At 58.9% G+C, this 44,630-nt stretch carries 43 protein-coding genes and 2 pseudogenes; 27 read left to right on the top strand and 18 right to left on the bottom strand.

Annotated elements, in window-relative coordinates:
- Positions 1-79: 79 nt before the first annotated feature.
- Positions 80-340 (top strand): annotated as a pseudogene (locus ABRP64_RS09435) (integrase core domain-containing protein); the annotation flags it as partial.
- Between the two features lie 195 nt (positions 341-535).
- On the opposite strand, the gene ABRP64_RS09430 reads toward ABRP64_RS09435, so the two are convergent.
- Complete coding sequence (locus ABRP64_RS09430) at positions 536-1,582, bottom strand: pseudouridine synthase (RefSeq protein WP_502880530.1); 1,047 nt, start codon at positions 1,580-1,582, stop codon at positions 536-538.
- A 120-nt stretch (positions 1,583-1,702) separates the two neighbouring features.
- Between ABRP64_RS09430 and ABRP64_RS09425 the strand changes: the two genes are divergently transcribed.
- The 3 genes from ABRP64_RS09425 (at position 1,703) to ABRP64_RS09415 (ending at position 3,718) form a co-directional block, all read left to right on the top strand.
- Positions 1,703-2,602 carry a universal stress protein gene (locus tag ABRP64_RS09425; RefSeq protein ID WP_284771248.1) on the top strand — a complete coding sequence of 300 codons (900 nt, stop codon included), beginning with the start codon at positions 1,703-1,705 and terminating at the stop codon, positions 2,600-2,602.
- A 177-nt stretch (positions 2,603-2,779) separates the two neighbouring features.
- Positions 2,780-3,031: a GlsB/YeaQ/YmgE family stress response membrane protein gene (locus ABRP64_RS09420; protein WP_005279667.1), complete on the top strand. Its 252-nt coding sequence runs from the start codon at positions 2,780-2,782 to the stop codon at positions 3,029-3,031.
- Between the two features lie 78 nt (positions 3,032-3,109).
- Complete coding sequence (locus ABRP64_RS09415) at positions 3,110-3,718, top strand: TetR/AcrR family transcriptional regulator (protein ID WP_284771247.1); 609 nt, start codon at positions 3,110-3,112, stop codon at positions 3,716-3,718.
- Here the strand turns inward: ABRP64_RS09415 and yidC are convergent.
- Positions 3,675-4,619 carry a membrane protein insertase YidC gene (yidC, locus tag ABRP64_RS09410; RefSeq protein ID WP_284771246.1) on the bottom strand — a complete coding sequence of 315 codons (945 nt, stop codon included), beginning with the start codon at positions 4,617-4,619 and terminating at the stop codon, positions 3,675-3,677. The two genes, ABRP64_RS09415 and yidC, sit on opposite strands and share 44 nt — an antisense overlap.
- Positions 4,620-4,654: 35 nt before the next feature.
- Between yidC and ABRP64_RS09405 the strand changes: the two genes are divergently transcribed.
- Positions 4,655-5,317: a class E sortase gene (locus ABRP64_RS09405; RefSeq protein WP_284771245.1), complete on the top strand. Its 663-nt coding sequence runs from the start codon at positions 4,655-4,657 to the stop codon at positions 5,315-5,317.
- On the top strand, positions 5,317-5,469 hold the full coding sequence (locus ABRP64_RS09400) for a hypothetical protein (RefSeq protein ID WP_284771244.1): 153 nt from the start codon (positions 5,317-5,319) through the stop codon (positions 5,467-5,469). Before ABRP64_RS09405 ends, ABRP64_RS09400 begins: the two co-directional genes overlap by 1 nt.
- Here the strand turns inward: ABRP64_RS09400 and ABRP64_RS09395 are convergent.
- Positions 5,466-5,996, bottom strand: coding sequence for a DUF2020 domain-containing protein (locus ABRP64_RS09395; protein ID WP_349866252.1), 531 nt, complete (start codon positions 5,994-5,996; stop codon positions 5,466-5,468). The genes ABRP64_RS09400 and ABRP64_RS09395 overlap by 4 nt on opposite strands.
- On the opposite strand from ABRP64_RS09395, the gene ABRP64_RS09390 reads away from it, so the two are divergent.
- Positions 5,995-7,158 (top strand): sensor histidine kinase, encoded by a 1,164-nt coding sequence (locus ABRP64_RS09390; RefSeq protein ID WP_349859185.1) that lies wholly within the window; start codon positions 5,995-5,997, stop codon positions 7,156-7,158. The two genes, ABRP64_RS09395 and ABRP64_RS09390, sit on opposite strands and share 2 nt — an antisense overlap.
- Positions 7,159-7,195: 37 nt before the next feature.
- Positions 7,196-7,834 (top strand): response regulator, encoded by a 639-nt coding sequence (locus tag ABRP64_RS09385; protein ID WP_023018163.1) that lies wholly within the window; start codon positions 7,196-7,198, stop codon positions 7,832-7,834.
- Between the two features lie 4 nt (positions 7,835-7,838).
- On the opposite strand, the pseudogene ABRP64_RS09380 reads toward ABRP64_RS09385, so the two are convergent.
- Together ABRP64_RS09380 and ABRP64_RS09375 are read right to left on the bottom strand one after the other, a co-directional pair.
- Positions 7,839-8,151, bottom strand: a pseudogene (locus ABRP64_RS09380) (histone-like nucleoid-structuring protein Lsr2).
- A 200-nt stretch (positions 8,152-8,351) separates the two neighbouring features.
- Complete coding sequence (locus ABRP64_RS09375) at positions 8,352-8,984, bottom strand: DUF6474 family protein (protein WP_284771240.1); 633 nt, start codon at positions 8,982-8,984, stop codon at positions 8,352-8,354.
- Between the two features lie 68 nt (positions 8,985-9,052).
- Between ABRP64_RS09375 and ABRP64_RS09370 the strand changes: the two genes are divergently transcribed.
- Positions 9,053-10,486 (top strand): TM0106 family RecB-like putative nuclease, encoded by a 1,434-nt coding sequence (locus tag ABRP64_RS09370; RefSeq protein ID WP_349866250.1) that lies wholly within the window; start codon positions 9,053-9,055, stop codon positions 10,484-10,486.
- On the opposite strand, the gene ABRP64_RS09365 is transcribed toward ABRP64_RS09370, so the two are convergent.
- From ABRP64_RS09365 to ABRP64_RS09355, 3 genes are all read right to left on the bottom strand, one after another.
- Positions 10,483-11,781 (bottom strand): copper oxidase, encoded by a 1,299-nt coding sequence (locus ABRP64_RS09365; RefSeq protein ID WP_349866248.1) that lies wholly within the window; start codon positions 11,779-11,781, stop codon positions 10,483-10,485. The two genes, ABRP64_RS09370 and ABRP64_RS09365, sit on opposite strands and share 4 nt — an antisense overlap.
- Positions 11,782-11,791: 10 nt before the next feature.
- Complete coding sequence (locus tag ABRP64_RS09360) at positions 11,792-12,943, bottom strand: MFS transporter (protein ID WP_349866247.1); 1,152 nt, start codon at positions 12,941-12,943, stop codon at positions 11,792-11,794.
- A 125-nt stretch (positions 12,944-13,068) separates the two neighbouring features.
- Positions 13,069-13,671: a superoxide dismutase gene (locus tag ABRP64_RS09355; protein WP_284771236.1), complete on the bottom strand. Its 603-nt coding sequence runs from the start codon at positions 13,669-13,671 to the stop codon at positions 13,069-13,071.
- A 163-nt stretch (positions 13,672-13,834) separates the two neighbouring features.
- On the opposite strand from ABRP64_RS09355, the gene msrA reads away from it, so the two are divergent.
- Complete coding sequence (msrA, locus tag ABRP64_RS09350) at positions 13,835-14,482, top strand: peptide-methionine (S)-S-oxide reductase MsrA (RefSeq protein WP_349839248.1); 648 nt, start codon at positions 13,835-13,837, stop codon at positions 14,480-14,482.
- Here msrA and ABRP64_RS09345 read toward each other — a convergent pair.
- Positions 14,479-16,221: an alpha/beta-hydrolase family protein gene (locus tag ABRP64_RS09345; protein ID WP_349839246.1), complete on the bottom strand. Its 1,743-nt coding sequence runs from the start codon at positions 16,219-16,221 to the stop codon at positions 14,479-14,481. The genes msrA and ABRP64_RS09345 overlap by 4 nt on opposite strands.
- 87 nt (positions 16,222-16,308) lie before the next feature.
- Between ABRP64_RS09345 and ABRP64_RS09340 the strand changes: the two genes are divergently transcribed.
- From ABRP64_RS09340 to ABRP64_RS09330, 3 genes are read left to right on the top strand one after another with little or no spacing between them, the layout of a single operon-like run.
- Positions 16,309-17,256: an L-lactate dehydrogenase gene (locus ABRP64_RS09340; RefSeq protein WP_005285324.1), complete on the top strand. Its 948-nt coding sequence runs from the start codon at positions 16,309-16,311 to the stop codon at positions 17,254-17,256.
- Positions 17,256-17,960, top strand: coding sequence for a glycerophosphodiester phosphodiesterase family protein (locus tag ABRP64_RS09335; RefSeq protein WP_023024364.1), 705 nt, complete (start codon positions 17,256-17,258; stop codon positions 17,958-17,960). The genes ABRP64_RS09340 and ABRP64_RS09335 overlap by 1 nt, the downstream gene beginning before the upstream one ends.
- Before the next feature lie 20 nt (positions 17,961-17,980).
- Positions 17,981-18,901 carry a DUF5926 family protein gene (locus tag ABRP64_RS09330; protein WP_005279695.1) on the top strand — a complete coding sequence of 307 codons (921 nt, stop codon included), beginning with the start codon at positions 17,981-17,983 and terminating at the stop codon, positions 18,899-18,901.
- A 285-nt stretch (positions 18,902-19,186) separates the two neighbouring features.
- On the opposite strand, the gene ABRP64_RS09325 is transcribed toward ABRP64_RS09330, so the two are convergent.
- The 3 genes from ABRP64_RS09325 to ABRP64_RS09315 are packed head-to-tail and all read right to left on the bottom strand — an operon-like array spanning position 19,187 to position 22,385.
- Positions 19,187-20,482 (bottom strand): LCP family protein, encoded by a 1,296-nt coding sequence (locus ABRP64_RS09325; RefSeq protein ID WP_296089534.1) that lies wholly within the window; start codon positions 20,480-20,482, stop codon positions 19,187-19,189.
- Positions 20,483-20,541: 59 nt separating this feature from the next.
- On the bottom strand, positions 20,542-21,252 hold the full coding sequence (locus ABRP64_RS09320) for a CPBP family intramembrane glutamic endopeptidase (RefSeq protein ID WP_296089532.1): 711 nt from the start codon (positions 21,250-21,252) through the stop codon (positions 20,542-20,544).
- Entirely contained in the window at positions 21,249-22,385 is a 1,137-nt protein-coding gene (locus ABRP64_RS09315; RefSeq protein WP_296089531.1) for an amidase, read from the bottom strand. The genes ABRP64_RS09320 and ABRP64_RS09315 overlap by 4 nt, the downstream gene beginning before the upstream one ends.
- 33 nt (positions 22,386-22,418) lie before the next feature.
- On the opposite strand from ABRP64_RS09315, the gene pheA reads away from it, so the two are divergent.
- Positions 22,419-23,327, top strand: coding sequence for a prephenate dehydratase (gene pheA / locus ABRP64_RS09310; protein ID WP_284796738.1), 909 nt, complete (start codon positions 22,419-22,421; stop codon positions 23,325-23,327).
- A gap of 9 nt (positions 23,328-23,336) precedes the next feature.
- Positions 23,337-23,990: a histidine phosphatase family protein gene (locus ABRP64_RS09305; protein WP_284771172.1), complete on the top strand. Its 654-nt coding sequence runs from the start codon at positions 23,337-23,339 to the stop codon at positions 23,988-23,990.
- Here the strand turns inward: ABRP64_RS09305 and ABRP64_RS09300 are convergent.
- Genes ABRP64_RS09300 through ABRP64_RS09290 form a run of 3 tightly spaced genes read right to left on the bottom strand, consistent with a single transcriptional unit; the run spans position 23,987 to position 26,161 of the window.
- Positions 23,987-24,334, bottom strand: coding sequence for a metallopeptidase family protein (locus ABRP64_RS09300; RefSeq protein WP_284796737.1), 348 nt, complete (start codon positions 24,332-24,334; stop codon positions 23,987-23,989). The genes ABRP64_RS09305 and ABRP64_RS09300 overlap by 4 nt on opposite strands.
- Positions 24,335-25,384, bottom strand: a complete 1,050-nt coding sequence (locus tag ABRP64_RS09295; RefSeq protein WP_284796735.1) for a septum formation family protein — start codon at positions 25,382-25,384, stop codon at positions 24,335-24,337. It abuts the gene before it with no gap.
- Positions 25,385-25,411: 27 nt separating this feature from the next.
- A complete protein-coding gene (locus ABRP64_RS09290) occupies positions 25,412-26,161 on the bottom strand; it encodes a GntR family transcriptional regulator (RefSeq protein WP_349866243.1) in 750 nt (249 codons plus the stop codon).
- A gap of 65 nt (positions 26,162-26,226) precedes the next feature.
- On the opposite strand from ABRP64_RS09290, the gene serS reads away from it, so the two are divergent.
- The 6 genes from serS to ABRP64_RS09260 all read left to right on the top strand — a co-directional run bounded on the left by serS (position 26,227) and on the right by ABRP64_RS09260 (position 34,348).
- The gene (gene serS, locus ABRP64_RS09285) at positions 26,227-27,483 is read left to right on the top strand and encodes a serine--tRNA ligase (protein WP_349866242.1); all 1,257 of its coding nucleotides are present in this window, start codon (positions 26,227-26,229) and stop codon (positions 27,481-27,483) included.
- 27 nt (positions 27,484-27,510) lie between these two features.
- A complete protein-coding gene (locus tag ABRP64_RS09280) occupies positions 27,511-29,142 on the top strand; it encodes a lysophospholipid acyltransferase family protein (protein ID WP_349866240.1) in 1,632 nt (543 codons plus the stop codon).
- 300 nt (positions 29,143-29,442) lie between these two features.
- Complete coding sequence (locus ABRP64_RS09275; RefSeq protein ID WP_034667312.1) at positions 29,443-31,167, top strand: glycerol-3-phosphate dehydrogenase/oxidase; 1,725 nt, start codon at positions 29,443-29,445, stop codon at positions 31,165-31,167.
- A gap of 12 nt (positions 31,168-31,179) precedes the next feature.
- Positions 31,180-31,917 carry an MIP/aquaporin family protein gene (locus tag ABRP64_RS09270; RefSeq protein WP_284771165.1) on the top strand — a complete coding sequence of 246 codons (738 nt, stop codon included), beginning with the start codon at positions 31,180-31,182 and terminating at the stop codon, positions 31,915-31,917.
- Positions 31,918-31,947: 30 nt separating this feature from the next.
- Positions 31,948-33,495 (top strand): glycerol kinase GlpK, encoded by a 1,548-nt coding sequence (gene glpK / locus ABRP64_RS09265; protein ID WP_349838635.1) that lies wholly within the window; start codon positions 31,948-31,950, stop codon positions 33,493-33,495.
- Between the two features lie 22 nt (positions 33,496-33,517).
- On the top strand, positions 33,518-34,348 hold the full coding sequence (locus ABRP64_RS09260) for an HAD family hydrolase (RefSeq protein WP_349838634.1): 831 nt from the start codon (positions 33,518-33,520) through the stop codon (positions 34,346-34,348).
- A gap of 19 nt (positions 34,349-34,367) precedes the next feature.
- On the opposite strand, the gene ABRP64_RS09255 is transcribed toward ABRP64_RS09260, so the two are convergent.
- Positions 34,368-36,269: an N-acetylmuramoyl-L-alanine amidase gene (locus ABRP64_RS09255; RefSeq protein ID WP_284852539.1), complete on the bottom strand. Its 1,902-nt coding sequence runs from the start codon at positions 36,267-36,269 to the stop codon at positions 34,368-34,370.
- Positions 36,270-36,426: 157 nt separating this feature from the next.
- On the opposite strand from ABRP64_RS09255, the gene glf reads away from it, so the two are divergent.
- From glf to ABRP64_RS09235, 4 genes are all read left to right on the top strand, one after another.
- Positions 36,427-37,623, top strand: coding sequence for a UDP-galactopyranose mutase (glf, locus tag ABRP64_RS09250; RefSeq protein WP_349837008.1), 1,197 nt, complete (start codon positions 36,427-36,429; stop codon positions 37,621-37,623).
- A gap of 62 nt (positions 37,624-37,685) precedes the next feature.
- Positions 37,686-37,901, top strand: coding sequence for a hypothetical protein (locus ABRP64_RS09245; protein WP_284783595.1), 216 nt, complete (start codon positions 37,686-37,688; stop codon positions 37,899-37,901).
- Between the two features lie 23 nt (positions 37,902-37,924).
- Positions 37,925-38,854: an alpha/beta hydrolase gene (locus ABRP64_RS09240; protein WP_284783593.1), complete on the top strand. Its 930-nt coding sequence runs from the start codon at positions 37,925-37,927 to the stop codon at positions 38,852-38,854.
- A gap of 160 nt (positions 38,855-39,014) precedes the next feature.
- Positions 39,015-40,490: an ATP-binding protein gene (locus tag ABRP64_RS09235; protein ID WP_284783591.1), complete on the top strand. Its 1,476-nt coding sequence runs from the start codon at positions 39,015-39,017 to the stop codon at positions 40,488-40,490.
- Positions 40,491-40,552: 62 nt separating this feature from the next.
- On the opposite strand, the gene ABRP64_RS09230 is transcribed toward ABRP64_RS09235, so the two are convergent.
- Together ABRP64_RS09230 and ABRP64_RS09225 are read right to left on the bottom strand one after the other, a co-directional pair.
- The gene (locus tag ABRP64_RS09230; protein WP_284783590.1) at positions 40,553-41,305 is read right to left on the bottom strand and encodes an aminotransferase class IV; all 753 of its coding nucleotides are present in this window, start codon (positions 41,303-41,305) and stop codon (positions 40,553-40,555) included.
- Entirely contained in the window at positions 41,302-43,149 is a 1,848-nt protein-coding gene (locus tag ABRP64_RS09225) for a chorismate-binding protein (RefSeq protein ID WP_349866238.1), read from the bottom strand. The genes ABRP64_RS09230 and ABRP64_RS09225 overlap by 4 nt, the downstream gene beginning before the upstream one ends.
- Positions 43,150-43,315: 166 nt before the next feature.
- Here ABRP64_RS09225 and ABRP64_RS09220 point away from each other — a divergent pair, with 166 nt between their 5' ends.
- Together ABRP64_RS09220 and ABRP64_RS09215 are read left to right on the top strand one after the other, a co-directional pair.
- Positions 43,316-43,903 carry a three-helix bundle dimerization domain-containing protein gene (locus tag ABRP64_RS09220; protein ID WP_284783587.1) on the top strand — a complete coding sequence of 196 codons (588 nt, stop codon included), beginning with the start codon at positions 43,316-43,318 and terminating at the stop codon, positions 43,901-43,903.
- Positions 43,904-44,373: 470 nt separating this feature from the next.
- Positions 44,374-44,568 (top strand): PadR family transcriptional regulator, encoded by a 195-nt coding sequence (locus ABRP64_RS09215; RefSeq protein ID WP_349866236.1) that lies wholly within the window; start codon positions 44,374-44,376, stop codon positions 44,566-44,568.
- The last annotated feature ends 62 nt before the right edge of the window (positions 44,569-44,630 follow it).

Here is a 44,630-nt window from a genome sequence, read left to right as displayed (position 1 = left end):
AATGGCCGTGGCCTTTCCCGACCGCTTCGACAAATACCTATAAACCTAGCCCCACACACAAACAACTTGACACGCTCATTGCTCGTCGTTGGGTGTGCGCCAGTCCATGGGCGCGGTAGGAACGAGTGCAGATAACGCCCTAGCAGAATCGTTTAACGCCACCTTAAAGCGGGAAGTCTTGCGTGATAGGAAAGTCTTTGGCAATCCCATTATCTGCCGTCAGGAAGTCTTTAGGTGGTGCATGCGCTACAACACGCGCCGGCGACACTCGTGGTGCAACCTTCTAGCTCCCGATGACTTCGAAGCACTCACATCAGCTACACTGACCAAAGCAGCATAGCTAACCCCCGACGTGTCCACTGTCCGGGGGTCAGGCCCATAATAGAAATCAAGGCACATGCCTAGGAACAAAACACGGGGCACTTCATCTTCCCAACTCGACTGGGTTGAATATCAGGTGGCCACCAAATGGAGGTCAGTTCCTTCCAGATTTTCCCCTCTATTCAAACGGAACAAAACCTGGGACACTTCAGGCTTAAAGCAATTTGTGCATGACCAATGGAAGTCTTGAGATGAAATGGCGCGGCTTTCCGCTGAGTGGATCCGTGAATTCTAAGTCCGTTGCTGTTAAGTGCATGGGTACGGACATGTCTTCAGCTTCCTCAGGGAAAATCGTGGGGTAGACGGGATCGCCGAGGATCGGTACGCCCGCCTGCCACATGTGCAGCCGCAATTGATGGGTCTTCCCAGTCTGTGGTTTTAGGGTGTAGATGCCGAGGTCAGCTAGTGAACCGTGAACCTTTTCGTAAGGGGCCTTATCAATGGGTTCTACCGATTCTAGTGTGGTGAAAGCATTTGGTTCACCATCTGCTATCCGGCCCTGGATTTCACCGGGCGTTTTAGTTAGGTGGGAGGACCATCGGAGGGGCGTCGGCAAGCGGCGGAATTCCGCGACCGCCTGGTAGGTTTTGTGAACTTTCTTTTCTGCAAAGAGGGACTGGTAGGCGCCGCGGACTTCCTTGTGCTTGGTAAAAAGAAGCAGGCCCGAGGTGAGGCGGTCAAGGCGGTGTGCCGGCACTAATTCGTTATTTCCGGTGGAACGGCGTAGGCGCACGGTGGCGGTTTCGACGATGTGCCGGGCGCGCGGCATGGTGGCCATGAATGGGGGCTTATCGGCTACCAGGATGTTGTCATCCTCATAGATGATGGGGATGTCATAAGGCACGGGTGCTTCTGGTGTGGGGATGCGGTAAAAGAAGACATCGACATCTTTGCCGAGCACGGTACCTGGCTTTAGGGGAGTTTGATCGCGCAGGACTACCTCGCCCGCGGTGAATCGGTCACGCAGTGCCTGTGCATCATCATTGGGGTGGCGGTGGCGCTGCGAGGAGATGACTTCGCTGAGAAAATCCCAGGTGCTGAGACCTTCCTCCGGCGTACGTACGCGCGTGGGGTTGAGCCCATTTTTAATGGGCAAAGGGCTGAATCCTTTTTTGTGGTGTATTAGTGTGTTTGACATGGATATTAATTCTCTCGCGGACCAGGTGCTGGCTTTTTTCAATGACGGAATTGGCGCGGTGATATGGGACGTATTCCGAACGCTCCTCGAAATTTTCTCTCCGTCCAATTCTGATCCTGCAACTGTCAACCATTAAGCCTAATCCGTACTATAATTAAGTTATAACCACTGAAAGGAAAGATCATGGCTAAGGAAGACATTGTAGTCGTCGCCGTCGACGGCTCTGACGCCTCAAAGAACGCCGTCCGTTGGGCGGCAAATACGGCGATGAAGAGGGAAATCCCGCTGCGCATCGCATCGAGCTACACCATACCGCAATTCCTGTATGCAGAAGGTATGGTTCCGCCGAAGGATCTCTACGATGACTTGCAGGACGACACCCTGGAAAAGATTGAGGAAGCTCGTGCAATCGCTCACGAGGTAGCCCCAGAGCTCAAGATTGGGCACACCATCGCAGAGGGCTCCCCCATCGATATGCTCTTGGAAATGTCTCAAGACGTCACCATGGTCGTGATGGGTTCGCGCGGCATGGGCGGCCTGTCCGGCATGGTCATGGGGTCTGTCTCCGCAGCAGTTGTTTCCCACGCCGCTTGCCCGGTAGTTGTGGTTCGTGAAGATAATAACGTCACCGACTCCACCAAATACGGCCCAGTTGTCGTTGGCGTGGACGGTTCCGAGGTTTCTCAGAAGGCAACCTCCTATGCTTTCCGCGAAGCCCAGGCTCGCGGCGCGGCCCTCGTTGCCGTGCACACCTGGATGGATATGCAAATCCAGGCATCCCTCGCCGGCCTCTCTGCAGCTCAGTCTGAGTGGTCAGAGATTGAAAAGGAACAAGCTGAGGTGCTGGAAGAAAACCTGAAGGAACCGCGCGAAGAGTTCCCAGATGTTGAGGTGAAGAAGCAGATCACCCGTGACCGGCCCGTCCGTGCGTTGACGGAGGCCGCCGAAGGCGCGCAGCTTCTCGTCGTTGGTTCCCACGGCCGTGGTGGATTCAAGGGCATGGTCCTTGGCTCTACTTCCCGCGCATTGCTGCAGTCTGCACCGTGCCCGATGATGGTGGTACGCCCAGACGACGAAGGCTAAATCATTCGCTAGCCTGACTTCCCAGCGCTCTTCTCCCGGCTTTTAGAGCCAGGAGTGGAGCGCTTCTGGTGTTTTAAAGCCACTTTGCTATACAAATGTGTCGCATTTGTTATCGCCACTTGAGTCACAGGGGTTTAAACTGGGAAGTGTTCGATACGTTTATATTAGGAGGAAATCATGGGACTAGGTTTGGGTCTATTTACTTCAATCATTGTTGGTATCATTGCCGGTTGGCTGGCAGAGAAGATTATGAAGCGTGACCACGGGTTGTTTACCAACCTGGTGGTGGGTGTTATCGGCGGCCTCATCGGTGGCATCATTATCCAGTTATTGAATATTGAGGCTAGCGGTGGTTGGATCTTCTCTATCGTCGCGGCCACCGCTGGTGCTTGCATCTTGCTGTGGATTGTGGACAAGGTGAAACAATAGTCCGCATATAACTAGCGTACATACCGGTTTGTCTATAAAGTATAGATGAACCGGTTTTGTCGTTGTAGAGAGGAATCCATGGCAGAGAAGAAGTCGCGCCGCAATCGCCCCAGCCCGCGGAGTCGATTGCTGGAATCTGCAACAAAGCTCTTTAAAACTGAGGGCATTCGCGTCATCGGTATTGACCGCATCTTGCGCGAAGCGGATGTGGCCAAGGCATCCCTATATTCCTTGTTTGGTTCCAAGGATGCCTTGGTTATTGCCTACGTAGAGTCCTTGGATGAACAATTCCGCCAGGACTGGGAGCAGCGGACGGCTGCCATGCAGGATCCGGACCAAAAGATCTTGGCCTTTTTTGACAAGGTCATTGAGGAAGAGCCGGAGGAAGGATTCCGCGGTTCGCACTTCTTGAATGCAGCGGGCGAGTACCCGCGGCCTGAAACGGATTCGGAGCGCGGCATCGTCGCGGCCTGCATGCAGCATCGCAATTGGGTGCACTCTACCTTGACGGCTCTGTTGACGGAGCGCAACGGTTATCCCTCGGCCTCCCAAGCAAGCCAGCTCTTGATTTTCCTCGATGGCGGTCTCGCCGGATCCCGCCTGACCAAAGAAGCAGGGCCACTCTATACCGCCCGCGAGCTAGCTACTCAGATGCTTTCGGCTCCTCCTGCTGATTATTCGATTTAAGGTGCTTGCGCGCCTCAATGCGCAGCCGGTTGACCCGTTTTTTCTCCTCCTTGGAAAGAGCGGGTTGTTTTTCTTTATTCCGCCAATTTTGAAGGCTCTCACGGCGCATCGCATTTACTTCATCTGTAAGGGGGTAGAACTCGCGCAGCATGATTTCAAAGATGATGGTCTGAATGAGGGTGATCCAATATGCACAGGCCCAATAAATAATGATGGCGACGGGAATGGGGCCATTATGAGCCAGGTGCCAGAGGAAGAAGGGCACGATGATGAGCAAAATGCCCATGAAAATGAATATGCGGCGGTTTAGTTTTAGATCGAATTGCGTGGTGAGGAAGCTGCGGATTAGGGCGATGATGGAATTCGCCATGGTAAAGACGATGGCAGCAATGAGGACGGGATTAAGAAGATCGCCGTGATCGCGGGCGAAGTCAGTGATTGGGGCACCGTAGAATGTGGTTTCACGAAAGGCGGCGACGTCGTCAGCATTGAGCATGCCGACGGTCTTTGAGTCCTGATCGATTTTCGACATCCGAAGGATTACTTGGTACAAACCAATGAAAACCGGAATCATGATGAGCGGCGGGATGCAGCCAGCAGCAGGTTTGTAGTTATAGCTCTTCATGAGGTCCTGCTGATTCTTGATGAGCGCAGCCATTTCCTCTTTGGTGCTGGCCTGGTTCATTTCCTTAGAGATATCGTTATTCTCCGGGCGCATGAGGACACCGATGCGTGCGGAGCGCAGCGACATCCAGTTGAGGGGGATAACGATGCCTCTCACGGTGAGTACCAAAAGGAAAATGGAGACAAGCCATGCAGCGGATTCATCAACGAAGCCGCTGATTAGCCAATGCCAGAATTTCATGATTCCGGAAACCGGGTACATGAAGAACTCGAACATGGTTTTCCTTTCGGAGAGGAAGTATGGTTTAGGACATGACAAAAGTTCTGGGCGAACTCATGCTAACCATTGGTTTGGTTTTAGTTCTATTTGCATTCTATGAAGCCTATTGGACGAATGTGGAATCAGGGCGCTTACAAGATGAAGCTAATGCAAAATTAGAAGAGCAGTGGCGCAACCCCCGGGAGAAAGTGGACCCAGATTTGGGAGAGGCTTTCGCACAGATGTACATTCCAGCCTTTGGCTCGGATTATCATTTTGCCATCATCCAAGGCACGGATGATGATGATCTCCTACGCGGCCCTGGTCACTATGAGGACACACAAATGCCAGGTGAGACGGGGAATTTTGCGGTGGCTGGGCACCGCGTAGGCAAGGGTGCCCCATTTAATGATTTGGGTTCTTTGCACACCTGCGATGACGTTATCATCGAAACCCAAACGGAAAAGATTACTTACAAGGTGCTGCCTATCGATGGCGAGCATGCGGATTGCTTCGATGAAGTACCAGAAGAATATAGCCATGTTGCAGGCAGGCACATCACCACGCCTGGCGATGTCTCAGTGATCGACCCCGTCCCAGGAACTGAAGCGGACCCCACGCGGGGAATGCTGACTCTGACTACCTGTCACCCGCAATTTTCCAACGCCGAGCGCATGATCGTGCACGCGATGGAAGTTGGAAAGGAAGCTAAGTAATGTATCGCGCTTTGTGGAATCTATTGCCAGGACCGAAGCCAGTGAAGGCGCTGCTCGCCATCGCCATTGCGGTGGGAATCTTCTTCCTCCTCATGGAGGTTGTCTTCCCCTGGGTTTCGCCGATGATGCCCTATAACGACGTCGCGGTTTAAAGCCCTAAATTGGCAATGGCTTCCTGGGCAATCTGCTCGGACTTGAAGGTCTGTTGCTGATTGCTCCACACCAGCACCGCGTGGGTATCCTTTTGCACGGCATAGACGGCCTGCTCATTGACGATGCCCCGTCCGCCTTCCCAGCCTGCGAAGGAGGCGGGCTCGGTGGCATCGATTGGCGCGGCCCAATCCACCGCGGCGCGGGCGTTTTCTACGGTGGGCATCTCGCGCACGATGACGGTAGCTTGCGGGTCATCCTGATAGGACCAAAAGACGCAGGCGGGGGTGGGGAAGCGCGTGTCGATGCCCTGCTTGGTAAGACGCTCGCCATTGGTATTTTCCAACCAGCCGGGATCGATATAGGGGCAATCGCTCCACTCGTTGACCTCTGCGGTCTGTGCGACGTTGATGGCGGCGCTTTCCGGTGTCACCTCGTGTTCCGGTTCGGTCTGGTCTGCTTGTTCGGTCTGGCATCCCGCGATCCCTATTCCGGTCAGGGCGAGAAGGACAAGTAGGCTTTTGCGCATGAGCTCCACATTAGAACGGGATTCTGATGCACTGCGTACCGGCATTCATTTCTTGACTGCGGTCCTGTTAGTGGTGGGTATTTTTACTTCGGTGAAAATGCCGCTATCGCAGTCCCTTATTAACCTATTGCTATTGGTGGGGTTCGCGGCCGTCTACTTTGCGGGATCGATCTATGCGGAGCAGTGGCCGCGGCCCATGCGCTACTTGTGGATAAGCATCCTGACGGTGTTATGGGGTGCGGATCTTTTCGTGGCTCCCGCCGCCATTTATCTGGTATTCGTCATGTACTTTTTGTACCTGACGGTGCTGGATGTGACCGCAGGTATCCTGTGTGTCATCGGTGCGACCGTGCTCACTGTCGTGGTGCAGATACCGGGAGGCCTGACCTTTGGTGGAGTGATGGGACCGGCGGTCTCGGCACTAGTAACCGTGGCGATTACCTATGCGTTTCGCACCTTATCGCGTATGAACCGGGAGCTAGTAGAAACCCGTACGCAGTTGGCGGCCACGGAACGAGACGCCGGCATGGTGGCCGAACGCCAGCGCATCGCCCACGAGATTCATGACACCTTGGCCCAGGGGTTGTCATCAATTCAGATGCTCCTGCACTCCGCCGACCGGGATCTGGATAAAGACGACATTGCCGCCGCCCGGCGGCGCATTGAGCTCGCCCGGCGGGCCGCGGCGGATAACCTGCATGAGGCGCGGGCCATGATTGCGGCGCTGCAGCCTCCCACACTGACGGAGACATCCCTTGAGGCGGCGCTGACGCGCATGGCGGAAAACTTCGCCGCTACTGCGGGGTTCCAGGTGGAGGTCGAAAGTGAGGGCGCGGAGCAACAGCTGCCGATGAAAATAGAGGCGGCGCTACTGCGGATTGCACAGGGGGCGGTGGGGAACATCGTCAAGCATGCCCACGCCAGCCGCGCCCGGATCACCGTCACCTATGAAACCGACGAGGTGCGCGTGGATGTGGTGGATAATGGGCAGGGTTTTGAGCCCGCGACGGTGGAAAGCGCGCCGGCGGGCCTGGGGCATATTGGCCTTTCTGCCATGCAGCGCCGTGCGCAGGAGCTGGGCGGCGAGGTGATCATAGAATCCGCGCCGGGGGAGGGAACGGCTGTGTCAGTTAGTATGCCCTTTGATAAGGCGGTAGATTAAACTTTTGGTTGAGAAAAACATCGATAGGAGGGATGTCGTGATTCGGGTCCTTTTGGCAGATGACCACGAGATTGTGCGGCTGGGGCTGCGTTCGGTGCTTGAAGGTGCCGAAGATATCGACGTCGTGGGCGAGGTAGCGACGGCGGAGGCCGCTGTGTCTGCGGCGCAAGCAGGCGGTATCGATGTCATCCTCATGGACCTGCGCTTCGGGGCGGGCCTGGAGGGAACGCGCGTTATGGGTGGCGTCGAAGCCACCGCGCAGATTCGTTCCTCCATGAGCACGCCGCCCAAGGTGTTGGTCATCACCAATTACGACACCGATGCGGATATCCTCGGCGCTATCGAAGCAGGCGCGGTGGGCTACCTCCTAAAAGACGCCCCACCGCAGGAGCTTTTGGATGCCGTCCATTCGACGGCGGAGGGGGACTCGGCGCTCTCGCCCATCGTGGCCGATCGCCTCATGACCCGAGTCCGCACGCCCCGCACCTCGCTGACCCCGCGCGAGCTAGAGGTTTTGCAACTGGTGGCGGCGGGGGCCTCGAACCGGCAAATTGGCCACGACCTCATGCTTTCTGAGGCCACGGTGAAGTCCCACCTGGTGCACATTTATGACAAATTGGGTGTGCGCTCCCGCACGTCCGCGGTGGCGGCCGCTAGGGAACAGGGCGTGCTTTGAACGTCTAGTGGGCGGCGTTGTAGGCGTCGATAATGTCTTGGGGGATTTTGCCGCGGCGTGCTACGTCATGGCCCTGCTTTTTTGCCCATTCGCGGACCTTGCGGGGATCGACCTGTGGGGACTCGGCATCGGGGGCGGCATGTGCGGCCTCGACAAAGGGGGGCGATTGCCTCGTGGAAGCGGCGAGCATTGTCGCGAGATAGATCCATGAGGTAGCTACGTCCGTTGACGCTGAAGCGAACTACTTCTAATTCATCCTCACCAATGAGTTTATTATCTAGGTCATCATAAAATTGCGTGATTTCGCGGCGTGCCATAGTACCTCCATGGTTTCATGGTTTATTGCGTCGATATGTTTGCCTAATACCGGCATTTGGAATCTGAATTAACTTTAATTCAATTCTACCAGTGTGGAAATTAATAGACAATAAAAATTTACTTATTGGCGCTCGCGTAAAAAATATCGCCGCCACCTTAAAGAAAGGTGAACGGCGATTGGTAGAAAGAAAAAGAGAAATTAAGCGCCCAGGCGCTGTTGAATCTCCGCAGTAACGGAATCGATCTCTCCGCTAATGGTCTTATGTGCACGGCGGCGCTGCTGCTCCGTCATGAATTCGGCGTTATCGATCGCGGAATCAACCTCCTCGAGGCGCTCGCGCACGTCCCGCTTGAAGCCGGCGGGCAGATCTACATCCTTGAGGGAATTACGGATGCCGGCGGTGCGGGCCTTGAGCGGGGCGCCATAGCCAGAAAAAGAGGCCATTTCCGCGGAACTCACGCCCGCCTTGTGAGCCTTGCGCTTTTCTTTTTCGGACTTAAGGCCCACAAATGCGCGATAAACGAGGGGAAGCAACAGCGGGGCGGCGGTGCGCAATGCGCCTGCATAGCGCTTGACCTTGCCAGAATTAAAGTGGCCCTCGCGCAACTTTTCCAGTTCTTTTTCCGCCATTTTTTGTTCGTGCTTCCGGCGCTTTTTGAGGCCCTTTTCTTCGGCCTTAACAAGGTGCTTTTCTTGCTTGGCAAGGAGCTTTTGTTGGCGGCGACGATCCTTCGACTGGGCCTTTACCTCAGCCTTGGCGCGCGCCTTTGCCGCCTTGGCCTGCGCACGCGCTTCTTGGCGAGCCTTTTTCAATTTCTTGAGGATACTCATTATTTTCCCTTACGTTTGATCGAGTCTGGATTCAACATTACCTTGCTGTTCTATTAAGCTCACCCGGTGTGGAGGATGTCGTTGTAGCTTCGGATCTCGTTGGGTGCCGCTATCGCTTGGTGCAGCGGCGCGCCCACCCGGAGATTCCGCGCACCCGATCCTCGATCGCTAGGGCCGAACGCCACAGCGCCGCCGTAGACGCGGTCATGGAATTATTCCCGCGCAAAGCCCCTGGCCGTTTCCGGCGCATCGATCTAGAAGGCGATGATTGGGAACGCGCCATGGCCACGCTGGAGGCCATTGCCTCCGGCTATACCCACATCACCAATGCGGTCTTTGCCACCGAAAAGTGGAAAGTACACGTGGAATTGCTACTCCGAGAGGGCAGCTCCTATACCCCCATTATTGTGAGCAACCACCGCGTCGCGTGCAAGAACCCAAAGAAAACCACGCTTGCCGTGCCCACCCATCGCCTTGGGCTGAGCGAGCCTATGGAGGTTCCGTATAAGTCCCGCCACCATGCCGTCGATGGGTATCGTTTGGCGCTCGCCGCCCAGGCCTTGGAAGACATGGGCCTGAACTCTGGGCGCGGCGGTGCCATCGGGCAGGACCGCCAGCAGGCCTTTTTCACGGAGACGGCGAAGTTTGACGTGCAGCGCGCTTGGGATAAGCCGCTTCCCACCGCGCCGGTGCGGGTCAAGGAATGCGCGAGTTGTAGGTTCTGGCCCCTGTGCGAGCAAGAGCTGGTGGCGGCGGACGATATTTCCCTTTTCTTACCGGGCGATCGCGCCCGCCCCTTTCGCGAGCGCGGCATTACCACGGTGCAGGCGCTTATCGATGCCAATGCGGGCGAGCCCTCCCGCCTCGCGGCCGCGTGGCGCTCCGGTCAGACGCTGTTGCGCCGCGGGGATACAGCGGTGCCGCGCGCGGATGTCGAGGTGGATGTGGACATGGAAGCCTACATGGACCAGGGCGCTTACCTGTGGGGCGCGTGGTTCGAGGGCGAGTACCACCCCTTCGTGACCTGGGAGCCGCTAGGCGGGCGCGCTGAGGCGGAGATCTTCGCCGAATTTTGGCGGTGGTTGATGCGGTTGCGCGATACAGCGCATGCGGAGGGCAAGACCTTTGCCGCTTATTGCTATTCCGCCCACGGCGAGAACCACTGGATGCGCCGTTCCGCGCAGCGCTTCCGGGAGGTAGATGAACGGGAAGTAGAAGACTTTATCTCTTCCCCGGAGTGGGTGGATATGTTTGCCTACGTGAAGAGATCCTTCGCGGGGCCCTTTGGGCTGGGACTCAAAGTGGTGGCCCCAGTGGCGGGATTCCGGTGGCCGGACGAGGACTTTGATGGCGAGGAATCCGTGAACGCGCGCCGGGAGGCCCTGGCCGGCGACATGAGCGTCCGGCAGCGCCTCTTGGACTATAACGCCGGCGATGTGCACGCCACCCGGATAGTGCGTGAGTGGATGAGCGACGGCGCGCCGGGAATCCCGGAGCTCTAGAGCGCGGCAATAAAGACATATATGAACAGCAGGATGCCAATGCCGATATAGATTTGGTTCCAGTCCGCGGTGGTTTTTGGCTCGGGACCTTCCGCCTTTTTCATCAACACCTGCTTTTGGGCCTTGACCGCGCGGGCGATGAATATGGGGTAGACCGCCAAAGAGCCGATGCATAACAGCGAGGCCACTACCTTGAGCACGGAGATATCCGTGGCGATCCAGATAAGCAGGCCGCCATTGACGAATGTGGCGCGCAATAGGCCCCACCGATCCAGCTCTTGCAGTCCTGCGCGGACCGCGCCGGGGCCGCCGCCCATGGTGGTGGGAAGAAGATAACTCATGACTCCGATGAGCAGCTGCGCCGCAAAGCCCACCACGAGGCCGAGCGTGGGAAGCCCTGGTTCTGCCACGAGGAAGTGCTGCGTGGTGTAGTACGTCAGGGAAAGCACCAGCCAGAGCGCGGCCATCAGCACCGAGACGGAGGCAAAGTTAACGCGGTCGCGCGGTGCGCGGGCGACGTCGATGACATTGCCGAGCCACTGCTGCAGGCTCAAGATCCAGCCGATGCAATAGATAATCAGCCCGAGCTGCGGGAAGTTCAGGAACGCGCCGATCGTCGTTGCCATCACGCCCAGGGTAAGTAGCAGGAACGAGGAGGACATGCGCTCATTGGTGCCCTGCGTGCGCCAGATGGTGGGAAAGAGAATGGTCAACGAACCTGCCGCGGCAAGGCCGATGAAACCGCCGATATTGGCGGCGATATGGGCCAAGAGCAACTGCGGATCGCCCGGGTGAATGGCCAGGATTGCGCCGAAGACTGCACCTACCGGCAGGCACAGCGCGGATAGTACATAGGCGCCGACAACTGGGCGGAAGCGCTTATCCTTAGCGGAGCGCCACTGGGTAAACAAGGCCACCGCGTGCCATAAAACGGTAAGCGCGATAAGCGTGGCACCGATCTGGGTCAGTATCCAGTGGTGAGCCCAGAATTGCACGAGGATTTGGCCCGCAACGGCGATGATGATGCCGATATTGAGGATATAGATGCGCGCGAGCTGTTTGGGGCGGGCGGAATCCGGCAGTTTTTGTTGCACGAATTTTTCCGTGAGGTGCTGCGACCACACCAGGATGCTGTTGGTGACTAGGCCCAACGTGAAGAGGTGGATTAGTACCCAGCGATAATTGGGCACGAAAATGTGTGCTGCGCCCACCACGATGAAGACCATCATCCAGATGGACACGGGGCGTGAGGCTTTGCGGTGCCAGGTGCGGCTCGACCACTTATCTTGAGGCATAAAACCGAGTTTAGTCGGATTTAACCTTGGTCCAAGTCAACCCCGTGAGAGCGAGCGCGAAGGCGGCGAAGCAGGCGATGAATTGGTGCCAGGTGAGGGCATCGAAAAGCGTGCCTGCCAATGCGCCCACGATGGATGAGCCCAGGTAATAGCAGAAAACGTACATTGAGGACGCCTCGGCGCGGTCGTGGGTGGCCAGTTGCCCCACCCAGCCAGATGCGGTGGAGTGCACCGCGAAGAAACCGATGGTCAGGCACACCATGCCAATAAGCGTCATTGCCAGGTTGCCGGCGCAGAGGATAATGCCCACGGTAAAGAGCGCGGCGGAACCGACCATCGTTTTTCCGTGCCCAATGCGCGCGACCAGCGTGCCCGCCCGAGCCGAGGACCACGTGCCAGAGAGATAAAACAGGAAGGTAAAACCAGCCAGCGCCGGCGACAGGCCAAAATCCCCAGTCAGGCGGAAGGTGAGGAAGTTATACATGGACACGAACGTGCCCATGGATAAAAAGGCAACGATAAATAGTGTGGCAAGATCCTTATTTGCCCAGTGTCCAAAGACCGCGCTCAGCTCGGAGCGGAAATGAATTGGCTTGGGGTGAAAATTCCGCTGGGCGGGCAGGAGGAACCAGCAGGTGATGGCAAAGGCCAGGGAGACCACGGCGGAGCCGAGCATCGCCCAGCGCCATGAGGAAAACTCCACCAAGCCAGCGGGAATAATGCGGCCGGTGAGCCCGCCCACGGAATTACCGGCAATATAAAGGCCCATCGCCTTAGGCAAAGCATGATCCTCGAGCTCTTCTGATAGCCAGGCCATGGCCGTCGCCGGAGCACCAGATAACATCGCGCCCTGCAGCCCGCGCAGGGCAATGAGCTGCCAGCCTTCTTGGGCTAGGGGCACCACGAGGCCCAGGATGGTGGCGGCGATGGCGGAAATGAGGAGGATGCGCCCGCGCCCATAGCGCTCAGAAAGGATGGACGCCGGAACCACGCAGATGGCTAACGCGCCGGTGGCGGCCGACACGGTCATGGCCGCCTCAGTGTGTGAGATGCCCATATCCGTTACCAACGTGGGCAAAATTGCTTGGGTGGTATAGAGGCTAGAAAACACCGCCAAGCCCAAAAGGAGCATGGCGATGGTGGCGCGCCGGTTTCTGGTCATGCATATCAGCATTCTCCTCACAGGCGGCGGTGTAAATTGCGCCACACCCTTGATGGGGTTAGCGCAAACATAAAAATGCCGCCCTTCCAGTAAGGAAAGGCGGCAGAAAGTAACTAAGTTAAAAGTTACTTCTTAGCTGCAGCGAAACGCTCTGCAACGTCGTCCCAGTTGAAGACGTTCCAAGCAGCCTTGACATAGTCAGCCTTCACGTTCTTGTACTGCAGGTAGTAAGCGTGCTCCCACATATCGAGCATGAGCAGCGGGGTGAAGTCAACGGAAACGTTGCCCTGCTGGTCGGTGAGCTGCTCGATGATCAGGCGGTCAGCGATGTGGTCGTAACCCAACACTGCCCAGCCGGAACCCTGCAGGGAGGTAGCGGCACCAGCGAAGTGTGCCTGGAACTTCTCGAAGGAACCGAAGTCGCGGTCGATAGCCTCTGCCAGCTCGCCGGTGGGCTGGCCGCCACCGTTCGGGGACAGGTTCTTCCAGAAGATGGAGTGGTTGGTGTGGCCACCCAAGTTGAATGCCAAGTTCTTGGACAGGGCGCGGATACGGTCTGGGTTAGCCTCGCCGTTGCGCTCCTCTTCCAGTGCCTCGAGGGCAGCGTTAGCACCCTTCACGTAGGTTGCGTGGTGCTTGTCGTGGTGGAGCTCCATAATCTCTGCGGAGATGTGTGGCTCCAGTGCATCGTATGCGTATGGGAGGTCAGGAAGTTCGTAAACAGCCATTTGTGTAATCCTTTCTTCGGGTACGTGTCCCGATGATAGGCACGATCGAAAGATTTCGCCATGATTAATTTGAAATCTGCAATTACAGCGAATATTTAGTGGCCCGGGAATCTATTTGCCCAGTACAACGTTATTAGGGAAATGGAGAAAGGAGCTTTAACTGATGTGGATGTTTAAACCAGAACCGAAGATGGTGGCTGCGGAAGATGCCTTGCCGGGCCGCAGCGAGCCGGTCTTGGACCCAGCCCCGCACGCGGTGCTGAATACCCCAATTACCGGCCCGTGGAAGGACGGCCAGAAATCGATTTTGATTGCCCTGGGCTGTTTCTGGGGTGCGGAAAAGATGTTTTGGGAGACCGATGGCGTCGAGTCCACATCTGTGGGCTACGCCGGCGGCACCACCCCGAACCCCACGTATTATGAGGTCTGCCGCGGGCAAACAAACCATGCAGAAACCGTGGAAGTTACCTACGACCCAGAGAAGATCTCCTTGCGCGAGCTCGTGGTGAAGGCCCTGGAAGCCCACGATCCGACGCAGGGCTTCCGCCAGGGAAATGACGTGGGCACGCAGTACCGTTCCGCGTTTTATCCCCGTACCGAAGAAGAGCGGGAAGAGATCCAAAAAATCGTGGATAGCTACGCGAATAAACTCAAAGAATTTGGTTTTGGGGAAACCACGACCGAAGTAAAACGCTTAGCTGATACGGACTCTGGCGAGTACTACCTGGCCGAAGACGAGCACCAGCAGTACCTGCACAAGGTGCCGAACGGGTACTGCCCGCACCACAGCACTGGTGTGAAGTGCGATTAGGCGTCGAGGCGGATAAATCCGGCGATTTTTCCGGCTAATTTTGGAGTGAGGTTCAGGCGCGATTGGGAGCCTAGGACCTCGTTCCAGTACCAGAGCATCTCCTGAAAATAATTATGCCCGTGGCCGCCTGGGACGTTTAGGGAGTTGATCTGGTCTAGGCCAATCTGCCACCAAGTAATAAACGGCGCCCAGCGCAGGTGGCGGAGCGTATCCGCTCGGAGTGTTTCCGGTTGGGGTTCGTGCATCCAGGTGGGGCGGCGGAACATTAGGTTTAGGTCCCACCACACGATGGCATCGGAGGCATGCTGGGCAATGAGCACGCGGGGCCGGCGCCAGCTCGAGGAAAAATCGTTGCCAAAGGCATCGCGGCGCGAGTGCTCCGGTTGGGCAACAAAGCGGACGTGTTGTCCGCCATCGATGACGGGAAGTCGCTCGAGCGAGCCGATATCGCGGCGCAGGCGCTGGGTAAAGCGCGTCATCCGCGGCGGGCCAGAAAAGACCGCGCCGCTGCAGGCGGCGAGAAGTTCTTCCTTGTTCTGGAAGTTTTCCATAATGGCGTAGGCGCCCAAGGATTCTCCCGCAAGGTAGAGACGCGGGCGGTCTTCTTCTGGGAGCTTGTCAATTTCTTCTTGCACCACGGAAATGAGCTCGGCCGCGGCGCGCTTGGGCGCGTTTTTATCCACGAGGTAGGCAAAAACCGAGGGCAGGTAGGAATACTGCATGGTGACGGTGACGCAATCACCGGCAGTTAAAAACTCATAGGAGCTCGCGCCCCAGTTATTAATCCACCCGGATCCCGCGGGCATCTGAATGACGATGGTATCCCGGCGCAGCGCACCGGTGCGCTGCAATTCTGAGCGCACCTTCTTCGCCGCTTGGGCAAAGGAGCGCCCTGGGATATAGCCGGCATAAATGCGGATGGGTTCTTTGGCGGGAGCGCCGGTGACGGTGCGAATATCGCGGGCGCGCGGACCGTTAGAGACAAAACGCCGCCCTTGTTGCCCCAGCGCGGACCAAGGTTCAAGTGACCATGGGCTGCCGGAGCGCTCCGGCTCCCAGGGCATCGACGTACCGGGAAAGATTTGCTTGTTTAAGCGCTGTGCCTTGTGGGAGAGCGAACGGATCCAGCGACGGAATACCACGCGGTCCGATAGCCCCACCGCGGCCAAGGTTAGACCTGCGGTGACGACCGGCCAGGCCACGAGTGCTGGAACCCAGCGACCCAATTGACGCGATAACTTGGTCACGGTTAGTTGTGCGGCCTCGCCTACCAAGAGCAGGGCACCGTATCCGGCGGTGCCGGCGGCTAGGCCGATGGCCGCGGTAGCCGGACCGCGAACCAGTTGCTTATTGACCAGACCCGCCTGCTTTTCCTGGTTGCGCAGCGAGAGCGCCGCGTTGAAGGCGGTGCCGGCGCCAATAGCTAAGTGCAAGATTTGGCGGTGTTGCGGGCCCAAACGGTCTTGCGGGCGTTTGCCCAGCCGGTTGAGCACAAAGCTCGTCGAGGCCGCCCCGAGGTGCCCGATGGCCTGCCCGATAGATACATTTGCCGCCGTTACCCACCACGGGCGGGGCAGCAGGGACGGGGATACCGCGGCCCACGTGGCCAGCTCTGCGCCTAAAATTCCGGCCGACATATGAGGCGGCAACGTTTGTCGGCTGGTCATGCGGACGACGGGCGTGAGATCCGCGACTACGCCAAGAGAAATTAGTGCAGCGCGGCTGAAGGCGCGTTTCATGGTTGCCCATTATCCCAGAACATGTTCCGTTGCGCAGTGTGAAACAATCCGCATGCAAAACCCCGCTAAGCGTTGCACAATGGGGTTATGGCAAAGCATGTAGGAAATAAAGTCGTTCTCATTGGCGCGGGTGACGTGGGAGTCGCTTACGCCTACGCACTGGTCAACCAGAGCATCGTCGACCACCTGGCCATCATCGACATCGATGAGCGGAAGCTGGAAGGCAATGTCATGGACCTCAACCACGGCGTAGTCTGGTCGCCACAGCGCACCCGCGTCACCAAGGGCACCTACGCGGATTGCGCGGACGCTGACATGGTCGTCATCTGTGCCGGCGCTGCCCAAAAGCCCGGTGAAACCCGCCTTGACCTGGTGGATAAGAACGTCAAGATCATGAACAGCATCGTCGCGGATGTCATTGCTAATGACTTCGACGGCATCTTCCTAGTCGCCTCCAACCCGGTCGATATCCTGACCTACGCGGTATGGAAGGCCTCCGGCTTTGACCACAAGCGGGTCATCGGCTCCGGTACGATTCTGGATTCCGCGCGCTTCCGCTACATGCTGGGTGAATTGGAAGGCGTGGCACCGAAGTCCGTACACGCTTACATCATTGGTGAGCACGGCGATTCTGAGCTACCGGCCGTCTCCACCGCGAATGTTGCCGGTGTGCCGCTTTCGCAGAAGCTGGAAAAGGATCCGGAATACGCCGAGCGCATTGAAAAGATCTTTGAAGAAACCCGCGACGCCGCCTACTCCATTATCGATGCAAAGGGCTCGACCTCCTACGGCATCGGCATGGGGCTTGCACGCATTACCGCCGCGATCATCCAGAACCAGGACGTGGCGCTTCCCGTCTCTGCTTACCTGCAGGGCGAGTACGGCGTGGAGGACCTCTACATCGGCACCGCGGCCATCGTGAACCGCACCGGCATCGTGCGCCCAGTAGAACTGCAGCTCAACGAGCACGAAAAGGAGCGCTTCGACGCTTCTGCAAAGACGCTCAATGACATCAAAGAAAAGTTCTTTGGCTAGTGCACATCGTCGCGCATAGGGGATATTCCGGAAAATACCCGGAGCTATCCCCCTTAGCTTTTGAAAAGGCCATGGAGCTTCCTATCCATGGCGTGGAGTGCGATGTGCGGTTAAGCCGCGACGGCAAGGTGGTAGTCCAGCACGATCCCACCTTGGAGCGAACGACGGGGCGCGCCGGGCGAGTTTCGGCGATGGACTGGCGGGAGCTGAGCGAGGTCGACATCGGCAAGGGGCAGCGCATGATGCTTCTCGATGACCTCCTGGCCATGCTGGGGGACAAGCCCCACCACCTTTATATTGAAACCAAGCACCCCTCCGGGCAAGGTAGTGCCTTGGAAAAGCGGGTTATGGAACGGCTGCGCGCCGCCGGGCTCGATGAGGATCCGCGCATGCACGTTATTTCCTTTTCCCATAAGGCCATCCGGCGCATGAAAATTTTGGCACCGCATATTGACCGCATTTACCTGCGCCGAGACTGGGAACGCCATTTTAATCGCTCGGATTTCATGTGGTCGCGCCCGAGCGCCCTGGGGGTTTCCCTGCTGCGCGCCAAGATGCAGGCGGCGATTATCGGTGCGCAGGGTTTGCCCACGTATATGTGGACCGTTGATAAGCCGGAGGACATGAAGTGGGCCTGGTCCAACGGCGTGGACATGCTTGCCACCAATCAGCCGGAGGTGGCCCTGCGCGCTATTGAGCTGTAGAAAGCAGGTATCTTGGAGGCATGGCCAAGAAGAAAAAGAAACAAGAAGACCTGCCTGAGGGCATGTCCCGCCGTCAGGCGAAGCTTGCTGCCCGCGCCAAAGAGCGCGCCGCCCTAGAAAAGGACCCGCGCCCCTATAGCGGCCTTGCGGCGGAGGCTTCCCTCGTTGCCATGCAAGAGTTCGTGCCCTCCGCTTTTGCGAAGCTCGACGTGAAGGGCTGCGATAGGAACGTCTACGTCTCTACCGTCCTCCCGGGCGCCACCGCGGCGCTGATCCGCGATGAGGAATTCGGCGGCGATGCTTTTGTGGCACTGCAGGTGCAGTCCCACACCCACAACCCTGGCCGGGATCTGGCCTTCGCCCTGAACTGGGTAAAGAACAACGAACCAGGCTCGACCCTGGAATCGACCGCGGCCGATGGTTCGCAGCCGGAGCTTAGTGAGCTTATCGATGCCGCAACCACCCTCGACATCGAAGTTCACCAGGACTTCAGCTGGTGGATTCCGGAAGGCGCGCAGGTCACCCCTGAGGTATCGCAGTCCATGCGCGCCGCCAATGACTCGGTCATCGAATCCCACCAGGTGGGCAAGGACATTACCGGTACCGCCTTTTGGGCCAATGCCGGCGGCGGCAAAGCGCACGTGCGCTGGGTGCGCCCGAATGACGATGAGGCCGCGTTTCTCAATGCCCTGGCGCGAGTCGCCGCGCGCGGCGAGCTGAACTTGGGCGAGGACACCAAGTTTGCCGGAGTATTCCGCACCCACGGCCTTATTGCTCCCGTCTTTGACGTGCAGCCTGAGGTTGATTACTCCTCTTATGAGGACAAGCTCGCGGGCGTAGATAAGGCCTTGGAAGAAGAAATCTCCAATGACGCGCAATTGAACGCAGAGGAGCGCAAGCAGCTAGAAAACATCAAGTCCCGCCAGGTGACGTTGCGCTAAACGCACCACACCAAAGCGGCCCTTTACCTCGAAAAGACGAGGAGGAAAGGGCCGCTTTCTTCGCAATCTAGGTAGGACGGGTCAAGGTATGAACAAGAAAAACTCAGGGCCTCGGCGCATAGCCTGGGCTCTTGCAGCCGCCAGCGCAATAGTCTTCATGCTTGGCATAATTAGGATGTTCTCCATGGATCCTGTGGAATGGAGAATTCACCCTGAATTCTTCATAGCAACCACACTTGCTGGTTTCTCAATAACGTTTTTCCGGTACGAAGATTGAGTTCAGGCCTATTTCATAGAGTCCCAGAGCTGTTGGGCGCCTTCATCGTCCCAGAGCACGACATTGCCCACGACGGTGTCCTGGAACCCGCCGATGGGGACGGTTTCCGTATCCACGCCGGAGCCCATCGCGAGCGCCACGCGGGCCAGGTGCCATACGTGGTCGCCATTGCCCACGATGAAAGAGGAGGCGGTGTGGTTAATCAGGGAAATAGACCGGAAGGGGTTAATCAGCGTGGCCGGGGACGTGATCTTATCTAGGAGCGCCGCAAAGAACTCGCGCTGGCGCTGCACGCGGTCGAGATCGCCCATCGCGGTGGCGCGGGTGCGCACATAACCCAGCGCATCGCTGCCCTCTAGCTTCTGGCAGCCTTCCTGCAGATCGATGCCCGCCAGCGGGTCATTAATGGGCTCTGGCACGCAGATATCGACGCCACCGACGGAATCGACCACATTGGCCAAACCACCCATGCCAATTTCGGCATAGTGGTCAATGTGCAGGCCAGTATTGCCCTCTACGGTTTGTGCTAGGAGCTTTGGCCCGCCGTAGGCAAAAGCGGCGTTGATCTTATCCATGCCGAAGCCGGGTACTTCCACGTAGCTATCGCGTGGAATGGAGACCAGTTGGGCTTGGCCGGAACGCGGGATATGCAGGAGCATGATGGTATCGGTGCGTCCCTCGCCCACATCGCCACCGGTGCCGAGCGCTTGTTGCTCCTCTTCGGACAGGCCCTGGCGGGAATCGGATCCCACCAACAGCCAATTGGTGCCAGAGGTATTGGCCACCTGCTCATCCGGGAGGGCATCCACGCGGGTCAGGCGCGTATCGGCCCACAGCGCGAAGATAAGGCTGCACACCACGACGAAGAGGACAAAGATGCCGGCGCAGCCAAAGAATCGTTTGACTGGATTGGTCTTTTTCCGGCGACTGTGTGGCTTGGAATGGTGGCGGGGCGGTTGCTGCGCTTGCTGTGGCTGGTAGCGCTGTTGCAACTGCTGCGGCGATTGCGGCTGCGATCGTTGTGGTCGCCGTGGCGGCCGTTGCTGTGGCTGTTGTGGCCGCTGTGGTGGTTGCTGCGAGGAACGCTGCTGCTGGGCCCGGTACTGGCTGGGGTAGCGGGTAGGAGTTTCCTGGCGTGGGATATGCTGCTGCGGCTCGGCACGATTCGTGCGCGGCCGGCGGCGAATTGGCCGACCGTAGCGGTCCTTGAGGGGACGGCCATCGGCCCCAAGGACGAACTCACTGGATGAGCTATCGCCAGCGCGGCGCGCCTCCCGATGCGGATCTCGTCCTGATTCAGTCATGCGCTATACCTTACAAGGCGCCGGCCAATTCCCCCGCTTTCTCCGCGAGCAAGCCACACTTAAAGTACAGAAAGGCCGAAGGAATAGCCGAGGAAAGCGATGGCATCGATAAGAAAGTGCGCGATGACAAGCGGCCACATGCGGCCGGTGCGGTGATAGTAGTAGCCGTAGATTATGCCCATGATGATATTGCCAAAGCCGGCCGATACCCCCTGGTACAGGTGGTATGAACCGCGCAGGATGGAACTTGCCGCCAAGGCGGCCGGCAGCGACCAGCGCGCCTGGCGCAGCCTGGTCATCAGCCACATGACCACCACGGTCTCTTCTGCAAAGGCATTGGCGGCGGCCTTGATGAGGGATACCGGGATTTCTAACCACGCATTGTCGAAGTCACCGGGGATGACTTCTTTGCTCCAGCCAAATTGCACCGCGGCGAAATACAAAACGAGGCCTGGGATGCCGATGAGCGCGGCGAGTCCCGCGCCGTGCAACCAATCAGAGGCGCGGTAGGCGGCCGGTTTAATGTGGTCTTGTGCCAGCAGGAAAAGTGCTAGCGCACCATAGGCAAAAAGGACCGCCGCCGAGCACAATTGCAGGCCCAAATCCACCCACGCCAGGCTGGATTGGCTGGAGTTGAGTGTGACGGATTGCTCATTGAGCGGCTGCGGGGCAGCCAGCGAATTGATAAGCCGCAGCACCGCCCGGACCCCGGAAATACCAAAGGTCAGGGTCAGGACGATGAGTAGCTCGGCGCGGAGGTTCTTGGTCATGGGTGCAGGATGTGGGCGAGGCCTAAAAGTTGGGCATTGGAAAGCGTAATGCCTCCCACATGCACGCCGACGGGCGGGTGCGCGGGGATGGCCCAAGGAACGGAGATGGCGGGCAATTGTGCCATATTAAACAGCGAGGCCCAGGGTGACCAGCGCGTTTGGGCGTCGAAATTCTCCGCGTGCGGAAGGGACAGGAAATGCCCCCGCGGCGGCGGATCCGCGGTGAGCATGGGCGTGATAATGGCATCGACCCGCCACTGCTGCGCCAAGAGCTCCGGGAGGTGGCGGACATGGCGCTGCGCGGCGCTTAGCTCGGCGGCGGATACGGTAGCGCCTTGCTGGGCCACCCAAGCCGCGTAGCCTTCTGCCTGCGGCAGACCGACAAACCGGGAGGTAAAGATCTCGCGGAAGTGCGCAAATGTGGCCCCTGCCTGCGGATAAGGCGCAATGGGGACGACCTCGAACCCCGCGGCGCGCAGCCGATCTGCGGCCTCGCGTGCCGCCCGCAGATGGTGGGCCTCCACCCGGGTCGCGGCAAAAAGCGGCTCCAGCAAGAGCCCAATGCGGGCGCGCGGGGTGATCATGCGATGGCCGTGCAGGAACGCATTATCGGCCACGGTGCGGGTAATAAACCCCTCCGTGCCGAGGTTGCTGCCCGCAGGCTTAAACCCCACGACCCCGCAGGCCGCGGCGGGAACGCGAATAGAACCGCCGCCATCGCTGGCCTGGGCCGCGCGCACGAGGCCGCGGGCTACCTGGACGGCCGCGCCGCCAGAAGATCCGCCCGGGGTGCGGCCTGGATAAAGGGGATTATCGGGGTGGGGAAGATCCACAGGCTCCGTATCGACGCGCAAGCCCAACTCCGGGGTGGAGGACTTGCCAATGAATGTGGCGCCCTGCTTTTCCAATGTCGCAATGAACGGCTCGCTGACCGCGGGATAGTACGTGCGCTTGGCATTGCCCAAAGTGGTGGGCATGCCCGCGACATCGTTGAGATCCTTTGCAGACAGGACCCACCCGCGCAGCCGGCCGGTGCGGGTAGGCGCGTGTTGCAGATCCAGGTAGGTAAAACCGTGCTCTGCGGGGCTCATGCCCTGCACCTCTGCGCGCAGTCGTTCTATGGAAAAGTCCATGGCGCACCAGTCTAGTGGGCTAAGGTGACGGGCATGACTACAACCATCGCTTTCTTAGGCCCCGCCGGTACGTTCACTGAGGCCGCCGTGCACAAATTCGCCGCCGAGTGGGAAGCGCGCGGGGAGACCGTGGAGACCCTGCCGGTGGACTCGCCATCGGCGGCGGTGGCGGCGGTGCGCGCCGGGCAGGCCGATTATGCCTGCGTCGCCATCGAAAATTCCGTGGATGGAGCGGTGACGACGACCTTTGATGCACTGGTAGAAGGCGATCCCGTACAGATTTACCGCGAGGTAGATATCCCCGTTACCTTCAGCATCATGACAAGGCCGGGAACGAAAGACATCGCGCGCCTGAGCACGCATCCGGTGGCCTTCCAACAAATCCGCGGCTGGGTAGCAGAGAACGCACCGGGCGTGGAATTCGTGCCGGCTAGTTCGAATGCGGCGGCGGCGCAGGCCGTAGCGCGCGGGGAGGTCGACGCTGCGGCGGCGCCAGCGCGGGCGGCCGAAATCTTCGGCCTAGAAACCAGGGCGAGCGGCGTGGCTGACGTGCAGGGCGCGGCCACCCGCTTCGTGTTGGTGGGTCTGCCGGGGCGCCCGACCGCGCGCACCGGCCAGGACCGCACCAGCGTCATTTTCACCCTGCCCAACCAGCCGGGAACCCTGGTGGGGGCCCTGCAAGATTTTGCCCACCGTGGGGTGGATCTCTCCCGGATTGAGTCACGGCCGACGCGCCAAACCTTTGGTAACTACCGCTTCTATGTGGACTTGATTGGGCACATCGATGACCAGCCGGTTGCTGAGGCCCTGCGCGCGGTGTGGTTGCGGGCGGAGGAACTGCGCTTTTTGGGCTCCTGGCCCACCGCGACGCCCGCTGGCCACCCGCCGCGGGACTTGGCTGAGGCGGATGCCTGGGTGGCGAGGGCGCGCAGAGGTCAATAATCTGGACGCATGACTGGAAGAATCATCCTGCTGCGCCATGGCCAAACCCATTCCAACGTCTCCCGGCTGCTTGATACCCGCCCGCCGGGCGCGGAGCTTACGGATCTGGGGCGCAACCAGGCCACGGAGGTGGGCCGGGAACTAGCGGGTTTTGTGGGCGAGCGCGAGGTCGAATTCAAGTGCTCGATTGCGCTGCGGGCGCAGCAGACCGCCACCTTGGCGGCGCGCGCCTTTGAACAGGAGCGGGGCCTGCCGCGCTTTTCCATTCCCATCGATGTCATCCCGAATGTGCAGGAGATTTTCGCCGGCGATTGGGAGCTCGATGCCAGCGAGGCCGCCCACCGCAGCCACGATACGGCCATGCGCGGCTGGTGCTATGGCGATAGCCAGGCCGCCATGGAAGGCGGCGAGCGGCTCCAGGACGTGCTTTCGCGTTTCCAGCCGGCGTTGGAAGAGATTGCGGCGCAGCTTGCCGATGACCGCGATGTCATCCTCGTTAGCCACGGCGCCGCTATCCGTGTGGTAACCAAGCACGCCACCGGCGCGGATGCGGACTTTGCCTATACCGGCTATATGCCCAATTGCCGCTTTACCGTGATGGAGCCGCGTGGCAAGAAATTCGGCGAATGGACGCTTACCCGCTGGGCCGATATCGATCTCTAACCCCAGCCCAGCTGGTGCAGTTCGTGTTCTTCCATGCCAAAGTAATGGCCTAGCTCGTGGAAGACCGTGACCTTGACCTGCTCGGCCAAGTCTTCTTCTGACGCGGCCCAGCGCTGTAGCGTGCTGCGATAGATGAAGATGGCATCGGGCAAATACCCGGTGTGGTCGAAGGTGCGCTGGGGCAGGGCCACGCCCTCATAGAGCCCTAGCAAGGTGGGATCATCGGGGTTTTCCTCTTCCACCATGATCACCAAGTTGCGCATCTTGCGCACGAATTCCTCGGGCACCTGATCGAGGGCATCATTGACCATTTCCTCGAAGCGTTCTTCCGATACGGAATACATTTACGGCGCCGGCTTATTATCGCGAATCGGGTTGCGCTCTGGGCGCTCTTCCGGCGGGTTGCCGTCGATGGAAAGCGCCTGGCGGCCGCCGGTGGCGGCGCCGGTGATGGAGGAAAAGCCGCCATCATCGCGGGCGTGGACGAGCGAGCAGTTCACGGACTTGGTACCGCCATTCCAGGACTCTTCAGACACGGTTCCCCAGAACGGCTGCAACGTGGATTGGTAGAGCTGCTCCTCCCCACCCAGGTAGTCCTCGGCGGCGGCCGTGCAGGTATCCGAGAGGAATTTATCCATTTCCTTGCCATCCGGGTACGCGTCGGGGAATTTCTTGCCCAGGTCGATGACGGATACTGTCTCCAGTTGGTGTGGCTGGCCGCAGTCCACGACGTGCGGTACCTGCTGATCATCGATGGCCAAGCACTCGCCCGGCTTAGCCAGATTGGCCTGCTCGGAGGCCTCGACATTGCCGGTGGTCAACTGCGGTACGCCGTGATCATCGGTGGTTTGTAGGCCACACAGCAGGGTGCGGTCACCGTTATTCCACGCGGATTCCGGCGGCAGGATGGAGGCAATATCGTATTTGCCGTGCGGATCCCACTTGCTGTGCAGGTAGCTCACCGTGGCGGATTCACAGAGCTCATCGCGCAGCTGGTGCTGGCGGGTAAGCGCGGGCCGCGAGGCATCTGGGCCGAATTCACTGGTGGGGTAGACGCTGAGATCCTCCACGGTGGAGACCTCGAAGCGGTGCTGCTCGGAGCATTCCACCTCTTTGAAGGAAGCGGCAGAACCATCCTCGTTGATATCCCACGTCACGCAGGATCCGGCGGAAGCGGAGGTAAAAGGCTCCGTTTTGGAATCGGAAGATCCCGAGCCATCCGCACCGCCCTCAGCGGACTGCTCAGAAGAGGCCGTATTATCGGCCCCGTTGGAGCCGTGGTTGCTGGCAATGCCGTAGATGCCCATGAAAACGGCCGCCGCGATTGCTGAGATCAAGGCAATCTGGACGGCCACAGCGGAGCGCCACGCAGGTGATTTCTTCATAAGGCCCATTATCTTACCCCTTAAGCAGGGTCTTTTCTAGATTGAGGTATCCCGGGAAACCCGGGTATTCAGGTGGTACCTATCGGTGCGGTAGACCGAGGAACACCATTCCACGGGCTTATCCCCCGAACGCGAGCAGCGCACGATGTGCAGCAGTGGGGAACCCACGGGGACATCGAGAAGCGGCGCAATCTCCTCATTGGCGGCAATGGCGGATACGGTCTGGTCCGCGTCCGTGATGGGGACGCCAAACGTCTTATCCAAAATCGAGTACACCGAGTTATAGGTGTCATTTTCCAGCAGGCTCGGCGCAAAGGTGGAGTTGTACCAGCCGTCATCGATGGAATAAGGCTCGCCATCGCCCAAGCGCAGCCGGCGCAAATGAATCTGTTCCTCTGTGGCAGGGGTGCCAAAGAAGTTGGTGGCCGCCTCCGGTGCGCTAGCGCGGCCGCTATTGAGAATCTTGGAGGAGGCCACCACGTCCTGGGCGCTCATTTCATCGGAAAAGGAGGTCAGGTGCAGGCGCGATACCAAGGGGTTGGGGGCAACGAACGTGCCCTTTCCGCGCACGCGGCGCAATTTACCGGCGGTAACGAGATCCCCGATGGCTCGGCGCACCGTAATGCGGGAGACACCGTAGGTCTCCTCCAAGAGCCTCTCACCAGGGAGGATATCACCGGGTTTGAGGGTGGTATTACATAATTCCTCCAGAATATCGTGCAATTGGGCGTGCTTTGGGGTGGGGCCATCGCTAATCTCGCGGGCCGGCAATTCTAAGGAGGACATGATTCCATAATAATTCGCTGGTTATTACCACGGCAAGGCAAAGGCAGTGCGCTAGAATCAGTTCCGTGATTGATCTCAAGCTACTCCGTGAAAACCCAGACGTTGTCCGCGCCTCTCAGGTCACCCGTGGGGAAGACCCCTCGCTCGTGGATCAGCTCCTCGCAGCCGATGAGAAGCGTCGCTCTGCCATCCAGAAGGCAGACGAGGTGCGTTCCCAGCAGAAATCCCTGGGTAAGAAGATTGGTCAGGCCTCCCCAGATGAACGCCCAGCGTTGCTGGAAGGCGCAGATGAGCTCAAGGCCAAGGTAAAAGAAGCAGAAGAGGCTCGGGCCGCGGCTGAGGCCACGGTGGAAGAGCTGCAGTACAAGATCGATAACGTCGTCGAAGGCGCGCCCGCCGGCGGCGAGGATGACTTTGTTCTCGTTGAAGAAGTAGGCGAGATCCCGCACTTCGATTTCGAGCCAAAGGACCACCTTGAGCTCGGCGGGTCCCTGGGGCTCATTGACGTCAAGCGCGGTGCGAAGGTCGGCGGTGCCCGCTTCTACTACCTCACCGGCGATGGCGCCTTTTTGCAGCTCGGCATGCTGATGCTGGCGGCGCAGAAGGCACGGGAAGCCGGCTTCCAGCTGATGATCCCGCCGGTTCTGGTGCGCCCAGAGATCATGGCCGGAACGGGCTTTTTGGGCCAGCACTCCGATGAGATCTACTACCTCCCGGCCGATGATCGCTACCTCGTGGGCACCTCCGAGGTAGCCTTGGCCGGCTACCACAAGGATGAGATCATCGACCTGTCCAATGGCCCCCTGCAGTACGCCGGCTGGTCCTCCTGCTTCCGCCGTGAGGCTGGTTCCCACGGCAAGGACACCCGCGGCATCCTGCGCGTGCACCAATTCGACAAGCTAGAAATGTTTGTCTACTGCAAGCCGGAAGATGCTGAGGACATGCACCAAAAGCTCCTCGCTATGGAAAAGGAAATGCTGGCTGCGATGGAATTGCCGTACCGCACCATCGATATCGCCGGCGGTGACTTGGGTTCTTCTGCTGCCCGCAAATTCGATAACGAGGCGTGGGTGCCAACCCAGGGCACCTACCGCGAGCTGACCTCTACCTCCAATTGCACGACCTTCCAGGCCCGCCGTCTATCTACCCGTTACCGCGATGAGAACGGGAAAACGCAGGTAGCCGCCACTTTGAACGGTACCCTGGCCACCACCCGTTGGATTGTGGCAATTTTGGAAAACCACCAACAAGCCGATGGCTCCGTCGTTGTTCCAGAGGCCCTGCGCCCATTCGTGGGCAAGGATGTTCTCACGCCGCAGTAGCCTGCGGAGCAAACCCAAAGGAGCACCATGAACGCTGCGACGAATTTCTTGTACCGCCAGATCACCCACTTTGGGCGCGGCCTCACCTTGGCCCAAGGCCTGCAGATGCGTCTGTCGGGGGAAGAAAATATTCCCGATGACGGCGGCGCCGTCCTCGTGTGCAATCACACCGGGTATATGGATTTTCTCTTCGGTGCGTTCATTGCCTATCGCAAAAAGCGTCTAGTGCGTTTTCTGGCTAAGGCCAGCATCTTTAGTGCCCCGGGCGTGGGCGCCCTGCTGCGTGCCATGGGGCACGTGCCGGTAGATCGCATCGATGGCAAAGAGTCCTTGCGCAAGGCGGTGGAGCTTGCCGAAGCCGGCGAGCTCGTCGGCGTCTTTTCTGAAGGCACGATTTCCCGCAGCTTTGAAATCCGCAGCATGAAAACCGGCGCATCCCGCATCGCTTTTGAAGCCGGCGTGCCGGTTGTACCGCAGGTGATATTTGGTTCGCAGCGCCTGTGGACAAAGGGCCACAAGAAGAACTTGGGACGCACCAAGACTCCGGTCTTTATCGCCGCGCTCGAGCCGTATTATCCCACCGGGGATCCAGAAGCCGATACCGCAGAAATCCGCCGCCGCATGCAGGCGGCCCTGGAGGGACTCTGGGAGGATTACGAGGCGGAGTTCGGACCCATGCCCGCCGGCGAATATTGGGTGCCCGCGCGCAAGGGCGGTTCCGCCCCGACGCTGGAAGAGGCCGAGGCGCGCGATGCGGAGGTGGAAACGGAGCGGCACCGGGTGCGTCGTTTGCGCGATGACTTGGTAGGGCTCAAAGAGCGCGTTTCCGTTTCCTCCGTTGAACTCGTACGCAACCACATGGCCTCTGCTAAAGGTAAGGAAGCCCAGGAAATACACGAAGGCGACGAGGCACAGGAAAAGAAGCACATCGCGGCCGATACCTTGGAGTGGGTCAAAACCAATCTCAATGCCGTGGTGGAAGAGGCGACCCGTGGCTTGGATGAAGGCAGGGATAAGGTCGCCGATGTCATGGCGCAATTGAAGACCGATGTGGCGCAGGCCCAGGCCTCAATTGCCGCAAGCAGCAAGGAGATCTGGGAAGGATCCGTGGTAGAGCAAGGATTGCTCGCCGCGGCGACCCAATCGCGCCTGATCGTTTCCCGCCTGCCGCACCGGCTCAAGGCCCAGTTTTCTGACATCCCGCGCGTAGTAGTGGCGCATCAAAGCACGCTGAACTGGGAAGATGGTGCCCTGACCCCGCGGTTGAAGGCGGCGCTAGAAGGCATCTACCCCGCGGCGGAGGTACTCATCGTGGTGTCGTGCGATGCGGATCTCGATGTCCCGCAGGCGGTGTGGCATATCCAGCTTGATGAACAGGCCGAAAAGCCGCTGGTGGACAAGGAAGCGATGAAGGTTACCTCGGCCACGGCCGCCGCCGGCGTGGACTGCATCCTAGATGATTTGGACGCCAAGCCGAGCGAGACATTGGTCTTTGGTAATGAGCCAGGAGATGAAGAATTTTTGAATCACATCCCGGTCGTTGCCCTAGAGACCGCACCCATCGAGGTGGTCAAGGAGGCGCAGGCAGTGACGTATTCCGCCGAGCGCGCAGGTATGTCCGAGGTTTTGGAAGCGATGGCCCGGCTACAAAAAGATTAGCCGTGTGCAAACGTTGACGTTGCCACCCCCGCGAGGGGGTGGTTTTCTTTTTGAATGACTAAGCAAAGGGCGGAAATTGACTGCTTACGGGGCCGGAAGTTACGTGTGAGAAACCTCTAGTGAATGTTTACCCGGTGACCTCTAGCATAGGAGATAGGAGATATTGGCTCTTCTTTTTAGAGTGCAATAGTCGCCATCATGAATCATCCAAAACTTGCTTTTAGCTGTGCTTACGCCATCTCATTCATTGTTTGTCGGAGCAAGCACACATGAGCACCAAGGAAGGAGATGCGGTCTATAATGACCCAGCAAAGCAATCAATCCTTTAACCCCGAATATTTTGAAAATGTGTGGAATGGCTACGCGGATGAGGACTACGATGTGGTCATCATCGGTGGTGGCTCCGTAGGTGCCGGCGCGGCACTGGATGCAGCGACCCGCGGTTTGAAGACCGCAGTGCTGGAGTCCCGCGACTTCGCCGCAGGTACCTCTTCCCGCTCTTCCAAGATGTTCCATGGTGGCCTGCGCTACCTTGCAATGTTTGACTTCCGCCTCGTGGCAGAGTCCCTGAAGGAACGCGAGCTCAACATGTCTACGTTGGCTCCCCACCTAGTCAAGCCGCTGAAGTTCATCTTCCCGCTCACCCACCACGTATGGGAACGCGTCATGATGTTCGGTGGCTTTACCCTTTATGACCTCATGGGTGGCGCAAAGAGCGTGCCGATGCAAAAGCACCTCACCCGCAAGGGTGCCCTCAAGGTCACCCCGGGTCTGAAGGAAGACGCCATCGTCGGCGGTGTGCGCTACTACGACACCCTGGTGGACGATGCCCGTCACACCATGACCGTGCTGCGCAGCGCCGCTGAGTACGGCGCCGATGTGCGCACCAATACCGAGGTCATCGGCTTTGACAAGGACCGCGGCGGCCGCGTCGTTGGCGCTAAGGTCCGTGATACCGCCACCGGCCGCGAGACCACCGTGCGCGGTAAGGTCTTCATCAACGCCACCGGCGTCTGGAACGACAAGATCCAGGAGCTGGCCGGTGTGGAAGGCAAGTTCACCGTTCACGCTTCCAAGGGCGTGCACATCGTCGTGCCAAAGGATGCCCTGGATGCAGAAGCAGCACTGTGCTTCGTGACCGAAAAGTCCGTCCTCTTCGTCATCCCATGGGGCGATTACTGGATCATCGGTACTACCGATACCGACTGGGAAAAGGGCCTATCCCTGCCGGATCCCGCCCCCACCAAGGCGGATATTGACTACATCCTGGATGAGGTCAACCAGCGCGTGCGCCGCCAGATCACCCGTGATGACATCGTCGGTGTCTACTCCGGCCTGCGCCCGCTGCTATCCGGTAAGTCCGATTCCACCACCAACCTGTCCCGCAACCACGCCGTGGCTCGCGTAGCTCCGGGTATGGTTTCCGTTGCCGGTGGTAAGTACACCACCTACCGTGTCATCGGTAAGGATGCAGTTGACCTGGCCGTGGAAGAACTCGGCGGCAAGGTGCCGGAATCCATCACCGAGCACACCCCGATCCTGGGTGCTGCCGGCTACCACGCACTGGCCAACCAGATTCCTACCTTGGCCCGCCGCTACAACCTGAGCGAGGACTTCATCGAGCACTTGCTCGGCCGCTACGGTTCGCTTTTGGGTGAGGTTCTGGCTCCTGCGCAGGATGACGAGTCCTTGCTCGAGCCCGTTCCTGGCGCAGAGACCTACCTCTGGGCTGAGGTGCGCTACGCCGTCACCCATGAGGGCGCGCTGCACTTGGACGATATCTTGACCCGTCGCCTCCGCGTTGCCATCGAATTCGGTGACCGTGGCGTCAACGCAGCTCCCGCTGTTGCAGACTTCGTTGCTCCGCTGCTGGATTGGAGCGAGGAAGACAAGCAGCTCGAGGTGGATACCTTCACCAAGCACACCGAGGCAGAGCTGGCCGCTGAGGCAGCTGTAACTGACCGCGAAGCTAACGACATTCTGGTCCGCGCTGGCTCCGCTCGTCCGACCGAGACTCAAGGATAAGGGGAGACACTTATGGCTGGATCTGATGCATTTTTGTGGGAGTTTATCGGCACCACGCTGCTGCTGCTTCTTGGTAATGGCGTGTGCGCGCTGGTAAACCTCCGCACCTCGGGCGCTCGTGGCTCCGACTGGATTGTTATTGCCTTGGGCTGGGGCATGGGCGTCTTCGTCGGCGCCAGCGTCGCCGACCCCTCCGGCGGTCACTTGAACCCTGCGGTAACGCTCATGCTCGCACTCAATGGTTCGCTCGAATGGAACTTGGTTCCGTTCTACGCGCTGGGCCAAATCCTGGGCGCTATGTTCGGTGCCTTCCTAGCCTGGGCCGCATTCAAGCAGCTCTTCGATGCGAATAACTACGACGAAGAGGGCAATGTCACCGGTGCCAATTCTGAAACCGCCGGTATCTTCTTCACGGCCCCTGCTCACCCGCACAATGGCTGGAATACGGTGACCGAGTTCATCGCTACTACCGTATTGTTGATGTTCATCGCCTTCGGCCCTGCCGGCGGCGAGCTGGGACCGCTGAGCTACTTCGGTGTGGCGTTCGTTGTTGTCGCCGTCGGCCTGTCCCTGGGTACGCCTACGGGATACGCCATCAACCCGGTTCGTGACTTGGGTCCACGCTTGATGTACGCCTTCGTCCTACCCATTAAGGACAAGGGCAGCGCTAACTGGGGCTATGCTTGGGTGCCGATTGTTGGCCCGCTGCTTTCGGCCGTCGCCGTTGGTCTACTGTCCATTGCGCTTTAATCCAACCCCTATACAGGAGAAATTAGACACATGAGTGATAAGAAATACGTCGCAGCTATTGACCAGGGAACCACGTCAACCCGCTGCATCATCTTCAACCACGATGGCGATCAGGTATCCGTGGGCCAGCTCGAGCACGAGCAGATCTTCCCAGAAAAGGGTTGGGTAGAACACGACCCGCAGGAGATCTGGAGCAACACCCGCCGCGCCGTGGGGGAGGCTTTGGCCAATGGCGATATAACAGTAGAAGATATCGACTCTGTCGGTATCACCAACCAGCGCGAAACCACCGTTGTGTGGGATAAGAACACTGGCGAGCCCGTCTACAACGCCATCGTCTGGCAGGACACCCGCACCTCCGCTATCTGTAAGGAACTGGCTGGTGAAGAGGGCCCGGATAAGTGGCGCCGCCGCACCGGCCTGCTGATCAACTCCTATCCTGCCGGCCCGAAGGTTAAGTGGATCCTCGACAATGTCGATGGCGTCCGCGAGCGCGCCGAAAAGGGCGACCTGCTCTTCGGCACCATTGACTCCTGGCTGCTGTGGAACCTGACCGGTGGTGCCGAGGGAGACGGCGACAAGGAAGCGCTGCACGCAACGGACGTAACCAACGCTTCGCGTACGCTCCTCATGGACATCGAAAAGCTGGAGTGGGACGAAGAGCTGTGTAAGGAAATGGGCATCCCGATGTCCATGCTGCCGGAGATCCGCCCGTCCCTGGGTGATTTCCGCACCGTCCGCGAGCGCGGTTCCCTCGCCGGCGTTCCCATTCGCGCCATCTTGGGTGACCAGCAGTCCGCTATGTTCGGCCAAGGCTGCTTCCGTGCGGGTTCGGCCAAGAACACCTACGGCACCGGCCTTTTCCTGCTGCTGAACACCGGTACCACCCCGAAGTTCTCTGAAAACGGCCTGCTGACCACCGTCTGTTTCCAGCGCGAGGGCGAGCGCCCCGTATACGCACTGGAAGGCTCCGTGTCCATGGGTGGCTCCTTGGTGCAGTGGCTGCGCGATAACCTGCAGCTCATTCCTAATTCCTCTGCCATCGAGAACTTGGCGCGGGAGACCAAGGATAACGGCGGCGTTTACATCGTCCCGGCATTCTCTGGTCTCTTCGCCCCGCACTGGCGTTCCGATGCCCGCGGCGTCATCGTGGGCCTGACCCGCTTTGCTAACCGTGGACACTTGGCTCGCGCCGTCCTCGAGGCAACCGCTTACCAGACCCGCGATGTGGCAGATGCCATGGTGGCGGACTCCGGCGTGGAAATCACCGAGCTGCGCGTGGATGGTGGCATGACCACCAACGAGCTGCTCATGCAGTTCCAGGCTGACATCTTGGGCGTGGAGGTACACCGCCCGAAGAACATTGAGACCACCGCAACCGGCGCCGCTGTCGCTGCCGGTTTGGACAATGGCTTCTGGGAAGACCTCAGCATTCTGGATGCCCAGCGCGGTGACCTCACCGTATTCAAGCCCAAGATGGAGCAAGAAGAGGTGGATTACCTCTACGGTGAATGGAAGCGCGCTATCAAGCGTTCCTTGAACTGGGAAGACTCCGATGAGGATGAGTTGGACTTTTAAGTCCTGAAGTAAACTCGCGGGTATGGATACTTTCCCTACCCGGGCCCCTCGGCTCATCGCGAGTGATATTGACGGCACCCTGCTGGACCGCAATCATCGCGTCCCGCGTCGCAACCGCGACGCAGTGGCGCGGGCGGTGCAGCAGGGTGCTTATTTTGCTTTGTCCACCGGCAGGCCTTTTCGCTGGATAGAGCCGGTCCTAGAGCAACTCACGGTGCGCCCGGTATGCGTGACCTCAAATGGGGCGGTGCTCTATGATTCCGCGGAAGACCGCGTGCTATCGGCGCGGGAGCTTTATCCAGACGCGCTAGAAGAGGTGGTGACGGTAGCGCAGCGCGTCCTCGGCACGGTTGGCTTTGGCGCAGAGCGGGCGGGCGGTTCGCTTGCCGATGCCCCCGATCAGCTCTTCGTGGTCGACCCTCACTACTCCGAAAATGCCCTCTTTGAGGGCTTTGGTGTGGTCGGCGTGGGCGAGCTGGTGGCGCAGCCGGTGGTCAAGCTGCTTATCCGGAATACGGATTATTCCGCACCGGAACTCTACGACTTGATTGCTCCCCATATTGATCCGGAGCTGGCGCATATTACTTATTCCATGCAGGAGGGTGTATTAGAGGTCGCGGCCCCTAATGTCACCAAGCGCCGGGGTGTGGAGTGGCTGGCCAACCAGCATGGGATAGCGCAGGAAGAGACCATTGCTTTTGGGGATATGCCCAACGATATTGAGATGCTCACCTGGGCCGGCTGCGGGGTGGCAATGGAAAACGCCCTCCCGGCGGTGAAGGCGGCCGCTGATGCGGTCACCGTGGCCAACCACCAGGCGGGCGTGGCACAGGTATTGGAGCGCTGGTTCTAACTTCCGCTCCACGGGGAGGTTAGTCGGTGTAGATGTCTACCTTTTCGGTATCCATGTTGTAGACAATCTCGCCGCCCTGGAATTGAACGCGGATTTCCTTGCCGTCTTTCATTTCGTTTGTGGTGGGCAGGCCGAGCTTGGAAGCGTTATCGCCTTCCGCCCACTTCTTGGCAATTTCTCCGGTCAGGGCCTTTGCCTCGGAGTCCTCGGAGGAGAGGACCACACCGTTTTTGAAGAGCTGGTACATAATCTTGCCGGAATCGGTGGTGTCCGGTCCGCCAACGGCGAGACCCAAGACGGGACCAAAGGCGTTCAGGACGGAGGTCCAGGATTCCTTGAGGCCTTCGTTATTAGAAAGCTGCACAACCTTGTTGACGATATTCGGAATATCGCCAGCGGTCAGGTCACCGGCAAGCTTCTTATCAGCATCCGGCTGTGCCACGCGGTCATTGGACACTAGGACGCCGAATACGGCGGCGGCGATGCCTGCCAAGGCCTGGATGGTCGATACCGGAATGTCCACCCCGCCGATGGAGGAGGTGGCCTCGCCCGGGGTGGAATGACCGCCGTTACTCGATGGCGACTTCTTATCCCAGTTCATTGCAGCAGAGTTACCGCCAGCCTTAACCGCGTTGTACTTCTGCTTGGTGTTATCGCGGATCTGCTGCCAGTTCTGCGTGGTGTAGCGACCCGGGCACTGGGTGTAGTGGAAATCATTGTGTCCACTGAATGCGGGTACCGTAGCCTGCGCGCCGGCTGGAAAGCGGGATCCGCCAAAGCCACCAGAGGTCAGGGTAGCGGTGCCCGTGGGATCGATGCCGGAGATCGCGGCCTTCCACCCGGCAATTTCTGCCACCGAGTTCAGCATCTTTTCTGACGGTTCTTCATTTTCGTAGTTGCCAATCATGGAGATGCCCCAGTTGTGGGAGTTGAAGCCACCAACGTGTGCGCCCTGGACGGCCTTGTCGAGACCGCCGTAGCGGCCCTCGTAGATGGTGCCGAACTTATCCACGAGCACGTTGTATCCAATATCGCACCAGCCCAGGTTCTGAGCGTGGTATTCATAGGCAGCGCGAACCTGCGCGGCGGCCTGTGCCGGGGTGTAGTTATTGGAGCCCGCGGTGTGGTGCAGCGTCATCGCCTTGATGCCGTCATCGTAGGTGGGCTGCTGGCAGCGCTTAGATTCATCGGCGCCCCATCCGGAGCGGGACACTACCTTTGGCATGCCATCGGTGGCGGCAGTAGGTTCGATGGCTTGGCCTTCTTGGGCATTGCCGTCCATAAAGACGGCATCCAGGTCCGACACGGTGGTGCGGTCGGTGTTGTTTTCATCAGCTACTGGGGCGATATCGCCGACGTTATAGGGCTGCGCGGCGGCGCGGTTGGCATCCGCAGCACCGGTTGCTTTATCGGGCAACTCAGCATCGTCATCCAGGTTGGAACCGGTTACGAGGTCCACATTGGCCATGGATACCTGCACATCGTTGGTATCGCCCACGTAAATAAGCTCGGTACCGTTCTTGCCATCGCCGTAGTTCATGGCATCCATATCGAACCATTCGCTCCAGGAGCCGTCCTCCTGCTTGGAGCGGACGAAGGAGTGCACGTCGCGCTTGCCCTCCCAGGTCACGGCGAACATGTTGAACGCCTCGTCGCGGTGGAAGTGCTTGACGGCACGCGGGCCCTCGCCATCGCCTTGCGCTGCCACGGCGGGATCATCAACGACGACGGAGTCGGCGTTGCTAAAGTTTTCAGAGGCGTTTTTAACCTCGATGGGTCCGCCAGAACCGGAGTCCTGGGTTTTAAGGACCTGCTGGCCGCCGAATGCGGCCGCCATGACGAGGGCAATGGAGGAAACCGTCGCGATGACGGGTGTGGTCCACGTTGACCTCGTGGGAACTAGTCGACGTCGTTGCTTCACTCTATTCTCCCTGGGTTGAGTAAGTGCCGATGTAGCTGTAAAAACGGTTGCCAAAAGTTAACAGTTGATAGTGATGCTACGAGTGTGGCAGCTGTGAATCTTGTTGCGACACGCCGATGACCCGTGTTCCCCTCTGGAGTGCAATAAAGTGGAAGCCATGACTTCTTATGACCTCATCGTTGTTGGTTCCGGATTCTTTGGCCTGACCGTTGCGGAAAGGGCCGCTAGCCAGCTGGGAAAGAAGGTGCTCATTGTTGAGCGCCGCGAGCACCTGGGTGGCAATGCCTACTCCGAGGCGGAGCCCACCACCGGGATTGAAGTGCACAAATACGGCGCGCACCTCTTCCACACCTCTAATAAGCGCGTGTGGGAGTACTGCAACCAGTTCACTGATTTCACCGACTACCAGCACCGCGTCTTTGCCATGCACGATGGCACCGCCTACCAATTCCCCATGGGGCTGGGGCTTATCAACCAATTCTTCGGCCGTTACTACTCGCCCGATGAGGCCCGCGAATTGATCAAGGACCAGGCCGGCGAATTCTCTGCGGATGAGGCCAAGAACCTGGAGGAAAAGGCCATCGCGCTCATTGGCCGCCCGCTCTATGAGGCGTTCATCCGCGACTACACCGCCAAGCAGTGGCAGACCGACCCCAAGGAACTGCCAGCCAGCAATATCACCCGCCTGCCGGTGCGCTACACCTTCAATAACCGCTACTTCAACGACACCTATGAAGGCCTGCCCGTCGATGGCTATGCGGCGTGGCTAGAAAACATGGCGGATCATGAAAACATCGAGGTCCGCCTGGATACCGATTGGTTCGATGTCCGCGAGGATCTGCGCGCCGAGTCCCCGGATGCTCCCGTTATCTACACCGGCCCGCTGGACCGCTACTTTGACTTCGCCGAAGGCGAGCTCGGCTGGCGCACCTTGGACTTCGACCTCGAGGTCCTCGATACCGGTGACTTCCAGGGCACCCCGGTGATGAACTACAACGATGCTGATGTGGACTTCACCCGCATCCACGAGTTCCGCCACTTCCACCCTGAGCGTAAGGATCGTTACCCCTCCGATAAGACGGTCATCATGAAGGAGTACTCGCGCTTTGCCGATAAGGGCGATGAGCCGTATTACCCCATCAATACCCCGGAGGACCGCTCCAAGCTGGAGGCGTACCGCAAACTAGCGGCCCAAGAAGCCAAGGAGAACAAGGTGTTATTCGGCGGCCGCTTGGGCACCTATCAGTACTTGGACATGCACATGGCCATCGGCGCCGCTCTGTCCCTATTCGATAACAAGCTCGTACCCTTCTGGAACGAGGGCAAGGCCATCGAGCAAGAGCGCGGCCACTAAGAGCTGCTAATTTGCCCTGGGCACGCTATGCTTAGTCACCTCACAGGTTAGGAGGTGACGGCATGGCTCAACGCAAGAAATACACCAAGCCCGGGCACGCGGACCGCAGCATGTGGAAGATGTCCCCGGAGTGGCTCCAGGAGCATTTGAAACTGCGCAGCCGCGCAACGCGCATTCCCGATAAGAAAAAGCAGCAAGCAAAGAAGGCCTGCCGGAACACCCGGCGGGCCTTTCCGCTACTTAACCCCGCAATTATGAGTGCTCGCATTGCTCAATAGATGCAGCACTGGAAAGTATTTTTATGGTGTTCATTCAGCCTGAAGCCCAAAAATTCCTCGACTTAAACAAGGATGCCCCACAGCTAGATACGCGTAGCCCGGAAGAAAACCGTGCCGCCCAGCTGAAAACGGCAGCGGCGTGGGGCAAGAAAACCCGGATGGCGTCTGTGTATGAGACCTCGGTGCGCGGTGTCACGGTGCGGGTTTATATACCGGAGGAGCGGGAGCTTTCCGATGCCCAGCCGGCAGGGCCCGCCTTCATCTTCTTCCACGGAGGCGGCTGGGTGCTGGGGGATTTAGAGACCACGGATACAACCGTGCGGGATATTGCCGCAGAATCTGGAATTATGTGTATCAGTGTGCACTATCGTCGTGCACCGGAACACCCCTTCCCGGCACCGTTGGATGATTGCCGGGCGGTAGTAGACGGGGTGCTACAAGGAGAATTGGGGGTTGGTGTCGATCCAGCCCGCGTTGCCGTGGGCGGTGACAGCGCCGGCGGCAATATCGCAGCGGTCATCGCACAAGAACTGCGCGATCAGCTGGCGCATCAGGTGCTGATTTATCCCGTCATGGATTTATCCACCTTTGATACGCAATCCCATTCGGACTTTAGCGGCGGCTACTACCTCACTCGACGGCGCCTTAACTATTTTTATGATTCTTATGCGGGCACTGCAGACCGCACGGATATCCGTATGTCACCCGGTAGGAATGGCGAACTGGCGGGGCTACCCCCAGCGACAGTGATCACCGGTGAACTCGATCCGTTGGTCTCTGAGGTAAGTGACTACGCTGAGCGAATGCTCAATGCGGGCAATGTAGTGAGTTCTATCGAATTTAAGGGTCAAGTCCATCCGTTCGTCCAGATGGGCGGGATTATTTCGGATGCGTTGATTGCGCGCACCATTATTGGCAGCGAATTAAAGCGTGCGCTGCGAGCCCAAGGCTAAAGGCCGCGATCTGCCGGAGCTAATAGAAAGCTCGGCGTGAACACCCAACACTTAACACGAACACTCAACACAACACTGCACATGTTGAGTGTTGTGTTGAGTGTTATGTGTAGTGTTATGTGTAGTGCTCGGCTGAAGGTGAGAGGCAAACGGGGAAACGATGGACCTAGAAGAAATTGAGCAGATTGTTCACAATTTGCGTGCCATAGGCAAAGACACCAGCACGGTTGAAGCAAAAGCAGCTGGTGGAGGCCTGCCCAAGAAGATAACGCGGTCGGTGTCTGCTTTTGCCAACGGAAAAGGTGGAACGATCATCTTCGGCCTCGATGAGGAGTCGGGGTTTCTTCCCGTCGAAGGCTTCCAAGCCGAGTCCATAGCCAAAGCATTTGTGGAGGCATGCGCGGAGAAATTGACCCCTGCTATCCGTGCCGATGTAGAAATTGGTGCTGTCGATGGCGCGCCGGTAGTAGTTGCGGAAATTCCCGAGCTTGCGCCTTTTGATAAACCGTGCTGGGTTACTGCGCAATCTAAATATAACGGGAGCTACATTCGCGAGCACGATGAAGACCGGCTTTTGAAGCCCTATGAAATCGATCGTCTCGAAGAAAATAAGATGCAGCCCTCGTGGGATCTGGAGGTCGTGGAGGCGGCTACTATTGCAGACCTCGATCGGGACATCGTCCAGCAAATCCTAGAGCGCGAACGAAGCCTGCGGCCTGGGATTTTTGGCAAGTTCTCTGATGAAAGGGCATTGAAAGCCCTGCATCTCACCGGCGTAGGAGAGGATGGGGAAGTTCATCCGACCTTGGCTGGCTTATTAGTAGCCGGCATTTATCCGCAAGAATTTTTCCCGCGGCTCAACGTAACTTTTACTGCTTATGCGGGAACGGCCAAGACCTCGACCAAAGGTCAAAGATTTGTTGATAACGCGAGTTTTGTAGGCCCGATTCCGGAATTGGTGCCAGCGGTGGTTTTCGCGGTTGAGAAAAATATGCGGGTAGGCGGCGTCGTCGATGGAGCGTTCCGAGAAGACTTGCCGGATTATCCTCCAGTAGCGGTCAGGGAAGCGGTTGCTAATGCGCTCATGCACAGGGACTATTCTCCTCAGGCTAGAGGGACACAGGTTCAGGTTGATATGTACGCTGACCGGCTAGAAATCATTAATCCGGGTGGCCTTTTTGGAATGGTGAACGTCAATAACCTTGGGAATCCAGGCATGACAAGTGCGAGGAATCAGCACCTGTCTAAGCTATTGGAAGTAACGGCGATTTCCGGAGGGTCTGGGTACGTGGCGGAAAACCGTGGAACTGGATACATTGAGATTCTTGATCAGCTGCAAAAGACACTCCTTCCTCCGCCGAAGCCGGCGGATTCGTTGACCACGTTTACGTTAACTTTTGAACGGCGTGAAATGACTTTGCCGGAGCGGAGTGCGTCTATACACGGCGGTTCTAGTGAACGGATTATGGAGTATTTGGCCCAGCATCAGTCTGCGAATAGCCGTGAGCTTGCGGCGGCTGCCGGGATTTCTGTAGGTGGGGTGCGCAGAATCCTGAACCAATTGGTAGATAGTGGACGGATCGAGCGTACGGAGCCTTTGCGCAGCCCTAAACAGAGGTATCGATTGGTTACATAGGCAGGCGCCTGAACACCCAACACTCAACACAACACTCAACATGTGCAGTGTTGTGTTGAGTGTTATGTGTAGTGTTCGCCTGCACCTGCGGGGCTAAAACCCTGCCACCACCAGTTTTGCCAGCTTGCGGCCTCCGGGTGCGGTGGCGGAGTGATGGAACCGTGTGGTGTGTGTATGGAGCTGACGGGGCTAATGCCGTGCAGTGAGTTGATAAACCACAGGGGACATTCCGCAGCGAGTGCCGGGGTCAATGGGTGCTGCGCGGTGGAAAGTCCCAAGTCATTGCAGCGGCCCAAGACCTGGCGCAAGGTCACGCTGGGCAGGCGCACGCCGGTGGGAAGCAGGAGGGTGTCGCCGTCCCAGGCGATGAGTGCGCCGGTGGTGGTTTCGGCGATGGCGCCGTGGGCATCGACAATCGCGGTGTCATCGGTGCCGCTTACCTGATACTGGCTGCGGTAGGCGGCCAAGGCGGGCAAGTCCGGGCCTTTAACTAGAGGCTGTGCGCGGGGATCGGGGGCCTTAGCATAAGTAAGGCGCGTGTGGGCGCGCGGGGCCGGGGCAGGCCGGATATCGAGGTATAGGTTGCCGGCTATGAGGACAATGCGGGGAAAGAGCTCGCCGCCTGAAAGCAGCTCCAGCATGGCGGGGACGAAGCCTGCGGGCAAGGTCCCGGCGGCGGATTCGAAGCGCTTCAGGTGGAGCTGGAGGCCGTGCGTGCGGCCTTGCGAATGGCGCCAGGAATCGGCCACGGTGCAGGAAGCGGTTGGTGGGGTGCAGGGGATAAAGGCGCCGTCGCGCCAGATATAGGAGCTCATGACCACGCCCCTATGACAGATTGGGCCTTGAGATTTCTTTCGGCCAGCTCGGCTGCGGGATCGGAATCGAGGACGATGGCCCCGCCGGCGCCGACGGTGACCTCGGAACCCGCGCGCACCGCGGTGCGGATCACCACGCTGAAATCCGCCTCGCCGGAATAGCCGAGGTAGCCGACGATGCCGGAATAGACGCCGCGGGGTCCTGCCTCGAGGGCATCGATAATCTCGCAGGTGCGCAGCTTCGGCGCGCCGGTCATGGAGCCGGGCGGGAAGGCGGCGCGGATGGCATCGAGCGCGGTGGCGCCGGGGCGCAACTGGCCGGTGATTGTGGAGACCAGCTGGTGCACGGTGGCGTAGCTTTCCACATTCATCAGCCTCGGAACGCGCACGGTGCCGGGTTCGCATACGCGGGATAGATCGTTGCGTAAAAGGTCCACGATCATGAGGTTCTCGGCGCGGGTCTTGGGGTCATCGCGAAGCAGCGCGGGGTCCTGGTGGGCTGGAATGGTGCCCTTGATGGGCTTGGCCTCGACGCGGTTATCGCGCACGCTGAGGAAGCGCTCGGGCGAGGCGCTGCAGATTTCCACGTCGTCGAAGACCAGATGCGCCGCGTATGGTGCCGGGTTGTGCCGGCGCAGCGCCGCGTAAATATCGCCGGTGGCCTGCGCGGTATAGGTATCGGTCAGGCAGACCTCGTAGCTTTCTCCGGCGTGCAAGAGCTCTTGGGCGCGCTGGATGCGGTCCAGGTAGTCGGTGGTGCGCCAGGCGCCCGCGCTTGCCGATGCCCCCTCGCTTCCCACCTGCCCACCTTCCAGGGCTTCCTCCAGCCGGTCGAGCAGGTCCTGCGCGCCGTCGCCGTCGAGGCAGCACAGGTGCGCTACCTGCCGGTGGTGGTCGTAGATAAGGAAGGACTGCGGTTGGATGAAGTAGGCATCGGGATAAGGCGAGCGGTGGCGCAGTTGGATGGGCAGGGTAAGCTGCGCGCATTCGTAGCCGAGGAAACCTACCACCCCGCCGGTAAATGGCAGATCTGGTGCATCAAAGACCTGCGTGGATAGCTCGCGCTCGAGGGCGGTGAGGATATCGGGGGCATCGCCAAGCCGGTAGCGAAAGGAGCGGCTAAGCGGGCCGGTAGCATCGCCAAGAATGCTATAGCGCCCGCGCGCATCGGCGGAATCGAGGAAGAAGGCATCGTTGCCGTCTGCCTGCAGCGCCGCGAAGACGCTGGGGCAGTCAATCGCGCCGGGGACCTCGCGGTGGAGGAGGCGAAAACCGCCGAGGAAATTGCGCAGCAGGGTCGCGCCGTGCTGTGTCAGCACCGATTCGGGGTGGAATTGCACGCCCCAATGAGGCAGGCCATCGACCTTGAGGGCCTGGACGGTGCCGTCCTCGCTGCGGGCATGCACGGTGATGCCGGGGGCAGGTTCAATGTGCAGCGAGTGATAGCGCACCACCTGAAAGTCCTGCGGGATGGTGGCAAAAATTCCCTCGCCGGAATGGCTAATGGTGGAGACAAAGCCGTGGCGCGGTTCGGGCGCGCGGCTTATGCGGGCACCGGCGAGCATCGCCAAGCCTTGGTGGCCAAGGCAGACGCCGAGCAGGGGAATCCGCGCTGCGGCGGCTGCCTCGATAACGTGCCGGGACATGCCAAAGTCGTTTTCTTCCTCCGGGGTTCCTGGACCAGGGGAGATAACCACGTGGCTGAACTCGCCGGCGCGCACGCGATCTGGAATGTTGGCGGCCTCGCCCGCGGGAACGACGAGCGGCTCGGTTCCGGAGACCTCTGCGATGAGGTGGGCGAGGTTAAACGTGTACGAGTCGTAATTATCAATGAGCAGGATCATCAAAGGCAGAGTCTATAGCCCAGTGCGCCCCACGCGTAACTTGCTCCACGCGCGCCTTAACTACTGGGTTACGACCAACCAATTGACGTATGTCACACCGCGTTGTAAAGTTAACTTTAAGTTAACAACAAGCAAACGGGGAAAGAATCCAGGAAAGGGGATAACAATGAACCGGTTTGAAACCCTCCGTCACGACCTGCACACCAAGTACGGTCACGGATATACCCGTGCTGAAATCGATGCGAAGTTGGACGAGGTCATCGCCAAGCACACCGCCCACGCCGGGCTCGTGGAATTCATCCCTGTGCTGGTAGAGCGCGAGGTGCGCGAGTTCTTCGGCGCCCACCGCATCCACGTTCGCTTCGCCGCAGGCAATAACCACGCCCTGGCCAAGGCCGCCGCGGACCTCACCAAAAAGCACGCGGGGGAGGCGCTCTACGTCGATACCGCCGCCGCCCACCCGGAAAATGACGGCAATGACCACCTGGCGCACGTCATGAGCGAGCGCGGCATGGGCCAGGCTCCCAAGAAGTACCTCGAAGAGGTGCGGACCGTGGCCATGCCGGATTACATCGTGTACCTGGGTCGCGAGGTCGAGCGCGATGAGGCCGGCAAGGACATCAAGATCTGGGACATCGCCCCGGCTGAGGCCGTTGAGCAGGCCCGCGAGCTTGCCGATGACCTAGAGGCCCGCGTCTACTACATGCTGAACAAGCTGGGCATCGACCCGGTAACTGAATCCGTGCGCGTCTAGCCTAAGGCAGGGCGAAAGCAAAAAGGGCTGAGGGAAACCTCAGCCCTTTCATCATGCATGCAGTGTACTTCCATTCCGGTGGTAGGCCAGATAGAGCGGGCGGCGCGAGCGGAAGCCCGCGGCGTCGAAGACAGGGGTTAAGTAGCAGGAGGGGATCCGGACACTTTTAAGAATATTGGGGTTGCCCGCAAATAGCGGTTGCGTCCTTTCGTGTGGTGTCGTTTTTATAGAAGAGTTGGCCTATTCAGGCGTCATTGGTTTCCGTGGTGTTGCTGGTAAGCGGCTGAATGCGACCCCTGTGGTTAAGGACAGGGCTAGTGCCATTGCCCATATTCTCTTTGAGAATGGTGTAAAGAAAATCAATTGACTTAAGTCCGCGCATTTTAGAGGGACAACCCTTATCGTAGGTAGAATTGCTACCTATATAGGTTATCGACCTATCTTGGGTTGAAATATTTGTTGGAGGTTTCGTGAAGCAATGGACTCGTAAAATTGCATCTTCGGTATTGCCCTTGTCGATTCTGGCGATTCTTTCAAAGGGAGAGTCATACGGTTATGAGATCAGAAAGATGCTCGTAAGTTTCAATCTTGGAGATTTTAAAAGCGGTACCGTGTATCCGCTTTTAACTCGGTTGGTTGCGTCCAGTAGCGTGGTGTATCTGTAACTGACGGTGGGCCCCTTATGAATGAGGCTGGCGACCACCGTAGTACCTTTCGATTCCGTAAC

It is taken from the genome of Corynebacterium sp. KPL4015, from assembly GCF_040225725.1.
Lineage (GTDB): Bacteria > Actinomycetota > Actinomycetes > Mycobacteriales > Mycobacteriaceae > Corynebacterium > Corynebacterium rhinophilum.
This window is presented reverse-complemented; position numbering and strand designations above follow the sequence as displayed.

Bases quoted from the DNA above. Each gene is read 5' to 3' on its own strand.
- ABRP64_RS09225 (WP_349866238.1), bottom strand. From the start codon at position 43,149: ATGATCCTGCTCATTGATAATTACGACTCGTACACGTTTAACCTCGCC.
- ABRP64_RS09270 (WP_284771165.1), top strand. From the start codon at position 31,180: ATGGCTGGATCTGATGCATTTTTGTGGGAGTTTATCGGCACCACGCTG.
- ABRP64_RS09280 (WP_349866240.1), top strand. From the start codon at position 27,511: ATGAACGCTGCGACGAATTTCTTGTACCGCCAGATCACCCACTTTGGG.
- ABRP64_RS09390 (WP_349859185.1), top strand. From the start codon at position 5,995: ATGAGCTCCACATTAGAACGGGATTCTGATGCACTGCGTACCGGCATT.
- ABRP64_RS09355 (WP_284771236.1), bottom strand. From the start codon at position 13,671: ATGGCTGTTTACGAACTTCCTGACCTCCCATACGCATACGATGCACTG.
- ABRP64_RS09220 (WP_284783587.1), top strand. From the start codon at position 43,316: ATGAACCGGTTTGAAACCCTCCGTCACGACCTGCACACCAAGTACGGT.
- ABRP64_RS09340 (WP_005285324.1), top strand. From the start codon at position 16,309: ATGGCAAAGCATGTAGGAAATAAAGTCGTTCTCATTGGCGCGGGTGAC.
- ABRP64_RS09290 (WP_349866243.1), bottom strand. From the start codon at position 26,161: ATGTCCTCCTTAGAATTGCCGGCCCGCGAGATTAGCGATGGCCCCACC.
- ABRP64_RS09315 (WP_296089531.1), bottom strand. From the start codon at position 22,385: ATGGACTTTTCCATAGAACGACTGCGCGCAGAGGTGCAGGGCATGAGC.
- ABRP64_RS09240 (WP_284783593.1), top strand. From the start codon at position 37,925: ATGGTGTTCATTCAGCCTGAAGCCCAAAAATTCCTCGACTTAAACAAG.
- ABRP64_RS09300 (WP_284796737.1), bottom strand. From the start codon at position 24,334: ATGTATTCCGTATCGGAAGAACGCTTCGAGGAAATGGTCAATGATGCC.
- ABRP64_RS09320 (WP_296089532.1), bottom strand. From the start codon at position 21,252: ATGACCAAGAACCTCCGCGCCGAGCTACTCATCGTCCTGACCCTGACC.
- ABRP64_RS09360 (WP_349866247.1), bottom strand. From the start codon at position 12,943: ATGACCAGAAACCGGCGCGCCACCATCGCCATGCTCCTTTTGGGCTTG.
- ABRP64_RS09375 (WP_284771240.1), bottom strand. From the start codon at position 8,984: ATGAGTATCCTCAAGAAATTGAAAAAGGCTCGCCAAGAAGCGCGTGCG.
- ABRP64_RS09260 (WP_349838634.1), top strand. From the start codon at position 33,518: ATGGATACTTTCCCTACCCGGGCCCCTCGGCTCATCGCGAGTGATATT.
- ABRP64_RS09400 (WP_284771244.1), top strand. From the start codon at position 5,317: ATGTATCGCGCTTTGTGGAATCTATTGCCAGGACCGAAGCCAGTGAAG.
- ABRP64_RS09420 (WP_005279667.1), top strand. From the start codon at position 2,780: ATGGGACTAGGTTTGGGTCTATTTACTTCAATCATTGTTGGTATCATT.
- ABRP64_RS09295 (WP_284796735.1), bottom strand. From the start codon at position 25,384: ATGGGCCTTATGAAGAAATCACCTGCGTGGCGCTCCGCTGTGGCCGTC.
- ABRP64_RS09275 (WP_034667312.1), top strand. From the start codon at position 29,443: ATGACCCAGCAAAGCAATCAATCCTTTAACCCCGAATATTTTGAAAAT.
- msrA (WP_349839248.1), top strand. From the start codon at position 13,835: ATGTGGATGTTTAAACCAGAACCGAAGATGGTGGCTGCGGAAGATGCC.
- ABRP64_RS09345 (WP_349839246.1), bottom strand. From the start codon at position 16,221: ATGAAACGCGCCTTCAGCCGCGCTGCACTAATTTCTCTTGGCGTAGTC.
- ABRP64_RS09405 (WP_284771245.1), top strand. From the start codon at position 4,655: ATGACAAAAGTTCTGGGCGAACTCATGCTAACCATTGGTTTGGTTTTA.
- glf (WP_349837008.1), top strand. From the start codon at position 36,427: ATGACTTCTTATGACCTCATCGTTGTTGGTTCCGGATTCTTTGGCCTG.
- ABRP64_RS09330 (WP_005279695.1), top strand. From the start codon at position 17,981: ATGGCCAAGAAGAAAAAGAAACAAGAAGACCTGCCTGAGGGCATGTCC.
- ABRP64_RS09305 (WP_284771172.1), top strand. From the start codon at position 23,337: ATGACTGGAAGAATCATCCTGCTGCGCCATGGCCAAACCCATTCCAAC.
- ABRP64_RS09415 (WP_284771247.1), top strand. From the start codon at position 3,110: ATGGCAGAGAAGAAGTCGCGCCGCAATCGCCCCAGCCCGCGGAGTCGA.
- ABRP64_RS09230 (WP_284783590.1), bottom strand. From the start codon at position 41,305: ATGAGCTCCTATATCTGGCGCGACGGCGCCTTTATCCCCTGCACCCCA.
- pheA (WP_284796738.1), top strand. From the start codon at position 22,419: ATGACTACAACCATCGCTTTCTTAGGCCCCGCCGGTACGTTCACTGAG.
- ABRP64_RS09395 (WP_349866252.1), bottom strand. From the start codon at position 5,996: ATGCGCAAAAGCCTACTTGTCCTTCTCGCCCTGACCGGAATAGGGATC.
- ABRP64_RS09235 (WP_284783591.1), top strand. From the start codon at position 39,015: ATGGACCTAGAAGAAATTGAGCAGATTGTTCACAATTTGCGTGCCATA.
- ABRP64_RS09365 (WP_349866248.1), bottom strand. From the start codon at position 11,781: ATGCCTCAAGATAAGTGGTCGAGCCGCACCTGGCACCGCAAAGCCTCA.
- glpK (WP_349838635.1), top strand. From the start codon at position 31,948: ATGAGTGATAAGAAATACGTCGCAGCTATTGACCAGGGAACCACGTCA.
- yidC (WP_284771246.1), bottom strand. From the start codon at position 4,619: ATGTTCGAGTTCTTCATGTACCCGGTTTCCGGAATCATGAAATTCTGG.
- ABRP64_RS09245 (WP_284783595.1), top strand. From the start codon at position 37,686: ATGGCTCAACGCAAGAAATACACCAAGCCCGGGCACGCGGACCGCAGC.
- ABRP64_RS09425 (WP_284771248.1), top strand. From the start codon at position 1,703: ATGGCTAAGGAAGACATTGTAGTCGTCGCCGTCGACGGCTCTGACGCC.
- ABRP64_RS09325 (WP_296089534.1), bottom strand. From the start codon at position 20,482: ATGACTGAATCAGGACGAGATCCGCATCGGGAGGCGCGCCGCGCTGGC.